Genomic DNA, 42832 nt, shown 5'->3' with positions numbered 1-42832 from the left:
CGCGTAGTGGACTTTCACCACCTAGTTATCGCCCATGCTGGGCGCACCACAAAAATACCCCGCAACCTGCATGGTTGCGGGGTTTCTCTCATGGTGATCCAGGAGGGATTCGAACCCCCGACCCACGGCTTAGAAGGCCGTTGCTCTATCCAACTGAGCTACTGAACCATATTAATTTGGAGCGGGCGATGGGAATCGAACCCACAACATCAGCTTGGAAGGCTGAGGTTTTACCACTAAACTACACCCGCGCAAATGGTCGGAGTGGCAGGATTCGAACCTGCGACACCCTGCTCCCAAGGCAGGTGCGCTACCAAACTGCGCTACACCCCGAATACAAAAGGTATTATACTATTTAATTAAACAGATGTCAAGAGAAAATATATAGTTTGTTAATCATAAAGCAGAAGAAAAATATAAAAGCATATTTTTCTTCTGCCGGATAAGCTTTTTTACTGCAGCAGTTCTTCCTTCAGCTCGTAATATTCACGCGAGAAATAAGGTGTGAGCTGTGCTTCGCGGTGGTCGTAGCCAAAGGCGCGCTTGGTGAGCGACAAAACAGGCGGTGCCTGAATGCGTTTAGCAACAGCAAAGCCTGCGAACAGCTTCCACCAGCGTTCCAAATCGGCAATCAGCGCAGCAGCGTCGGAGCAGGCCTCATCAATTGCTTCCTGCGTACAGCCTAGCTCTGCAGCCAGCGTGCCTGCCTTGTACCAGCGCAGGATGTCTGCCGGAGTTGTTTTATGCCAGTTTTCGATAAAGGCACGCAGCAGATAATCGTGATAGCTATAAACAAGCGGATCGCCGCCGTTGCCTACTGTCTGCGCATCCGAAAGCTCGGCGCTGGGACGGATGGTGAAGATGGCTTCAGGGATTACCTTGCGCTTGTAGACTTCCTCATTAAGATAGCGTCCTAACGCATAAACCTGATGCTTCCACAGGTCACCAATCATGGCCATAGCACCGCAGATGTCGCCGTAGAAGGTGGCGTAGCCGATAGCCAGCTCTGCTTTGTTGGAGTTGCAGCTGAAGGCGCCGCCGAAGGCTGCTGACGCAGCAGCGATGACACGTGCACCGCGGTCGCGGGCCTGGATATTTTCTTTAATCAGTCCGCTGAGCTGCAGGTTGAAGTTTGAACCGTCTGCCAGATGGATGATGGGCGTTTGCTCCAGCTGCTTAACCGTCAGCTCATAGCTTTCGCTGATAGGCATTACGGCGTAGTTGGCGCCAAGTGCCTGCGCCAGCTGCTGCGCGCTGTTGCGCGTGGCAGCGGAGTTGAAGCGTGAAGGTAGGTTGAGCAGCAGGATATTTTCCGGTCCCAGGATATCTGCATACATCACGGCGGTTACGGCGCTGTCGATGCCGCCGGAAAGACCGATGGTCATACGTTTGATGCCGCATTGCTGCAGAAATTTGGCTGTGCCGTAGCGAAGGGCGCGGTAAACGGATTCCGGCTCCTGGGGCAGCACGGCCGGCGGGCAGGTGGAGATAAGGTGGTTTGCTTCTGTATCCCAGGTCAATTCCAAAAAGGTGTCCTCATACATGGGCGCAGAGGTTACCAGACTGCCGTCACCGTTATAAGCGGAGCTGCAGCCGTCGTAGGTGAAGATATTCTTGCCGTTATTCTGGATACCGACGTTGTTGCAATAGATAAGCGGAATGCTTGCGGTGCATGCCTGCGCACTGAAAAGGCGGTTGCGCTTACGGTTTTTGCCCAGCGTGTAGGGTGAGCAGGAAAGGTTGCATAAAAGCTGTGCTCCGTTGGCTGCCAGCGTTTGCGGTACGTTGAGGTGATAGTTTTCCGTCCAGCCGTCCTCGCACAGCATGACGCCGATGCGCAGGCTGGTGCCTCGGATGACGATTTCCAAAGGCTGCAGTGCTTCGCTGACGCTTGCACCTTCTTCGGCGCAGAGCTTCTGCAGGCTGTAAAAATGACGGCAGTCATCAAATTCGCGGTAGTTGGGCAGCGAGTTCTTGATGAAGAAGCTGCGTCCCTGATAACCACCGAGCAGCTTACCGTTTTGGCAGGCAAAGGCGGCGTTGTACTTGCGCACGCGTCCGTCCTCGTTGAGCTTACCGGGCTCGGTGGCAACGCTGCCGAAGATAACGCAGATGTTTTCGGTGGCAGCGACAATCTTTTCGGCATAATAGGCGCAGTCATCCAAAAAGGTCTGCTGCTCCCAAATGTCGCCGATAAGATAACCCGGCAGTGCCATTTCGGGCAGAAGCAGGATATCGGTCTCAAGGCTGCGTGCTTTTTCAATAGTGTCAATGATTTTCTTATAGTTTACATCAGGACGGCCGGAAGTAATTTCCAGCTGTCCGCAGATAATTTTCAGCTTCAATTTATTGTCCTCACAATTTTATTTGCATTTTACATTACTATAGTGCTATTATAACAGAGATGAAGTAATTTCTCTAGCATAGAGGGGGTTTTTCCTGATGAAACATAACAAAAAAACTAATGCAGCCCGCCGTCTGGACGAGCTGAAGATAGAATACCGTATTATGGAATATCCGGTAGACGAGGAGCATCTGGATGCTGTGCATGTTGCCGCAGAGGTTGCCATGCCTGCATTACAGGTATTCAAAACACTGGTAGTACGCGGTGACAAGAACGGCATTATGTTTGCCGTAATTCCCGGTGACGGTGAGCTTGATTTGAAGGCTTTGGCTAGAGCCAGCGGCAATAAGCGTGCCGAGCTGGTGCACCTGAAGGAGGTGCTGCCGCTGACAGGCTATATCCGCGGTGGTTGTTCACCGCTGGGTGCAAAGAAAAATTATCCTGTATATATGGACGAGACGAGCAATAACTGGCCGGAGATTGCAATCAGTGCCGGTCAGCGCGGTATGCAGATTATTGCAGCACCTGCTGATTTGCAGCGTGCTACCTCTGCAACAGTGGCGCCGCTTATTTTTGCAGAGTAACTCTTGTTCCTTCTTATAAAATGTGCTATTATAATCTTGATAACCTATTTGCACAATTGTGTTTTGAAGAAATACGGCTGTGCTGGCCTGAAGACGTATAGTTAACGTTGAAGGCAGTATGATGTCAAAAACTATAGAAGAAAGTAGGTTGAATTTATGTTATATGTTAGTACACGAGGGAAAACTGATTTAGTTTCTGCTGCGCATGCGATTACCCGCGGCCTGGCAGCAGATGGAGGATTGTTTGTACCGCAGAATATTCCTGCGATGCGTATGGTTGATATAAAGGCAATGGAGCACAAGCCTTATACGGAGCGTGCCGTTGATGTGCTGCTGCAGTATTTGACTGATTTCAGCGAGGACGAGCTGCGTGAATGTGTAAATGCTGCTTATGCGCCGGAAAAATTCGGTGATAATCCTGTGCCTTTGGTACAGGTGAATGACAACACCGCTGTGCTGGAGCTGTGGCATGGCCCGACGTCTGCTTTTAAGGATATGGCGCTGCAGCTTTTGCCGCATCTTCTGACACGCTCGATGCAGAAGACGGGTGAAACGAATAAGGTTGTTATTCTGGTTGCGACCTCCGGTGATACAGGCAAGGCAGCTTTGGAGGGCTTTGCTGATGTTCCGGGTACGCAGATTATTGTTTTCTACCCCAGCGAGGGCGTAAGCGATATCCAGAAGCAGCAGATGATTACCCAGGCCGGCAAGAACGTGAAGGTTTTTGGCATTGAGGGTAATTTTGATGATGCTCAGCGCGGCGTGAAGGAAATTTTTGGCAATACTGCGCTCAGTGATGAGCTGGAGAAGAAGGGTTATACCTTCTCTTCTGCCAATTCTATTAACTGGGGCCGCTTAGTACCGCAGATTGTGTATTATTTCAGCGCTTATGTTGATGCTATTAAGGCAGGTAAGATTACTGCCGGTCAGCCAATCAATTTCGTTGTTCCAACCGGTAATTTCGGTGATATTCTGGCCGGTTATTATGCTAAGCTGATGGGCCTGCCGATTGACAGACTGCTGTGCGCTTCCAACAGCAATAATGTCCTGACTGATTTTATCAATACCGGTGTTTATGACAGACGCCGTGAGTTCTTTAAAACTGTTTCTCCTTCTATGGATATTCTTGTTTCCAGTAATCTGGAGCGCCTGCTTTACAGCGTGACGGAGCATGATGCTGCACGCGTAGCTGATTATATGAAGCGTTTGAATACCGAAGGTCATTATGAGATTGACAGCGATGATCTGAAGCAGATTCAGAGCCAGTTCTTTGGCGCTTGGGTTGATGAGCTGGAAACTAAGGAGGCTATCGGCCGTATTTATAATGATTACCATTATCTGATGGATACGCATACTGCCGTTGCTTGGCGCGCAATGGAAAAATATCGCTTCCTGACGAGTGACGAGACTTACACTGTGGTGCTGTCTACCGCAAGTCCGTATAAATTTGCCGACAGCGTGCTGGCAGCGCTTGATGATGCGCAGCCGCAGGGCAGTAATCCGTTCGAGCTGCTGCAAAAGCTGCATGCCGATAGCGGTACGGAGATTCCGCAGCGTATGCTGGCTCTGGAGAACCTGCCTGTACTGCATTCCGAGGTTATTCCTGCGGACAAGATGGAGCTGGCGGTTGTGAAGAACCTTGTATAATTGTGGCTTGATGTGAAGAATACTTGCGTTGCGGGTATGTTTTCGCTATAATAAAACCGAAATTTAATATTTATATATGCAAGACTTAGTCTGCCGAACAGCGGACTAAGTCTTTGTCATAAGAGGAGGTTTATAGTGGACTCCAGGAGTGTACTTGAACAGGTGCGCAGCGGTAAGCTCTCGGTGGCTGAGGCTGAGCGTTATTTTAATCGCAAGGCGTATGAGAATTTGAATTATGCGCGTCTTGACACTTCGCGTGAGCAGCGTACCGGCTTTGCGGAGGTTGTTTATTGCAGCGGTAAGCCGGATGCGTATCTGGCGGATATTTATAAGCGTCTTTTGGCGGAGCAGGGTGAGGTGTTCGGCACGCGGGCAACGCCGGAGCAGTATGAGCTGGTGCGGCGGCAGCTGCCTGATATTGTTTATGACCCGGTGGCGCGGACGCTGAAGCAGGAGCGCCCGGATAAGGAGCGGAGCGGTTGCGTTGTTGTGTGTACTGCGGGTACTGCTGATATTCCCGTTGCGGAGGAGGCGGCGCAGACGGCGGAGTTTTTCGGGACGCATGTGGAGAGGCTTTACGATGTTGGCGTGAGCGGTATTCACCGTCTTTTGGATAAGATGGATTTGCTGCAGCAGGCGAATTGTGTGGTGACGGCTGCTGGTATGGAGGGTGCGCTGGCGAGTGTTATCGGTGGCCTTGTGCGTAATCCGGTGATTGCGGTGCCGACTTCTGTCGGATACGGTGCGAGCTTTCATGGACTGAGTGCGCTACTGACGATGATTAATTCCTGCGCTAACTGTGTTTCGGTTGTGAATATTGATAATGGATATGGCGCGGGGATTATTGCGACGCAGATTAACAGGCTGGCGTGTAAGCAGGAGTGTATGCGTTCCCCCCTTTAGTCGCTTACGCGACAGTTTCCCCAAGGGGAAACCAAGTCTGATGCTCTTAGTCTTGCCTGCCCCTTGGGGAAGGTGCCGAGCTAAGCGAGGCGGAAGGGGGCGTGTGCGTCGCAATTAAATATCGTTCCAGTCAGTAGCAATTTTCCTATGCCTTAGGGCATAACGCAAATTTCGTGCGGAAGCAGGACGAAGCTTCGGTAAAATTTGTTATATGGTAAGAGAATGTTACGTACCCTTGCTTCTATGGTTCCAGGCACTCATTTGCTAAAATTGCTATTCCTTACACGATATATTAATTGCTTGTCATGGTTTTCTGCCAGACTTCTTGCCTCTCCTAGGGGAGAGGTGGCATCGCGAAGCGATGACGGAGAGGGGACTGTAAGCGTCGCAATTTATATATCGCGTTGCAAAGAAAAATTTTCCCGCAAATCGCTTGATGAGTTGTATGTTTGATGGTAAATATGAAGAAGCGATTTGCGGACGGTAATTTCGTGTGGAACCAGGTCGAAGTGCCGCAAAAATCGCGCTATGCTAAGAGATGTTGCTACAGTAGTCAGCTTATCGCTCAAACAGTTGCGACACTTCTATGGTTCCAAACACTTATTCCATAAAATTTTTATGTTTTCACTGCGATATATTAATTGCTTGTGCAACCTTTCTTGCCTGCCCCTTGGGGAAGGTGCCGAACGTAGTGAGGTGGAAGGGGGAAACGCAAGCTATGTATTTAAAATTTATGAGGGAGAACTATTATGCCGGAAGATAAAGCTTTAGAAATGCAGGCGGAAGCCAAGTTTGCTGTGCTGCAGCAGGAGCTGCGGCGCTTGGGCAGTGTGCTGGTTGCGTTCAGCGGCGGTGTAGATTCGACGTTTTTGCTGCAGGCGGCGCACCTGACTCTTGGCGACAATACGCTTGCGGTGACGGCGCGTTCCGGCGTTGTGCCGCAGCGTGATATAGCAGAGGCAGAGGAGTTCTGTCGGAAGCGGGGAATCCGTCATCTTTACTTTGATTTTGATGAGCTGCAGGTGCCGGGGTTTGCCGAAAATCCGCCGGACCGCTGCTATATCTGCAAAAAAACGCTGTTCAGCAATTTCCTGCGCATTGCGCGGGAGAACGGCGCTGTGCTTTGCGAGGGCTCGAATATGGATGACCTTGGCGATTACCGCCCTGGTCTGAGGGCTTTGGCGGAGCTGGAGGTGCAGAGCCCACTGCGCACTGCAGAGCTGACGAAGGAGGAAATCCGCCTGCTGTCGCATAAGCTGCAGCTGCCGACTTGGGATAAGCCGTCATTTGCTTGTCTTGCTTCGCGCTTTGTATACGGTGAGCGTATTACAGCGGAGAAGCTAGCGGCGGTGGATAAGGCGGAGCAGCTTTTGTGGGAGCTGGGCTTTAAGCAGTTCCGTGTGCGTGTGCATGGCAGTTTGGCGCGCGTTGAGCTGTTGCCCGAGCAGCTGGAGCTGGCAGTGGCGGAGCCGATGCGCAGCACGATTTACAAAGGATTGAAGGCTGCAGGCTTTGCTTATGTGGCGCTTGATTTGCAGGGCTACCGCACTGGCAGTATGAATGAAACGCTAAAGCAGGATTAATTATCTTTACAGCGAATTTTACTAGTAGTCTATGACGATTACGCAGAATAGAGTCAGGAGGAAAATTATGAAAAGCTTATATTTGGAATGTAATGCCGGTATCAGCGGCGATATGCTGGTAGCAGCACTTTTGGATTTAGGCGCGGACAAAGAGGCACTGGATAAGGCTCTGAAGAGTATTCCTGCGAAGGGCTTTGAATATAAAATCAGCAGAGTGTCTAAGGCAGGCGTTGACTGCTGCGATTTTGATGTTATTCTGGACGAGGAGCATGCTAATCATGACCATGATATGGCCTTTTTGCATGGCAACGGCGATGCTGTAGTGCATATCCATGAGCACGAACACGAACATCATCATGACCATGAGCATGAGCACGAGCATGAACATCATCATGACCATGACCATGAGCACGAGCACGAACATCATCATGACCACGAACATGATCATGAGCACAGCCATGTGCCGCATGAGCATCATCATCACCATGAGCATCGTGGTCTGCAGGAGGTTATTGCGATTATTGATGCTACGGATATGAGTGCTGCAGCCAAGGCATTGGCGTTGAAAATTTTTGATATTATTGCGGATGCCGAGGCGAAGGCACATGCAGTGGAGAAGAATGCAGTGCATTTCCATGAGGTTGGCGCGATTGATTCCATCGTTGATATTGTGGCGATTGCTGTGTGTGCCGACAGTCTTGGTGTTGAAAACGTAATTGTGACGGAGCTGTGCGAGGGCCGCGGTACTGTCCGCTGCCAGCATGGCGTGCTGCCGGTGCCTGTTCCGGCAACGGCAAATATTATGCAGCGCTTTGGCTTTAATGTACGCTTGCTGCCAGTGCAGGGCGAGTTTGTTACACCGACCGGTGCTGCTGCCGCTGCTGCGCTGATGACTACGGACGAGCTGCCGCAGAGCTTTAAGATTCTGGGCATCGGTTTGGGCGCAGGCAAGCGTCAGTATGAGCGTCCCAGCATTTTGCGTGCGCTGCTGATTGAGGATAATGCGAAAAAAAAAACTCTGTAAATAGCAATGCTTTGCAGACAGATTGCATCTGCCAGCTGCAGTCTGATATTGATGACTGCAGCGGCGAGCTTTTGGGCTACACGCTGGAGCGCTTGTTGGCGTCAGGCGCGCTGGATGCTCATTATCATCCGGTGTTTATGAAGAAGAACCGTCCGGCGTGGGAGCTTACTGTTATCTGCCGCGAGGAGGACAGAGCGAAGCTGGAAGCGCTGATTTTTGCGGAAACGACAACCATCGGTATCCGTTGTGCGCGCATGGAACGCACTGTGCTGCCGCGTCGCAGGGATGTGGTGCACACTGCTTACGGTGATGTAGCGGTGAAGCGCTGCCTGCTGGAGAACGGCGAACGCTGTTATGTTGAATATGACAGCGCTGCCAAACTGGCGCAGGAGCAGGGAGTGCCGCTGCAGGATATCTATCTGGCGGCACAGCTGGCGCAAAAAAACATAAATTAGCCACAAAAGTGTGGTATAATATCTCCATAATACGTCAGAGAATGGAGAAAAAATGACTAATGTTTTCGATTTGATAGAAGAATTTTATACGCAGGATGAAGAATGGAATTCGGTACTGCAGCAAGCCTGTGCTGAGGATTTCCTGCGTTATAAAACCTGGCAGGGAGCCAAGGACGGCGAGCTTGTCAAGATTTGGGATTATATTACGATTCTTTGTATTTACCTTGGCAATTCCGAGAACTTTCTCGGTGATATGTCGCGCGAGGATTTTATTGACTGCGTGGGCTGGTGCTGCCGCAATGTTTCCGGCTTCCCGGCAACGGAGAGTAACATCGCACATTTCCTGGATGTTATGCAGGAGTTTTATGCATATATGAAAAAGAAACGCATTATTACCCGTGATAATGCGCCTGCCGAAGCCAAAGCCAAGCTGTTGGCTGACGGAAAACTGCAGATTGTCGGCAAGGACGGCAGCTTTTTGCCTGGGAATGACCGCTACAATCTGTATTCTACGCCGGATTTGCCGACGAAGGTGTACTTGAATATCGGCGAGAGAATGCATAATTTGCTGGATGATGTGCAAAGCTACTATACGCAGAAGCAGTTCCGTCGCGATTTGGAGCGGGCCGATTTTCTCTTCGGCGGTATTTTTCAGAACGGTACAGTTCAGGAAAAGCCGGGCACGGAGGAATATTCACAGACCTTTTGGGATTATTTTCTTTTTGACTATCGCTTGCTTGAAGATGACAAAACGCCGCTGCAGCATTACCATGATGTAATCTGCCGTGATGCTTCCGAGATGGATACCTCCGTTGATATTTTGAATGAGCTGATTAAGGCAAAGCTGGTTCTCTTTGATGTGCAAAGACGCACGGAGGAGGGAATGTATGTCTGCAGAAATATTTTCACCAATGAAAAATATACGCTGATGCTGCCGGTAGATGATAATATTGACACAGAAGGCTATATTTTCATGGGCCATATTTTTTATGAAAATACTATGGTGATGAACTTCCTGCGCGGACTGGTGATGTCGCAGACCTCGCGTAAACGCTTTTTCGAGGTTGTCAGTGCGGCGAAAGACTGGTTTGCCGTGCGCCAAAGCGGCGAGATGAGCTGGGAGGAGTTCATCAACCGTAATCCGATGTTCGTGCGCCATGTTTCTGTTTTGTATGCCATCTATGTGCGTATGGAGGGCTTTAATTTCAGTACGCAGATAAGTGATTATCAGCCTGCGGCGCTGCTTGAGGACAAGACCTCGGCAATGCTGGAATCTCTTAGAGGAACAGGCCTTTTTTCTGCCTATGATATACAGCTGATGCGTACCATGTGGAGCGATTTTATGCTTTGTGGCAATTCTTTGCCTGATAATACAGACGCTGATTTTGAGCATTGGACGGCAGCTGTTATGTACTGCTTTGTGAAGCTGAATGATGTTTATACCTTTACGGAAAAGCAGGTTTTTGCTATGTGCCGTGCTACCGACCATGTAAAGCTGAAGCAGATGATAGATATGCTAAATGAAACCTTGCAGCTGGAGGCGCACGACCCGCGTTACGTTAACGAAGAGGGTTTGCTGCTGATGCTGCTGCAGTGAGAGGAGGCACCAGAATATGAAGTGTGATTTTTGCGGCCACGAGGTTGCTCCCGGCACGGTGGAATGTCCGTACTGCCATTATCAGTTCAAGATTGATGCGCAGGTGCTCAGTCCGGAGGAGCGCGATACCTTTGAGGGCGTGACGATAGACGAGAGCGCAGGCACAGAGGAAAACAAAAGTGCCAGGGAAGGCGCTGTATATGACAGCGGTGCTGATGCTTATAATGAAAGACAGCAGCAGGTGCCGCCGAATATCAAGGTACATACCTTTGGCTGCGGCAGCGGCATTCTGATTACTTTTCTGATTTTGTGCGGCATTGTGGCAGTTATCTTCTTTTTGCTGCCGACGTTTATTGTCTTTGCCGCTGTCGGCGCAATAGTTTTGTTTATTATGCGTCTTTTTATGGGCTTTTAATGGCGTAAAAATGTATTTCTGACGGCCGGCAGTGTTGCCTTGGGCAGACCTGCCGGCTGTTTTGGTCTGTTGTAGAAATTTTTTCAAAAAAATTTTAAAAAGCCGTAAAAATATAGAGGATTTTTCTGATTGACGGCGAATAATATGCAGGTACACAATGTGTGAAAAGAATAGGAGGCATAAGATATGCATAGTTACAGCATGGATCTTGGCGGCAGAACTCTTACTATTGAAGCCGGCAAGATTGCAAAACAAGCTAATGGCGCTGTATTAGTTCGTTATGGCGATACCGCCGTAGTAGTTGCCGTTACCGGCACCAAGACCCCGCGTGAGGGTGTAGACTTCTTCCCTTTGACTGTTGATTTTGAAGAAAAAATGTACGCCGTAGGTAAAATCCCCGGTGGCTTTATTAAACGCGAAGGCCGTCCGTCTGAGCAGGCTATCCTGACCAGCCGTCTGATTGACCGTCCGATTCGCCCGATGTTCCCGGAAGGCTACCACAACGATGTACAAATAGTTGCTACCGCTGTTTCCGTTGATCCAGACAATGCTCCGGATATGCCCGCTATGATCGGTGCATCCTGCGCTTTGTCTATTTCCGATATTCCGTTCGAAGGTCCTATCGCCGGTGTGCGCGTAGGCCTGATTGATGGTGAATTCATCATCAACCCGACTGTTGAACAGGCTAAAATCAGCCAACTGAACCTGGCTGTTGCCGGCACCAAAGACGCTATCCTGATGGTAGAAGCAGGTGCTAACGAAGTTTCCGAAGAAACCATGCTGGACGCTATCTGGTTCGGTCATGGCGTAATCAAACAGCTCGTAGAGTTCCAGGAGAAAATCGTTGCTGAAATCGGCAAAGAGAAAATGGAAGTTCCGTTCTATGCTCCGCCTGAAGAAATGGTTGCGGAAATCGAAGAATACGGTGCTCAAAAGCTCAAAGATGCTCTGATGGATGCTAACAAGCTGGAGCGCGAAGAAAACGTTGCTAAGGTTAAAGCTGAAATCGCTGAAGTATTCCTGGAGAAATATCCTGATAATGCTAAAGACGTTGCTTACATCACCCAAAAACTGGTTAAGAAAATCGTTCGCCGCACTATCTCTGTAGATAAGATTCGTCCTGACGGCCGTCAATTAGACGAAGTACGTCCGGTAAGCTGCGAGGTTGGCCTGCTGGCTCGTCCGCATGGCAGCTCTCTGTTCACCCGTGGTCAGACTCAGATTTTGAACGTTCTGGCTCTGGCTCCGCTGCGTGAAGCACAGATTCTTGATGGTCTTGGCGCTGAGGAAACCAAGCGTTATATCCATCACTACAACTTCCCGCCGTACAGCGTAGGCGAAACCAAACCTCTGCGCAGCCCCGGCCGTCGTGAAATCGGTCATGGTGCTCTGGCTGAGCGTGCTTTGCGTCCGGTTATTCCTTCTGAAGAGGAGTTCCCGTATGCAATCCGTCTGGTATCCGAGGTTCTGGAATCCAACGGTTCTTCCTCTATGGGCTCTGTTTGCGCAAGCACCCTGTCCCTGATGGATGCAGGCGTTCCTATTAAGGCTCCTGTTGCCGGCGTTGCTATGGGCCTTGTTAAGGATGGCGAATACTTCACTATTCTGACTGATATCCAAGGTCTGGAGGATGCTCTGGGCGATATGGACTTTAAGGTTGCAGGTACCGAAAAAGGTATTACTGCTATCCAGATGGATATTAAGATTGACGGTATCAACAAGGATATCTTCACCCAGGCTCTGGCACAGGCTAAACGCGGCCGTGAATTCATCATGGGCAAAATGATGGAATGCATCAGCAAACCGCGCAAAGAGCTGTCCAAATATGCTCCGAAGATTACTACTATCCATGTAGATCCTGATAAGATTGCTAAGGTTATCGGACCTGGCGGCAAGATGATCAAGAAGATTGTTGACGAAACCGGCGCTAAGATTGATATCGATGATACCGGTCGCGTATTTATCGCTGCTGTTAACACCGAAGCTGCTAATAAGGCTATCGAGATGATCGAGGGCATTACCGCTGAGGCTGAGGTTGGCAAGGTTTATACCGGTAAGGTTACCCGTCTGATGAACTTTGGTGCTTTCGTTGAGATTCTGCCGGGCAAGGAAGGTCTGGTGCATATTTCCCAACTGTCTACCGAGCATGTAGATAAGGTTGAGGATGTTGTAAGTGTTGGCGATGAAATTGTTGTTAAGGTTACTGAAATCGACAACAAGGGCCGCATTAACCTGTCCCGCAAGGCTGTTCTGATGAAGAGCGTGCAAAAATAATTTGTGAATTTAAAAGAGCTGTCGCATTTGTGACAGCTCTTTTTTGTAAATTGGAGGAGTGAGTTGCTAATGAAAACACGTGGTTTTGAAAAGGTTGCCAAGTATATGCAGGTGGAGTTCCCCATGCCGGAGCGTAAGACGGAGCTTTCCGCCGGCTATGATATCAGCGCAGCGGAAGAGGTTGTGCTGGAGCCGGGCAAGCTGGTGCTGGTGCCGACAGGCGTGAAGGCTTATATGCAGGCCGGCGAATTCCTTGGTCTGCATATTCGCAGCAGTATGGCTGTAAAGAAGCATTTGATGCTCGTGAACAACGTGGGCATTATTGATGCCGATTATTATAATAATGCTGATAACGAAGGTCACATTATGGTGGCACTGCTGAATATGGGCAGTGAGGCTGTGACGATTCCGCAGGGCGAACGCATTGCACAGGGCATTTTCTACAACTATCTGACCGTTGACGATGACGATAAGGTGGAGAAGGCTGTACGTGCAGGCGGCTTCGGCAGTACCGGCAAGAATTGAGGGAAGAAAGCATTATGAAACAAAACTATAAGATTTTTACAGCAGCACTTTTGGCTTCCATGAGCCTTGCAGCAGCAGCTCAGGCAAGTACTCTGTCTGATGAGCAGCTGGTACAAACGTCGCAGATAGTGCAGGTGCAGCGCTCTACTGCTATGCAGCGCTATGCAGGCGGACGCTTGCAGGCTATCTGGAATCCGCAGGTGAAGCACAGTGATGTGGATTGGTGGCTGCGTTCTTTTAGCGAATGGGAGAGCTATGGCGATGATGCTGTAAGTGGCAAAAGCCGTTCTGTAGCTGTAGGCATGGATATGAATACGGGCAAGGAGACGCGCACTGGTATTTATGGCATGTATAATCATACGGAGCTTAATGGCGGCGGCACCGAGGCCTTGCAGCAGGACTGGCGCATTGGTGCGTACATGGGTAAGCAGCATGGTGCTGTGCAGCAGTATGGTTATGTGAACTATGGTAAGCTGGGCAATCATTATAATGGACTGGTTAATGGGCAGAGCATAGACGATAAGTATCGCGGTCAGATTGTAGAGCTGGGCGGCGAATATAAGTATGATTTGCATCATGATGATGGCAAAACCTATCATGTTTCGCCCTATGTGAATGTGCAGGCCTCGCGCTATATGCAAAAGAGCTATCGTCAAGCTATTCCTGGTTATCCTGATCTTGTACACGCTTCTATAAACAATAATTATCTGGCCGGGGAGACTGGTGTAGAGCTGCGGCGTGAGCTGCAAAACGGCAATTATGCTGTCCGCCTTGGCTATAAGCGTGTGTTTGCGGGTGAGGGACCTGTGTTTGGTTTCACAGTGAAAGGTACTGAATCTGGGCAACACTACTCGCAGGATATCGACAAGGATTATCTGCATTTGACGCTGGGCGGAACGCTGAAGCTGACAAAAAACCTTTCTGCGACGGCGGAGGGCGCCTGGCTCGAAGGCGAGCATGACCGTGAGCTGATGGCGGACGTGAAGCTGAACTGGGCTTTTTGATGTGAAGTGAAAATTTTCTTTTGGCTATGCTCAATGCTACTACCGTTAGGTAGTAGTAAACGTAGTTTTTGTAAAATCTTTACATCTTGCTTAGCTATTTAGCTTTTTAAAATTTTATCCATTGACAAATACTTATGAGTGTAATATACTCCCAACTTTGACAGCTGGAAAAGAATAAAAAGCTCGAAAAGCGCATGGTTACTGCGTTTTTTGAGCTTTTTCTGTTTGTTGATTGTTAGTACTTTTTATAGAATCCCTGGTGAATTTTAAAATTTTTCATCGTTTGCTTGCTTAGAATTTCGTAATCATTTTTATTTCGTTCACTTAGGGATTCAGTTAAAAGTGTAAATAGTTTACAATTTTAACGAAAAAGTGTAGACAATATAGCGATTTATGATATAATTAGTTTAGATAATTTTGGAAAAATGGAGGTTTTCTCGATGCAGAAAATTGATCAGGCATGTGTAAACACTCTTCGCTTTTTGGCAGCAGACCAGGTAGAAAAGGCTAAATCCGGCCATCCTGGTTTCCCTCTGGGTACCGCTCCTTTGATGTACACCATTTGGGACCGCTTTATGAATTATAATCCGGCTGATCCGCAATGGTTCAACCGCGACCGTTTCATCCTTTCTCCGGGTCACGGCAGCGCTTTGCTGTATGCTATGCTGCACCTGGCAGGCTATGACCTGTCCCTGGACGAGCTGAAAAACTTCCGTCAATGGGGCAGCAAGACTCCGGGGCATCCGGAATTCGGTCTGACTCCTGGCGTTGACGTATCCACTGGTCCTCTGGGCCACGGCTTTGCTATGGGCGTTGGCTTTGCTATTGCAGAAGCTATGCTGGGCGCAAAGTACAACAAACCTGATTTCCCGGTTGTTGACCACTACACCTTTGGTCTGACCTCTGATGGTGACCTGATGGAGGGCGTTTCCTGCGAGGCTGCTTCTCTGGCAGGTACCCTTGGCTTGGGCAAACTGATTTACTTATATGATGACAATAAAATTACTATCGAAGGCAGCACCGATATTGCCTTCACTGAGGATGTTGAAGCTCGCTTCAAGGCTTATGGCTGGCAGGTTCTGCGCGTAGCAAGCAGCGAGGATGTTGACGCTATGCAGGCAGCAATCGAAGAGGCTAAGGCTGATACCATGCATCCTTCTCTGATTATTGTACGCACTCACATCGGCTTCGGCAGCCCGAAACAGGACAGCCCGTCCTGCCATGGCGAGCCGCTGGGCGGCGAAGCACTGGCAGCTACTAAGGAAAAGGCTGGCTGGCTGCAGGAAATGTTCTATGTACCTGCTGAGGTTAAAGAGCATTTTGCTGCTAAGCTGGATGGCTGCGCTGCAAATGAAGCTGCCTGGAAGGCTTTGATGGATGACTATAAAATGGTATATCCTGAGCTGGCTAAAGAACTGGAAGACCGCATTGCCGGCAACTCCATGGTTAACCTGACTGCTCTGGAAGCAATCTTCAAGGATACCGTTAAAAACGCTACCCGCGAGGCAAGCGGCGATATTATCCAGGTTCTGGCTGCACAGCTGCCGGAGCTGGTTGGCGGCAGTGCTGACCTTGGCCCGTCCAACAAAACTATCATGAAAACCGGCGGTTACTTCTCCAAGCTGGACAGAACTGGCCGCAATATTCACTTTGGCGTTCGTGAGCACGCTATGGGTACCGTTCTGAACGGCATTTCTCTGCATGGCGGCTTCATTCCCTTCGGCGGTACCTTCCTGGTATTCGCTGACTTCCTGCGTCCTACCATCCGTATGGCAGCACTCATGGGCATTCAGTCTGTATTCGTACTGACTCACGACAGCATTGCGCTGGGCGAAGACGGTCCTACTCATCAGCCGATTGAAACCACTATGGCACTGCGTCTGATTCCGAACGTAAGCGTTATCCGCCCGGCTGACGCTCTGGAGACTGCTACCGCATGGCAACAGGCTTGCCTGAGCAAGCATAAGCCGACCTGCCTGCTGCTGAGCCGTCAAAAGCTGACCGTTCTGCACGATTATGCAGCAACCATCCATGAAAACGCTCATAAGGGCGCTTATGTACTGAGTCCGGCTAAGAACGAGGCTAAGGCTGTTCTGATCGGTACCGGCAGTGAGGTTCATCTGGCACTGGCTGCACAGGCTAAGCTGGCAGAAGAGGGCATTGACGTTAGCGTTGTATCTATGCCTTGCTGGGATGCTTTTGATGCTCAAAGCGATGAGTATAAAGAAAGCGTTCTGCCTGCAGGCGTAACTAAATTTGCTGTTGAAGCTGGTGTTCCTTACGGTTGGAGCCGCTACACCGGCACTGAAAAGAATGTTCTGGGCATTACCACCTTCGGCGCTTCTGCACCTGGCGATGTAATGATGGAAAAATACGGCTTTACTGTTGAAAACCTGGTTGCAAAGGTTAAAGCAGCGCTGTAATTGTAAGTTTAAATTGAGCTTAGAGGCCACTCTGCGGAGTGGTCTTTTTGCGTTGCAGCATATGATGTGTGAAGTACTGCGTTCCCTTGTGTTGCTCATGTATAGTAAGCGAAAAGCGGAATCAATCATAAGTAGGCTAAGCAGTTATTTTTTATACATTTTATGCATACGGATTGCATAAATTGTGGTATAATAAGAAAATAAAAATGTATAACTGTCTTCATTACGCTGCTGCATTTTGGGCGGCGCGTAAGCGAGCAGGAGGTGCCGGATATGGAAGAAAAAAATATAAAGGAAACTATCAGGGCCAAGGCCAATGAGGCCGCTGAAGCTGCTGCCGAAGCAGCACAGGCCCAGGATGGCGAGGAATATGGAGATATCCGTATCGCTGACGAGGTTATCTGTATCGTTGCCAGTCTGGCGGCACAGGAGGTTCCCGGCGTTGTTGGCATGAGCGGCGGCCTGACAGATGGCATTAACCGCTTCTTGGGCAAGGAAAATGCTTCTAAAGGTGTGCGATTGCATTTTGAAGGCAAGCTGGTAAATGCCAGCGTTTATATTAATGTCGAATACGGCTGCTGCATTCCGGAGATTGCTTTGGAGGTACAGGAAAAGGTTAAGGATGCTATTGAGGCGATGACCGGTTATGAGGTGCAGTTTGTGGACGTCAATGTCGAAGGCGTAGCAAAACGGCGTGCGAGTGAGCTGGAAAAGGAAAGCTCATCTGATGTTGATATGGCGGAAATTTTGCAGGCGCAGGCTAAGAGTGCGGAAGCAACGGAGGCCAATTCGTTTGAGCAGCAGCTGGTTAATCTGCATGATGACCATGATTTTAAGCTGCCGCCGGAGGAGGACATGGACGAAAAGCATAGGAAATTTTTGGAGGAGGATTAACGGCTATGTGTATTGCGGATAGAATTATCCTGACACTGTATACGATATTGATGGCAGTAGCATCGGTGCTGACGTTGCTGTGCAGTCTGGGCGTTTTTTCGGATACCGGTATGGTAGCGTTTATCAGCCATATCCCGGGCAACTGGGTTTATGCTGTGGGCGGCGTGATTATGCTTTTGGTAAGCCTGCGCCTGCTGATTACCGGCTTGGGGCTGACGGGCGTAAGCTCGCTGAAGCTAAGTGACAGTGATAAGGGCAAGGTGCTTGTAGGCAAGGGCGCATTGGAGGATTATATTGCTGTTCTGTCGCAGGAAATATACGGCATCCATCATGTAAAGGTTATTGTGAAGCTGGAGGATCAATGCATTGATGTACGCATTAATGCTTCGATTGAACCCGGCATAAATATTCCGGAAACCTCCGGTGAGATTAAGACTAATGTCCGTGAGACGATTAAAAAGGTTACCGGTATAGAGGTTAAGGAAATAGAGCTGTTCTTCAAACAGATTAAGGCAAAGGAAGAATAGGAGGCAGAAGCTATGTTGAACGATATTCTCAATGATATCTGGAATAATTATCGCGGCCGCCTGCTGTGCTCGGTATTTGGCTTGTTTATTGGCGTGATAGTGCTGTGGTTGGGCTTTTTTCAGGCACTGTTTTTGATGCTTTGCATCGGCTTGGGCTTTTTTATCGGTTGCAAGCTGGATAAAAAAGAGGATTTGCTGGAGTGGTTGGATAGGTTACTGCCGCCAGGCTATCACAGATAAAAGCGGTAGCGGCGAAAGATAAGGCACCGTTTGTTTCGCCTCAAATTAATAGGTAGCGGTGAAAAATAAGGTACTATCTGCCTAATCTGAATCCATCATCATACAAGATATTTATTAATATTTTTTATACAAGGAGAGTGTGCAAATGATTCGTAGACTTGCAAGAGAGGTTGCCTTACAGGCATTATTCCAAATAGACTTTACCGGTAATGAGGTAGAACAGGCTGTTGACGCAGCTTTAGATGAGCACGAGGAGCTGCATCCGGAGGCTGCGGTAGACAAGGCTTTGGACCAGCATAAGGAGCTGGGGGCAGCAAGTGCCAGAAACTATGTTAAGAAGTATTCTATGGTGCTTGTTAACGGTGTTGTAGAAAACAAAGAGGCTATTGATGCGACTTTGAACAGCTGTGCAACCGACTGGACAGTAGAGCGTATGCCTGCTACCGACAGAAATATCCTGCGCGTAGCAGTTTTTGAAATGCGCCATGAAAAGCCTGCTTTGGCTGCAGGTGTTGCTATCAATGAGGCAGTGGAAATTGCCAAGGCTTATGGTACCGAAGAATCTCCGCGCTTTATCAACGGTGTTTTAGGTAAGCTGACAAGAAAATGAGCCAAAAGGTTTATTTAGGCATTGATACCAGCTGTTATACTACCTCTGCCGCACTTTTGGCGGAGGATGGCAGTCTGCTTGCCGAGGCCAGACAGATTTTGAGCGTTAAGCCGGGACGCTGCGGCCTGCAGCAGTCCGAGATGGTTTTTCAGCATACACGCAATCTACCGCGTTTGGTAGAGGAGGTCTTTGCCGATAAGGATTGCACCTTGGCGGCAATTGGTGTCAGCGGTTATCCGCGTCCGCTCGCGGACTCCTATATGCCGGCGTTCCTAGCCGGCATGAGCGTCGCTCGCAGCCTGGCGGCTGCCTATAAGGTGCCGCTGGAGGTCATCAGCCACCAGGAAAATCACCTGGAGGCCGGTCTTTGGTCGGCAGGCGGACCGCAGGCGGAGCGTTTTTTGCTGCTGCATGCCAGTGGTGGTACTACTGATTTGCTGCTGTGCGAACGCCGTGAGGACAGCCGCTACAACCTGACGCAGGTTGGCGGCAGTTTGGATTTGCATGCCGGTCAGTTTGTGGACCGCATCGGTGTGGCGTTGGGACTGCAGTTTCCGACCGGTCCGGCGCTGGAGCAGCTTGCTATGCAGGCGGAAGCGCCGCTGGAGCTGCCGGTGTCCGTGCGTAAGCTTGATGTGAGCTTATCGGGACCTGCAACTGCCGCTATGCGCAAGCTGGAGGCGGGGGCAGATGCTGCTTCTCTGGCCTTGGGGGTGGAGCATACGCTGGCGGAAACCTTTGCCCGTCTGCTGCGTAACGGCGCAGCGGCATATGGTGTGCGAGATGTGATTTTGGTTGGCGGCGTCGGCTCCAACAAGTACATCCGCAAGCATGTTGAAGAAAAGCTGGCGAAGCGCCGTGTGCGCCTGTGGGTGCCCGAAGGTCGCTTCAGCTGTGATAATGCCAGCGGTTGTGCCGCTGTTGCCTGGAGATTACATAAAGAAAATGACTGAAGCTGTTTATTCGGTAAGCGAAATAAATAATTTCATAAAGCATATACTGGAGCAGGAGCCGGAGCTGCGTAATCTGCAGGTTGTCGGTGAAATCTCCAATTTTAAGCGCTATCCATCAGGTCATTGCTACTTTACGCTGAAGGACGCCGGTGCGGTGCTCAAATGCGTAATGTTCCGTAGCAAGGCTATTAATTTGCGCTTTCAGCCGCAAAACGGCGATACTGTGGTAGCAGTTGGCCGACTGGCTGTTTATGAACGCGACGGCGTTTATCAGCTGTATACTGATTTACTGCTGCAGCAGGGCGTGGGCGATTTGATGCAGGCTTACGAAAAGCTCAAGCAGAAGCTGGAGCGTGCCGGCCTGTTTGCGCCTGAACGTAAACAGCAGCTGCCGCTGCATCCGCGCACTGTGGGTATTATTACCTCTCCTGCAGGTGCCGCTGTGCGTGACGTCATAACAGTGTCACGCAGGAGAAATCAAGGGATTAAGCTGTTGCTTTATCCTGTTAAGGTGCAGGGCGAGGACGCTGCGGCGGAAATTGCTGCGGCGATTGAATTCTTTAACCGTAAAAAGCTGGCTGATGTCCTTATTGTAGGACGTGGCGGCGGTTCTATTGAGGATTTGTGGGCTTTTAACGAAGAAGTTACCGTAAGAGCGGTAGCTGCCTCCAAAATTCCGGTGGTCAGTGCCGTAGGCCATGAGACAGATTTTACGCTGTGTGATTTTGCTGCTGATGTGAGGGCTGCGACACCGTCGCAGGCCGCGGAGCTGGTGGTGGCTGATGTTGAAGGCTATAAGCAACGCGTTGCCTATCTGGAGCAGCGTGCGCGTAGCCTGCTGTCAGCATTGCTGACGCAGCAGCAGCGCAGATTGGATAATTTAGTTAATTCGTGGGCGTTGCGTGACCCGGAAAGGCTTTTTGCCGACCAGGCGCAGCGTCTTGATACTGCTTCGCGCAGACTGCGTGAGGCCTTAGAGCTGCATCTGCAGCAGGATGAGCATAAGCTGGCGCTGGCGGCGGCAAGGCTGGACAGCCTCAGTCCGCTGGCTGTTTTGGGACGAGGCTATTCTGTGAGCCAAAAATCCGATTATACGCTGGTAAGCAGTGTTGATGACCTCAGATGGGGTGATGAGCTGCTGACAACAGTCGCAGACGGTGTGATAACCTCGGTTGTGCAGCAGGTAGAAAGGCGGTAAAGGATGGCAACGAAAAAGATTGCAAAGAACATTAAGTTTGAAGATGCCTTAAGCGAGCTGGAAGCACAGGTACAGCTTCTGGAAAGCGGCGAGCTGCCTTTGGACAAGGCTCTGGAGGTATTCAAATACGGTGTGGAGCTGAGCCGTGTCTGCAGCAGCAGATTGGAAACAGTGAAGCAGGAGGTTGAAAAAATCGTTGTTACCGACAGTAACGACGTTGGCTATAAATTAGAAGCATTCCAGGATTTGGAGGTAAAATAATGGATTTTAAAGCTTATTATGCTAACCAGCAAAAACTTGTAGAAAACTATTTGAAGAACAGAATTGCTAAAAAGGGTATTTCCAAGGTAGATGAAGCTATGGAATACAGCCTGATGGCAGGCGGTAAACGCATTCGTCCAATTCTGCTGATGGCTGCGGCAGAGGCTGTGGGCAGCAAGGGCTACAATTATTTGCCTGTGGCTTGCGGTCTGGAAATGATTCACACCTATTCTCTGATTCACGATGACCTGCCGTGCATGGATGACGATGATTATCGTCGCGGCCGTCTGACTAACCATAAGGTTTTTGGTGAGGCCATGGCAGTGCTTGCCGGTGACGGCCTGCTCACTTTGGCGTTTGAGGTAATGCTGGAGCAGAAGAATGTTGACCCTAAGGTTCTGATTGAAACTGTACGTGAAATGGCTATGTGTGCCGGTAACTTTGGCATGGTTGGCGGTCAGGGCCTTGATTTGGAATTTGAAGGCAAAAAGATTACGCCGGATGAGCTGCGCAAACTGCATGCGGGCAAGACCGGTGCGCTTTTTATTGCTGCCATCCGCGGCGGTGCGCATCTGGCCGGCGCTAATGATCAGCAGCTTTTGGCGCTCACCAAATTTGCTGATTTGCTTGGACTTGCCTTCCAGATTACCGATGACATCCTTGATGTCGAAGGCACTGAGGAGGAGCTTGGCAAGCCGGTAGGCAGCGATGCCAAGAACCACAAATCTACTTATGTAACACTGTACGGCCTGCAGGCAGCACATGAGCTGGCAGAAAAGACTGTGGCAGAGGCTTTGGAATGTCTGGAAATGTTTGGCGAGAACGCAGAGCCTTTACGTGAAATTACCCGCCTGATGACTGACAGAAAGAAGTAATTATGGCAGAGAATAAATTTTTAGATAAAATTAATTCACCGGCTGATGTCAAAAAGCTTTCCGTGCCGCAGCTGGAGCAGTTGGCTAAGGAAATCAGACAGCTTTTAATTAGCGTTATTTCGCACACCGGCGGCCATCTGGCGCCGAATCTGGGCGTAGTAGAGCTGACTTTAGCCTTACATAAGGTTTTTAATACACCGGAAGATAAGATTATTTTCGACGTAGGTCATCAGGCCTATATCCATAAAATTATTACCGGACGCAGGGAGCAATTTCCTACGCTGCGCCAATACGGCGGTCTTTCCGGTTTCCCTAAGCGCAGCGAAAGCGAGCACGATGCCTTCGGTACCGGTCATTCCAGTACGTCTATTTCTGCAGCGCTTGGCATGGCCTGCGCCCGCGACCTGCAGGGAGAGGATTATAATGTTGTAGCTGTCATCGGTGACGGCTCCATGACCGGCGGTATGGCTTTCGAAGCGCTGAACAATGCCGGTATGCTGCATAAGAATATGATTGTTGTGCTCAACGATAACGAAATGTCTATTTCCAAAAACGTGGGCGCGATGAGCGAATATCTTTATCAGCTGCGTACAGGCGAAACCTATAATAAAATTAAAAATGATATTGAGGGCTGGCTCAAGAATATGGAGTTCGGCAGTGATGTGCTGAAGGCTATCCGCCGCCTGAAGGGCAGCGTAAAGTACCTGATGGTGCCGACTTCTATTTTTGAAGAGCTTGGCTTTACTTATTTGGGACCGGTTGACGGACACGATCTGGATGGCTTGCTGGATGTATTGCAGACTGCCAAAAAGATTGACGGACCGGTTATGGTACACGTGCTGACGAAAAAGGGCAAGGGCTACAAGCCTGCGGAAGAAAGCCCCAATAAGTTCCACGGTACAGGCCCCTTTGATATTGCTACCGGCAAAAAGATTACTAATCCGAATGCACCCGTAAGCTATACCGAGGTTTTTGGTAAAACCTTGAGCAAGCTGGCTGATACCGACGATAAAATTGTTGGTATTACGGCTGCAATGCCTGATGGCACCGGCTTGAATATTTTTGCCGAGGCGCACAAGGACCATTTCTTTGACGTAGGTATTGCCGAGCAACATGCGGTTACTGCGGCTGCAGGTATGGCTGCTGCCGGAATGAAGCCTGTGGCAGCAATTTATTCTACCTTCATGCAGCGTGCTTATGACTCCATTATGCACGATATCTGCATGCAGAAGTTGCACGTAACGCTGTGTCTGGACCGTGCCGGTCTTGTCGGTGATGACGGCTATACGCATCATGGCGTTTTTGACTACGCTTATCTGCGCAGCATTCCCAACATGACCATTATGGTGCCGAAGGATGAGAATGAACTGCAACACATGCTGAAAACAGCGCTGGATTTTGACGGACCTGTTTCCGTGCGCTATCCGCGCGGCAGCGGTGTGGGCGTTGCGCTGGATACGCAGTGGCAGGATTTGCCGATTGGTAAGGCAGAGGTACTGCGTACCGGCAAGGATGTCTGTTTCTGGGCGATTGGCAGTATGGTGCAGACTGCGCTGGATGCAGCGGAGCTGCTGGAAGCGCAGGGAATCAGTGCCGGCGTTGTGAATATGCGCTTTGCCAAACCGCTTGATGCTAAACTCTTGCGGGGGCATGCGCAAAGCTATGGCAAGATTATTACTCTGGAAGAAGGCGTACTGGCAGGCGGTGTCGGCAGCGCAGTTCTCGAAGAGCTTAATGCAAATAAACTGCTGGAGCAGTGTGAGGTGCGTTGCTTCGGTATTCCCGATGAATTTGTAATGCATGGTGACAAAAAGCTGCTGTTCCGTGATTTGGGACTGGATACGCCAACCATTGCTGCCAAGGCTGCAGCATTTGTAAAGGGTGAAGAAGAGTGAAAAAAGAAAGACTTGATGTTCTGTTAGTTAACCGCGGTATGTTTGAAAGCCGTGCTAAGGCACAGGCTGCTGTTATGGCAGGACAGGTTTTGGTCAACGAACAGAAAATAGATAAACCGGGTACACCGGTGGCCCCGGAGGTTACTATCCGTCTGCTGGGCAACAAGCTGCCCTATGTAAGCCGCGGCGGTCTTAAGCTGGAAAAGGCTTTGCAGATTTTCCCCATCAGCGTAGATGGCAAGGTTGTAGCCGATATTGGCGCTTCTACCGGCGGTTTTACCGACTGCGCACTGCAGAACGGTGCGGCGAAGGTGTATGCGATTGACGTAGGCTATGGTCAGCTGGCATGGAAGCTGCGCAACGATGAGCGCGTAGTGAACATGGAGCGCACCAACGTGCGTTATCTGGAAGCAGACAGTCTGCCCGAGCAGGTTGATGCTGCTACCATCGACGTAGCTTTTATTTCGCTGGATAAAATTTTGCCGGCGGTACATAAAATCCTTAAGCCTGAAGGCTTTGTAGTGGCTTTAATCAAGCCGCAGTTTGAAGCAGGCAAGGAAAATGTCGGCAAGAAGGGCGTTGTGCGTGATGCTGCTGTGCATAAGCAGGTTATTAACAACGTTATCGGCTTTGCCAAGAGCGAAGGCTTCGGCATTGCTGGTCTGGACTTTTCTCCGATTAAGGGACCGGAGGGCAATATTGAATATCTGTTGCACCTGACGCTGGGTGACGACGATGCCGTAAGCAGCGAGCAGGTAGCACAGCTTGTAGGCCGCAGTCATGGCGACTTAGATAAGAAAGCAGAAAAGACAGAGGCATGAGATGCAAAAGAAACGTTTAGGGGTTTTTCCCAACTTGGGTAAAGAAAACGTCTGCATTGCTCTGCCGGAATTTATTCAGCTTTGTAAGGACTGGGGACTTGAACCGGTGCTGCCTGAGAAGGTAGCGCAGCAGTATGGCGTGAGCAGCTACAATAAAAGTGAGCCGCAAACGCTCAAAACGCTGGACTATGGTGTCAGCCTCGGCGGTGACGGCACACTGTTGCAGATGGCGCGTCACCTTGCACCGCTCGATGTGCCTGCCTTCGGTATTAACTTCGGTAAGCTGGGATTTTTGGCAGAGATTGATTTGCAGGGGATGTATAAGGCTATCAGCCGTCTGGCTCAGGGCAACTATACGCTGGAAAGCCGCAGTTTGCTGCAGGCGAGAGTTATCTGCGGCGATGAAGTAATCGCTACGGCGCATGCGCTCAATGATTTGGTTCTGGCCAAGGGCATGTTCAGCAAGCTGGCGCATATGATGCTTTTTATCAACGGACGCTTATCCGGTAAGTATGCAGCCGATGGCTTGATTATCGCAACGGCGACAGGCTCTACAGCATATTCACTCTCCGCAGGCGGACCGCTTGTTATGCCGGAGCTTGCTGTCAGCGTCATTACGCCTGTCTGCGCGCATTCGCTGACGAACAGAGCGCTTGTTATTCCTATGTCGGAAACAATCGAGCTCAGGCCGATTCCCGGTAGCGAGGAAATGCTGCTTTCTGCTGACGGCGAGAATGTTATCGAGGTGCCTAACGATACCAGTGTGCATATCGCCAAATCGCCTTATGAGATGAAATTTGTAAGACTTACGCGACGTGATTATTATCAGACTTGGCAACAAAAATTAATGCGCAATCTATAGGCGGCGCACGATAAGGCACCGTATACGTCATCAGGACTCCTAGACGTAGCAGTAGTACGCCGTCGTCGCCCTTCTTCGTCTCCGGTACCTTCTCGTGTGCCGTGACGTAAACGAAGGATAGAGGTACAGGGTGTGGCGCACGATAAGACATTGTAGTATACATTATCAGGGCTCCTCGACGTTGCAGTAAGTACACCATCGTTACTCTTCTTCGCTTCCGGCATCTTCTCGTGTGCTGTGGCGTAAACGAAGGATAGACGTACAGGGCGCGGCGCACGATAAGGCACTATATAGAATACGTAAGGCATTACTATACATCATAACCTTCATAGATGTATCATAAATATAGGAAAGTAAGACATAGAAATATTTTGCTTTTAGAGGTGATTGACTATGAAAATGACCAGACACGCTAAAATTAAAGAGATTATTGACAACAATAAGATTGAAACGCAGGAGGATTTGGCTTCCGCTTTACGTCATCAGGGCATTGATGTTACGCAGGCAACTGTTTCACGCGATATCAAGGAGCTGATGCTGGTCAAGGTACCGGATGCCAACGGCCATTACCACTACGCATATCCGAAGGAGCACAGCATGATGCTGACTATGGAGCGCCTGGAGCGTACCTTTAACGATTCTATCGTCAGTGTGCGTGCTTCCGACAGTATGGTGGTTATCCGTACACTGCCTGGCACAGCGCAGGCTGTTGCCTTTGCTGTGGATTACATGAAGTGGCCGGAAATTCTTGGCTCTATTGCCGGTGATGACACTGTTTTCATCGCCCTGCCCAATAAAGAAGCTGTACTCACTCTGCTGGAACGCTTCAAGGAATACAGATAAGCGAGGCACAAAATTATGCTGCAATCATTGCATGTTCACAATTTTGCACTGTTAGAGGACGCGCATGCTGATTTTACCCCCGGCTTCAATGTTTTCACAGGTGAAACCGGTGCTGGTAAATCTATTTTGATAGATGCCTTCGGTATGGTGCTGGGCGGACGCTCGTCTGCCGATTACGTGCGCAGCGGCACTGATGGACTGTGGGTGCAGGCTGTTTTTGACGTGAGCGGTCAGCAGGAAATTAAAGCGCTGCTGGCGGAGCACGGTCTGGAGCCGGAGGAGGATTTATTCCTTAAGCGTCAGATTAGTGCTGCGGGCAAGAGCCGTGCCTTTATCAACGGTGTGCAGGTGCCTTTGGCTGTCCTGAAGGCTATTGGTGCGCGTTTGGTTGATATTCATGGCCAGCACGAGAACCAGGCGCTGCTGAAGCCTGACGCGCCGCTGTATCTGACGGACGCTTTTGGCGGTCCGAAGCTGGTACAGGCACTGCAGGAGTATAAGCAGCTTTACAGTGAATATACTGCTGCGGTCAAGCATTTGAGCAAGCTGGAGCAGGAAAATGAGCAGCAGGATTTGTTGCTTGACCGTTACGCCTGGGAAATAAAGGAGATTTCGGATGCTGCTTTAAAGCCAGGCGAGGAAGATGGCCTGGAGGCGGAGGCGCGTTTGCTGCAGAACAGTGAGCGCATTATGAAGGCCGTTGACAGCTCTTATCAGCAGCTTGATGAGGAGGACGCAATCCTTTCCCGTCTGGTGCGTGTGCGTGACCAGCTGCAGTATGCGGCTCGCTACGACAGCCGTCTGGCGCCGCTTGCTGAATGTGCTGACAGTGCCTGGATTAGTCTGGACGATTGCCGCACGGAGCTGAGCGAGTATATGGCAGGCAGTGAATTCAACGGTGAGCGCGCGGCGCAGGTGCAGCAGCGCCTTGATATTATTTACCGCCTGCAGAAGAAGTATGGTGGCAGTACACAGTCGGCGCTGGATTATCTGCAGCAGACACAGGAAAAGCTGGAGCAGCTGCAGCAGATTGCAAAGCTCTTGGAGCAGGCGCAGAAGGCGGTAGCAGAAGCGGTTGTGCGTTTGGGACGTGCTGCCGCAGTGCTGACGCAGCTGCGTGAGGCCAGCGCGCAGGCGTTGGCGCAGCGTATTACGCAGCATATCCGTGATTTGGCGATGCCTAATGGTTTACTGCAGATAAAATGCGGTCAGCTGGATAAGTTTATGCCGCTTGGACGCGATGAGCTGAAATTTATTTTCAGTGCAAATATGGGCGAGCCGCTGAATGACCTGGAAAAGGTAGCGAGCGGCGGCGAGCTGAGCCGTATTGCTTTGGCGGTTAAGACTGTATTGATGAACAGCGGCGATGTTGCGACGATGGTATTTGACGAGATTGATACCGGTGTCGGCGGCGTTACGGCGCAGAAGATGGCGGAAAAAATTGCTGCTATTTCCAGTGTCGGCCAGGTGTTGTGTATTACGCATCTGCCGCAGATTGCTGCTTTTGCGGATAATCATATTCATATCGAAAAGCAAAGTGTCGACGGACGCACGGTAACGCAGCTGACGACGCTTGATTATAACGGACGTTTGCAGGAGCTGGTGCGTATGACTGCAGGTGCAACTGCCAGCAGGGCGGCATTTGAAAGTGCTACCGAGCTTCTGCAAGGTGCGGAGCAGATAAAAAGCAGCTTAAAGCGACTGCAGGAGAAATGAGGTAAGATGATGCTGAAAAAATTTCATGAGGCAGCTTTAGATGAAATATATGTACCGGGAAGCAACGAGGAGGTCTTTAACGGCCGCCTGCTGAAGGTGCAGCGCGACCACGTAACGCTGCCGAACGGTAATGACACAACGCGTGAATATATCAGTCATCCTGGCGCAGTGGCGATTGTACCGGTGCTGCCTGACGGACGTGTGGTGTTGGTGAAACAGTGCCGTTATCCGCTTGGTACACTGCTGTGGGAAATTCCCGCAGGCAAGCTGGACCATGGTCCGGAGGAGGATCCTGCGGAATGCGCTAAGCGTGAGCTGAGCGAGGAAACAGGCTATGACGCAGAGCATTGGGAGAAGCTGATTAGCATTGCAACCACGCCGGGATTTTCTGATGAAATTATCCATTTATATAAGGCCTGGGGACTGCAAAAGTTTGCCCAGCATACCGATGAGGACGAATTCATCGGCGTGCAGGCCTTTACTCCCGCAGAGTTGCGTCGCATGGTTGCGGATGGCGAGCTGTATGATGCTAAAACCCTGTGTGCTCTTTACGCTGCAAAGATAATCTGAAAAAGTCAATCACAATAGTTATTTGAGGCTGCTGAGAAGGCAGCCTCTTTTTTCGTGCCTTAGCTTGTCAAGCTGGCGTTACTTCTTTATAATAGAAAGTAAGTGTTTAATAAATTTCTATGAGGGAGCAGATGATACAGATGAAAAAGATGCAATATGTGCTTGCTTCGCTGCTGGCGGCAAGCGTTTTTACAACTGCAGCCGAGGCTGCTAATTTTAATAATGAAGTTAAAACCCAGCAGGGTGTTGTTGCCGGTGCTTATGACGACAAGCATCAGGTAGTGCAATGGCTGGGTGTTCCATATGCGCAGCAGCCGACAGGTGCTGACCGTTGGCGTGAAGCGCAGCAGGCAAAGAAGCATAAGGGCATTTTGGACTGCACGAAGGCTGCTCCGGCAAATATCCAATATAACGGCAAAAAGGTGCTCGGTCAGGAGGGCGTGCTGACGCTGGATATCGTGCGCCCCGATATACAGGAAAAAAATCTGCCGGTACTGGTTTATATCCACGGCGGCAATAACCAGGCCAGCAACAGCCATCTGATGGAGGGCAACAAGCTGGCGCAGGAAGGCAACATGGTTTATGTTTCCGTACAGTATCGCCTGGGACTTTTTGGCTTTAATAATCTGCCTGCTCTGGCAGACGGCAACAAGAAGGAAAAGAGCGGCAACTTCGGCTTCCTTGACCAAGCGGCGGCTTTGGACTGGGTACGTGACAATATTAAGGAGTTCGGCGGTGACGCCAAGAATATCACTGTTTCCGGTTTTTCTGCCGGCGGACGTGATGTTATGGCGATGCTGATTTCACCTGTTTTCAAAAATAAATTTGATAAGGCTATTTCCTTTAGCGGCGGTCTGACTGTTGCCAATGCTGAAAAGAGCAAGAAAACTATCGCGCAGAAATTAGCGCCGATGGTGGTAGAGGACGGCAAGCAAAATAACCTGATTAACGCTGAAAACTGGCTTTTGAGTGACAATGGTAAGGATAAAAAGGCTGTGCGTCAATATCTGCAGGCAATGCCGGCAGAACGTCTGGCTCCGGTGATGGCAGGCGCTGTCATTCGCATGAGCGCCTTCCCCCATCTTTACGGCGATGGCGAGGTACTGCCGGAAGAAGGCTTTGCTACGAAGCATTACTACAGCGTACCGCTGATGATGCTGGCAAGTGCTGATGAGTTCAGCTCTTTTGCTGCGCGCGACCCCTTTTTCAAGGATCGTCTGAACTTAATCAACAACGATTATAAGACTACCAGTGAATTTAAATTTGCCAATAAATACGGCAGTGCTTTGTATGGCTTCTTCAACGGCCAGCAGTCTGCCGAGGTTTTGTATCCGCATTATAAGGCTGATATGTATATCTGCAGCTTTGCCTTTGGCCATACTGCTGATGTTGTCGGCAAGGAATACATGGTGCGCAACGGTGCGCTGCATGGCATCTTCCAGCCCTTCCTGACGGATCAGGGCTATGGCTATACCAAAAATACCGATGCCTTTGAGCAGGCAGGCTCCAAGGAGCTGAGCAAAGCATTTATTGCTTCGATAGCAGCCTTTATGCGTACCGGGAATCCTAATACTCCAGCTTTGGGTACAACATGGCAGGCTTGGAATCCCACCTATCGTCCGGAGCTTGTATTGGATGCCAACCGTCAGCATGCACGCATCAGCAGCATCAACAGCAGAGTAAGCTATGCCGGTATTTTGGCTGAGATGGCAAATGACAAGAGCGTTAATGAGCAAAGCAAAAATTATATCATTCATAATGTGCTGAACGGACGCTGGTTCAGCGATGAGCTGGATGCCCAATATGGTAACCCCAGCCTGTGGCCTAAATAAGCAGTTTTATAAGGAGCTGATTAATAATGACAGAAGAAAAAAATACTACTCCGCTTCATGGCAGTAATGTTGCCAGAGAGCAGATCCCGGCAGCCTGCAAATGGCATGTAAGCGATATATATGCCAGTGAAAAGGATTGGCAGGCGGCCTGCGAAGAATATAAAAGCAAGCTGCCGCAATTGCGGGCTATGCAGGGCAAACTGAATACTGCAACCGCAGTTTGCGCAGCTTTAAAGCTGCAGGAAGAGCTGGCAAAGCTGCTGGATAAGATTTATGCTTACGCACGCTTGCAGCAGGATGCCGATAATACCGACCAGAAGCTGCAGGCGCTGGCAGGCGAGGCCGAAGGTATGGCGGCAGCCTTCAGTAACGCTAACGCCTTTGTAGAGCCGGAAATGCTGGCCTTAGGTAAGGAAAAACTGCTGCAAATGCTGGACGAAGAGCCTGCATTGGCAGAATACCGTTTTTATATTAAAAATATGGTTCGTTTATCAGACCATGTTTTGTCTGCCGATAAAGAGGCTGTTTTTGCGCAAAGCCGTCTGGCAACAGGCACAGTGGCAGCGGCCTTCCGCGCGCTCGTGAGCGCTGATATGCAGTTCCCGGAGATTACCGACGGCCAGGGTAACAAGACGAGCGTCAGTGAAGGCTGTTATCTGCTGAATATGACTTCGCCCGACCGTGTACTGCGTAAAAATTCCTTTACCGGCCTGATGAATACCTATCATCAATACCGCAATACGCTGGCAGCAACGCTCACAGGCTCTGCGCGCACCGGTTATTTCTATGCTACCGTGCATAACTATAAAGATACACTGGAAGCAGCGTTGGCAGAGGATAATATTCCGTCCAGTCTTTACGACGGACTGATTGATACCGTGCATGATAATTTTGCACCGCTGCATGAGTATATCCAATTGAAGAAGGATGTACTTGGTGTAGATGAATTCCATTACTATGATATGTATATGCCTATTTCCAATGCAGGCGACACCTTTGCCTGCAGCTTCCCGGAGGCCTGCGCCAAGGTTGAGGAGGCACTGGCACCGTTAGGCAAAGAATATCTGACGGCACTGCATAAAGGCATGACCGAAGGCTGGATTGACGTTTACGAAAACAAGGGCAAGCGCTCCGGCGCATATTCCTGGGGCGTGTATGGCGTGCATCCCTTTGTGCTGCTCAATTATCAGCCGCGCTACAACAGCATTTCTACCATTGCACATGAAATGGGCCATGCTATGCACAGCTATTTCAGCAGTCAGGCGCAGAGCTACGTTAATTCGGAATATACTATTTTCTGCGCTGAGGTTGCGTCCACAACGAACGAAAACCTATTGCTGGAGCATACCTTGAAGCATGCTACGGCGGAGCAGAAGATTTATCTTTTGAACCAGTTTTTGGAGGCAGTGCGCACAACGGTTTACAGACAGGTGCAGTTTGCTGAATTCGAAAGATATATTCACGGCGAAATCACAGCAGGCCGTTCGCTGCAGGCCGAAAAGCTGGAGGAATACTGGCTGCAGAGCAACAGGGATTACTATGGCCCGGCGCTGACTGTGGACAAGGAACTGGCAAGCGAATGGTCACGCATACCGCACTTCTACACGCCGTTTTATGTGTACAAGTACGCAACAGGCTACAGTGCAGCGACCGCCTTCGCCAGCGCTATTTTAAGCGGCGAAGAGGGAGCAGTGGAAAAATATTTGGGCTTTTTGCATGCGGGCGGCAGCGATTATTCTCTGAACATCCTGAAGAACGCCGGCGTGGATTTGAATACGCCGCAGCCTGTAACGGTAACGCTGCAGAAGTTTGCTGCTAAGCTCAAGGAGCTGAAGGCGCTGTTGGGAAAGTAAATTAAAGTAAGATAAAATATGGTATAATACTCCTAAGGCAGATTGGTTAAAGTTATTCAGCTGCTTTAGGAGTTTTTTGTTTGAGGTGCACAATGAAAAAGCGCAGGACATTGGAAGAAATTTTAGGCAGTAAGATTAATGCTGAATATAGCGAACAGCATGCTTATATCATGGAGCTTGTGGGTAGTGGGCGGATAAAGCCTGTACTTGCGTCGAAGAAAAACGGCAAGAAGCCACCGTTGTATCGGGAATACTGGGAGCTGGAGGAGAAGCAGGATTATTCAGCGTTAAAACAGGAGCTTTTGTTTAACCTGGCTCCGCAAATTAATATAACATATTATCAGAATAATCTTGAAGCCTATGATAAAGAACGCAAGGATGTTTTGTCGTTGAGCAATTTTTTGCAGAACAGTGCTGCTTTACTTACGAAGCCTGTTTCTTACAACGAGCGCAGCTTCCAAATCTGGCAAAGGGAAAAGTTTTTGCTTCAGGGAACAGGCAAAAAAATATTGAGTCACTGCGGTTTGGAGCTTGCTAAACTAAACTGTTACAGTACTGCTGAGCCCTTTGCTTATTTTGCTTCAACACGTGCCGTACCGCAAAAGTTGTTGATTATAGAAAATAAAGACACCTTTTTTAGCATGAGAAAGCATCTGCTGGCAGGAAACAGGCAGCTTTTGGGAGAAAATATAAGTACTATTATTTACGGCGCCGGCAAAAGAGTTGTCAGCTATTTTCAGGAGTTTAACGCTAGCGCTGAACCATATATGCTGGCAGACGGAAATGAGCTGTTCTACTTTGGCGATTTGGATTACGAAGGCATAGGCATTTATGAAACGCTGGCAGAAAGTTTTGCTGAGCAGGGGGAGATTAAACCGTTTATTCCTGCGTATCTGGCGATGCTGGCGAAGGCAGGCAATTACAAGCAGCTGCCGTCCACGAAAAAAGACCAGAACCGAAATCTGCAGGGAGGATTCTTCCGTTATTTTCCCGTAAATGCGCAATCGCAAATGCAAAGTATTTTGCAGAAGGATTTGTATATCCCGCAGGAGATTTTGACGATAAGTGATTTTTGAGGTTGATTATGCAGTACGATTTTTTGAAGGATTTTACAAGACGCATGAAATGCGTAGGCTTATATGCTCTGCTTTATGATAATAGCAGTCAGAAGTATATCTGGAAGGAACGGGGTTTTAATACTTTGGACGAGCAGCTGAATGTCATTTTTTCTGTGATGCTTTATATTATGGAGCAGTCACTGAAGGAAGAAAGCTGTACTATTGATAATATTACTGTTTTTTTGGACAGTCTTAATGAAAAGTATTACAAAAAGTCCATGAGCTATGCTGAATGCAGTGATTTGGCTAAGTTTATTGTTAATGTAGTACTATCCAATGAAGGAAGGCCGATGTACTTTGGTGGTTATGATTATGAGCAGCAGGAGATGAAGGAGCTGCATATAAGCTACGTCAACAATCGCATTATCTATGACGAACAGGATGTGCGCCGTACCTCGTACTATCTTACAGATGATGGCTATAATCTGCTTTTGGGGACGCTGGAGGTTGAAAGCAATCTGAAGCTGACGATTCAGGAGATGATATTTAACCTGCATCTGGAGAAGCAAAGCTACGATAAGGCATTAGATGATGTAAAAAATATCTTTAACCTGATGCGTATTAAATTGCAAAAAACTCAAGCGGATATGCTACGAATAAAACGAAATCCACTAGAGTATAGTGTCGTGGAGTATAATGAGAGGGCACAAGACAATTTTAATACTCTTGAGGATTCTAAGAAAAAATTTGCTGGTTATCGTAATAAGGTACAGTCGCGGGTACAGGAGATGGAAGAGAAGCACATTCGCATAGAAGAGTTGTCTGCTGTAGATACTGAAAAGCTGCATGATTTACAAGAAATAGATAAATATTTAGCTAGAGCGATAGATGAGTATCAAAGAATTTTAAGTCTTCAGTTGGATTTGCAAGTATTATATGAAGAAGAACTGAAAAACGTATCAGAAATGTTCTTGGTACAGCGTTTTAATTTACACACAGAATTGTATGAAAGAGTTTTAGCTAATCCGTTTTGCCTGGAGCGGTTGGATATCTTTTTACGCCCACTGTTTAACAAGGCTCCAAATAAAGGATTAAATATTAACCAGTTCCTGACGCTGCAAAGGGTGCGCACGATGGAAGAGGACTGCCAGGAGGAAGCTATAGAGATTTTTGATGCCACTGCCTGGGAAGAAGAGCAGCGCCGTCGCGTACAGGAGAAAATGGCTAAGTATGAAGCCAGTTTGAGCGTTATTCTTGCACATACTTTGGCAAAAAAGGAAATTCAGCTTTCAGAGCTTATTGATGATCTTAGTCTGGAAGAGCGCGAGCTTTTGGTCCCTACGATAGGAATTTTTAAAGAAATAATGGTGGAGCTCCTCGGGATAAATGTTGTGAATATTGCAGAATTACGCAAAGAGCGTTCTGATTTTATCCTAGAGGAAACTAATGATTTCAGGCTACAAAATATGCTGCTTGAGATTTTAGATAAAAGAGCAGATTGGGAAGCCTTAAAAAAATTGGAGGTTTATCGTCTGCCAGAAGCAAAGCCTATTTTGCTTAAGCAGGCAGATGAAAATACAGGAATTTTAAAGAACGTCCGTTGTTCCGACGTTATGCTGAAGGCAGTTTGGGAGTGAAAAAATGGCTTATCAGACAGATGCTGTAAAAAATGCCCAGAAGATTTTTTATTATTTACTGGAGCATCATGAGCTGCGTGAAGAAAATGCGCCAGCATTATATAAGGCTTATATTGAGCAGAATGAGGTACAGGAACTTGTCAAGTCACAGGCTAATATTGCTGACTGCTCTATTGCAGCGTATAGTGGAGTTATTTATCTTATACCCAATGAGGATAATTATTTTCTGGGTTATTCTAAGGGACAGATGAAAAAAGAGCTTTGTCGTAGTGGTGCCACCGATAAGGATTATTATCTGGTGCAGTTTGTTATCCTGGTACTACTTTTGGAATTTTATGATGGGCAGGGCAGTAGCTCTAAAACGCGAGATTTTATCTTATTAGGCGAACTGCAAAACTCTATAACTGACAGGCTTAATGAAGGTGTAGCGCGCTATTCAGAGGATGAGCAGTCTCAAAATGGCATGGCCTTTACTGCTATGCGGGAGGTGTACGAGTCTTTAAAATCTGATGAAAAAAGTAGTCGTAAGAAAACAACTAAGGAAGGCTTCATGTCCGGAATTTTGCGTTTTTTGCAGGAGCAGGGCCTGATAGATTATATTGAACAGGATGAGATGATTAAGACAACTCGCAAGCTGGACAACTTTATGGATTGGGAGCTGTTGAATAAAAACAAGTTTTATCGTATACAGAAAATTATAGGAGCAGAAAAAAATGAGCAAAATTAATGCCATCAGACTGGTTAATGTAAACTATAATCATAATACTTGTCATATTAGTGATGAAACCTTACGATTTAATGGTCAGAGCACCTTGATTTTTTTGGATAATGGTGGCGGCAAATCCGTAATTGTGCAGCTTTTGACTGCTCTGTTTGTGCATAAGGGACATCGTAATTTCAATAAGAGAACCTTTGCCAGCTATTTTAAAACTGTCAAGCCTACTTTTATTATGGTAGAGTGGGTTTTGGACAATGGCGCCGGGTATTGCTTAACGGGAATGATGGTGCGTAAAAGCCAAAATGTTGATAATAATGAAGAGCTTGAGATAATCAATTTTATCAGTGAGTACAGAAACTCCTGTGAGCAGGATATTAATCATTTGCCTGTAGTTGAACGCAATGCCAAAGAGCTGAAGCTGAAAAGCTTTGCTGTATGCCGAGATATATTCGAAGGATATAAGAAAGAAAAGCTGAATAGTTTTTTCTACTATGACATGAATAACTATGCTCAAAGTAAGCAATATTTTAGTAAACTCGCGGAGTATGGCATAGATTATCGCGAATGGGAAAGCATACTAAAGAAAATCAATTCGGATGAGTCTGGCCTTTCCAAGCTGTTTTCCGACTGTAAGGACGAAAAAGGATTGATAGAAAAATGGTTCCTTGAGGCTGTTGAAAACAAGAAAAATAGAGATAAGAACAGCATGGAAGGATTCCGTGAGATTATGGGAAAATATGTTGCAGTTTACAGTGATAATTTTACTAAAATACAGCAACAGCAACAATTATCTTTATTTCAACAGAAGGCAGCACCGATAATCGAAATTGCTGGTGACTATGAAAAGATTTCTTTAGAGGTTAAAGCATCGTTGGCAAAGATAGTTGCATATTATCTTGAGCTGGAAAGATTAACAGCAGCTTCAGAAGCAGCAAAGGAATCATGCAGGCTGCAATTGCAGGAAGTGGCAAGCCAGCTGTTACAACTACATTATGAAGAGTATTCTGCTGATTATTATCACAAGGAAGCTGAATGGGAAAGTTTAGTAGCTGCTCAAAAGGAGCTTGTCGCAGAACTGAGCAGAATAGAAGCGCAGATTGAGACATTGAAAAGAGATGAACATATTCTTGATTGTGCATGCTTGCAGGAACGCCTGAAGAAAGATGAGCAGGATTTGAAAACTGCAGAGCAGCAGCTGGAAGCTTCACGCCAAAAGAATAAGGAGCTTGCACCCAAAAGGGAATATATCGGTTTTTTGCTGAAGCAGCATATAGAACAAAATATTCATGACAAACAGGCAAATCTTCAGGAAAGCCAGGATAATCAAGAACAATACGCTGTTGTGTTAAAGCAATATAGAAATGATTTTGAGCAACTGTTGCCACAGCTTAATGAATTGCATAGTAGACAAGGCTGTTTGGAAGGACAAATCAGAGCGTACTTTAATTTAGAAGATGCTTATAATAAGAAATGGCAGACTCCGGTAAATGCTTTGCAGCGCAATATGTATCAGGAATATGAAACTGGGGCGTTGGAGGGCTTGTCAAATGAGCTTACCACGGGGCTTGAGGAGTCATTAAAACAGCAGCAGGTACTTCAGCGTAAGCTGGTAGCTATTAAGAATGAGTTTAGCAGATTGGACATCGATATGCGCAGTCTGACAAAAACGCAAAACGAGCAAGAAGCAGCTTTAAATGTCAAAATACGGGATAAAGCAAGCATTGATGAGCAAATAGGAAAACGGAGAGGTTTACTGCAGTATTTACAGCTTACAGATGAGGTTATCTGGGATAAGCAACGGATACAAAATGAGCTTAAGAAAAAGCTGACAGAGCTAGAAGATATAAAGGCTGGTTTAAATAATAAGCTTGCGGAATACCAGAAACAATATAAATGTCTGCAGACAGGAAAAACCTTGGAGCTGTCTGAGGAATTGCTTAAGATGCTGAAGGATTTGGGAATAAATGTTGTTTATGGTATGGAATGGCTGCAAAAAAATAGAAACAGCGAGGAGCGTAACCGGGAGCTGGTAAGGCAGCATCCGTTCTTGCCATATGCTTTGATTATGACCAGCAAAGATATTGAAGAGCTGCAAAATGCTGAAAAAAATATTTATACTTCGTTCCCGGTGCCGATTATTTTACGCGAAAGCTTGACAGATGCGAACACACACATTGTAGCTGATGGTCTTTTACGATGTGGCGATGTAGATTTTTATATGCTTTTTAATGAAAATATGCTTAATGTGGCAAAATTTGAAAGTATGCTGGCTAAATTGCAGACTCAAATACAGGATATAAGGGATTCCTTAGAGCTGAGACAGCAAGAATATGCTTTTTATTGCAGTAAACAGGGTGAGCTGGATAAGCAGGAGTTTACTCAGGAAAGTTATAAAAGTCTGGTAGATGATTTGGCGGAAACACATGAAAAGCTAAAGGAGCTGGGGCAAGAATATGCCTCCGTTAAGAATACCAGAGAAGAACTTGTTCTGGAACAGGAGCAGACTATTAATGAACTCGATGGAATGCGGGAGACAATCAGTAAAAAACAGCAGCAAAAAGAGGATCTGCAGCAGCTAATTGTTAAGTACAACCAATATCTGCAGGATAAGAATGAGAGGGAAACTTGTCTAAGGGGCATTTCTGAAGGTGAAAAGCGGCAGAAAATGCTTCAGGGGGAATGCAATTCCTTACAAGATAAAATTCAATTTGAAAAACAACGTGTATATGAGATTGAGTTAGATATCAAAGATTTGAAGAAACATTTAGCAAGATATGAAGCTTACAGGAAGGTTCCGAAGCTGCAGAGTTTTGCCGATGTAAACGAGCTTGATACTTTAGCTCTTGAAGCACAGTTTGATGCTATTACGCAAAAGCTTTCCGGTGAGCTTAGGTATTATGAGAATAATAGGGAAAGCGTTGCTGAACGTGTAGAACGGACAAGAAATGAATTGCAGGGGAAGGCTGAGCGTTTTGGCCTAAAGGATGGTGCATGGCTTAACGTTCAATATAGTGAAGCAAAAGTACGAGAGGTCAGCGCACAACAAGAGGAGGTAGAGCGCGAGCATAAAGAAATTGCAAAGCAACGCAGTAAAGTTGAAATAAATATCGGTGTTATAAGAGAAAAGCTTAATCAAATCAGAAAACAGATGAAGAAAGATTGCTCTCAGCAAGAGCCTTTGCCAAAGGGTGAGCTTATACTGAAGGATTTTGCAGCAGTACGTGTTGACATCATACATAAGCAGCAAAGGTTGCAAGCACAGGAGAAAATCTTAGATGAGCAACTAAAAAGCTTAAATGAGAATATGGTATCTTTGGACGAATATGCAAAATTGAAAGAGCAAGCTGTTTGGGATGCTGCAGAAAAGCTTGAAAATCTGTCTAATGAAGAGCTGCGTACCTATACTGCAAAATTGAAAGCAAAGTATGGTGATGCTAAAGTTTTGCAAGCGAATACGAAGGATAAGCTGCAGCAAGTGTTGTTTGCACTAAGTAATGAAAAGGATTTCCAAAATGACTTTTTCAGAAAACGTATAGAGGTTTTAATCAGAAATACCGAGGATGCACATGTCTTCCTTCAGCAGATAAGTACAGTATTGCATGCTTTCAGCACTCTTTTAGAAAAGCATGAGGCGGATCTTTCTATCATTAAGCAGAACAAAGAGCAGATTATTGGTCAATTAGAGGAATATGTACAAGGTGTACATGATGAATTGGGACAGATTGACCGTAACTCTAGGATTAGAATTAGGGATCATGATGTTAAAATGTTGCGGCTGATTTTGCCAGTTTGGGATGATAATGCCAATACATATCATACCCGTGTCTGTGATTTTGTTGAATCGATTACTCAAAAATGTATGGAAAGGCTGCGCAAAAATGAGAATATTAGTGAGCTGATTGGTACATCATTAACGGTTAAAGAGCTTTATAACGCAGTTATTGGCGTTAATAATGTTCATGTACAGCTGTTTAAGGTTGAAGCTCAGCGAGAGTGGCAGGTTACATGGAGCGAGGTAGAGGTTAATTCTGGTGGTGAAGGCTTTTTATCAGCATTCGTTATTCTCTCCTGTCTTTTGTACTATATGCGTAGAGATAAGACTGATATTTTTGCTGACCGCAATGAAGGCAAGGTGCTGTTGATGGATAATCCTTTTGCAAAGACATATTCCAGTCATTTGCTTATGCCGATGAAGGAGATAGCTAAAAAGAATAATACGCAGCTCATTTCACTTACTGGTATCAAAACTGAAGCAATTTATAATTCTTACGATAATATTTATGTGTTGAGCCTTATTCCTGCCGGTTTGAGTAACAGCAGCTATTTGAAGAGTAAACGTCTTGACAAAAAGGATGGTAATGATGGTGAATTTCTGAGTCTGGCGCGTGTTGAGGTGACTAATGAAGGACAGATGGATAGTCTGTTCTAAGAGGTATTTTGGCAGTAAGTAACCCTCTATAAGAATTTTTAAATAAGGCTATTGACAAAGCTTTAAGAAACGAGTATAATTACTATTGTTCCGAGTGATTGGAACTTATGCCGAAGTGGCGGAATTGGCAGACGCACTTGACTCAAAATCAAGCGGGTTCACGCTCGTGCCGGTTCGAGTCCGGCCTTCGGCACCAGTAAATTTAGGCTCTACAATTTCGGTTGTAGAGCTTTTTCTGTATTTGTGGTTAAAAATTTGAGGAGCAAGGAAATGCAAGTAGTATTAAGCGCAATTAACAGTAAATATATCCATACCGGCCTTGGCCTACGCTATGTCGGCGAATATGCCAAAGCGCAGGGACATGAGGTAACATTAATAGAAGAAACTATCAACACACCGATTTTAGCGGTGTTGGAAAAAATCATGGCTGTACCGGCACAGGTCTACGGCTTTTCTGTGCATATATGGAATAAACCATTCGTTTTTAAACTTATACGAATGCTGCGCAAACTGCGTCCGCAAGCAGCAATCGTGATTGGCGGACCTGAGGTAGCGTTTGATGCGGAAAAAATTTTTGCGGAGCTGCCGCAGGCAGACTATATCGTGCAGGGAGAGGGTGAGCTGGTATTCAGCGAGCTGCTGGAGTATTTGGCTGGCGGTGGCTCTGTCCCTCAGCATATTGCGTATCGCGAAGGGGAGCAGGTGAACCTGAACGGCGGCATTACCGTAATAGATGATATGTCACTGCTGCCGTTCCCGTATCCTGATCTGGGAAAAATGCTGGCAGAGCATAAGATAGTTTATTACGAATGCACGCGTGGCTGCCCATTTAATTGCGCGTATTGCCTGTCCGGTATATCGCGTTCTGTGCGCAAGCGTCCGCTGAAGCTAGTGCTGCGCGATTTGGACCGATTTATTGCTGCAGGTGTGCCTTTGGTGAAATTCGTAGACCGTACTTACAATCTGGATGAAAAATACTTTCTGCCGATGATGCGACATCTGGCGCAGGCTGATACAAATGCAACCTTCCATTTTGAAATCAAGGCTGATATACTGTCAGAGCACGTTATGGATTTCCTGGCGACTGTTCCGAAGGGACGCTTTCAGTTGGAAATCGGCATTCAGAGCACGCATCAGCCAACATTAAAAGCTATCAACAGGCAGGATAACTGGGAAAAGCTGTCTGCTAATATCAAACGTCTGCTGTCCTTCGGTAATATGCATATCCATGTTGATTTGATTGCCGGTCTGCCGTATGAGGATTTGCCGACCTTTGCCAAATCCTTTGATGATGTTTACGGACTGGGTGCAGATATGCTACAGCTTGGCTTTTTAAAGGTATTGCCAGGCACGCAGATGCGTCGTGAGACTGAGCAGCACGATTTGCGGTATATGGACGAGCCGCCATATGAAATTTTAGCGACTAAGTATATGCCGTATGAGGATATGCTTTATTTGAAGCATTTAGATAATATTCTGGACCAGACGGCCAACAGCGGTGGCTTTAAATATACGCTGAGGGCATTGCTGCGTGCTTCCGGCATGAATGCATTTGCCTTTTACAGACAGCTGACGCAGTGGTGGGTTAAGGCAGGATTCTATCCGCAGACACATAACGCCAAGGGTGTAGCAGCTGTCTTAAAGCAGTTTATAGAAGAAAATTATGTAGAGCAGCAAACGGAATTGCTGGAGATTCTGCGTTTTGACGTGTTCTGCGAGATACCTCAGTGGCGTCCGGAGTGGCTGAAGTGGCAGACGGAGGAAATTTTTGAGGCAGTTTCTGCTTTTTGGCGCGATGAGGAAAAGGTGCGCCGATATATTCCTGCATATAAGTTCAGCAGCTGGCGCCAAATTCATAAGCTGTATCCGATTGAATTGTTTAAAGCTGATTGGGAAACCGGTAATGCAGAAGAAATTTTTGTGATGCTGGATAACAGCGGCGAGCAGCAGAAGCTGATTAAGTTGCCAATTGAAGTAAAATAGAATGGTATTAGTACAATAAAAAACGAGTTGACGAGAGAAAAAATTCTTGCGTCAGCTAGATTTTTTTTGGAGAAATTTACGCAGATTTTGCCGTTTTTCGGTAGAAATTTTAACTTTTTTTGAGATTTTTTGAAGGAATTTCAGGTGCTTTAAAGCGTGTATACATGATACTTCATTTGAATACTGAGCCACGTGTATCACGAAAAAATGTTAAAAAAGTAACAAAAAAGGTGTTGACATAATGCAGGTCACATGGTATTATATACAAGTCGACGCGAT

At 47.7% G+C, this 42832-nt stretch carries 34 protein-coding genes and 4 tRNA genes; 34 read left to right on the top strand and 4 right to left on the bottom strand.

All coding sequences use genetic code 11. The features are described from left to right. Window positions 1-91: 91 nt before the first annotated feature. The 4 genes from Q0612_RS09830 to nadE all read right to left on the bottom strand — a co-directional run bounded on the left by Q0612_RS09830 (window position 92) and on the right by nadE (window position 2345). Window positions 92-168, bottom strand: a tRNA-Arg gene (locus Q0612_RS09830). A gap of 9 nt (window positions 169-177) precedes the next feature. Next, window positions 178-251 (bottom strand) — tRNA-Gly (locus Q0612_RS09825). Window positions 252-256: 5 nt separating this feature from the next. Further along, window positions 257-333 (bottom strand) — tRNA-Pro (locus tag Q0612_RS09820). 119 nt (window positions 334-452) lie between these two features. Further along, window positions 453-2345 carry an NAD(+) synthase gene (gene nadE / locus Q0612_RS09815; RefSeq protein ID WP_298884109.1) on the bottom strand — a complete coding sequence of 631 codons (1893 nt, stop codon included), beginning with the start codon at window positions 2343-2345 and terminating at the stop codon, window positions 453-455. A gap of 97 nt (window positions 2346-2442) precedes the next feature. On the opposite strand from nadE, the gene ybaK reads away from it, so the two are divergent. The 34 genes from ybaK (at window position 2443) to Q0612_RS09645 (ending at window position 42553) form a co-directional block, all read left to right on the top strand. After that, the gene (gene ybaK, locus Q0612_RS09810) at window positions 2443-2928 is read left to right on the top strand and encodes a Cys-tRNA(Pro) deacylase (RefSeq protein WP_298884106.1); all 486 of its coding nucleotides are present in this window, start codon (window positions 2443-2445) and stop codon (window positions 2926-2928) included. Between the two features lie 156 nt (window positions 2929-3084). Beyond that, on the top strand, window positions 3085-4575 hold the full coding sequence (thrC, locus tag Q0612_RS09805) for a threonine synthase (protein WP_298884104.1): 1491 nt from the start codon (window positions 3085-3087) through the stop codon (window positions 4573-4575). A 135-nt stretch (window positions 4576-4710) separates the two neighbouring features. After that, the gene (gene larB, locus Q0612_RS09800) at window positions 4711-5478 is read left to right on the top strand and encodes a nickel pincer cofactor biosynthesis protein LarB (protein WP_298884103.1); all 768 of its coding nucleotides are present in this window, start codon (window positions 4711-4713) and stop codon (window positions 5476-5478) included. A gap of 749 nt (window positions 5479-6227) precedes the next feature. Beyond that, the gene (gene larE / locus Q0612_RS09795) at window positions 6228-7061 is read left to right on the top strand and encodes an ATP-dependent sacrificial sulfur transferase LarE (protein WP_298884101.1); all 834 of its coding nucleotides are present in this window, start codon (window positions 6228-6230) and stop codon (window positions 7059-7061) included. A gap of 67 nt (window positions 7062-7128) precedes the next feature. Continuing rightward, complete coding sequence (locus tag Q0612_RS09790) at window positions 7129-8085, top strand: LarC family nickel insertion protein (protein WP_298884099.1); 957 nt, start codon at window positions 7129-7131, stop codon at window positions 8083-8085. Window positions 8086-8096: 11 nt separating this feature from the next. Next, window positions 8097-8540, top strand: a complete 444-nt coding sequence (larC, locus tag Q0612_RS09785) for a nickel insertion protein (protein ID WP_298884096.1) — start codon at window positions 8097-8099, stop codon at window positions 8538-8540. A gap of 52 nt (window positions 8541-8592) precedes the next feature. Beyond that, on the top strand, window positions 8593-10137 hold the full coding sequence (locus Q0612_RS09780; RefSeq protein ID WP_298884093.1) for a hypothetical protein: 1545 nt from the start codon (window positions 8593-8595) through the stop codon (window positions 10135-10137). 16 nt (window positions 10138-10153) lie between these two features. After that, on the top strand, window positions 10154-10552 hold the full coding sequence (locus Q0612_RS09775) for a hypothetical protein (protein WP_021719777.1): 399 nt from the start codon (window positions 10154-10156) through the stop codon (window positions 10550-10552). Window positions 10553-10738: 186 nt separating this feature from the next. Further along, window positions 10739-12826, top strand: a complete 2088-nt coding sequence (locus Q0612_RS09770) for a polyribonucleotide nucleotidyltransferase (RefSeq protein WP_298884089.1) — start codon at window positions 10739-10741, stop codon at window positions 12824-12826. A 69-nt stretch (window positions 12827-12895) separates the two neighbouring features. Next, window positions 12896-13351, top strand: coding sequence for a dUTP diphosphatase (gene dut, locus Q0612_RS09765; protein WP_293687988.1), 456 nt, complete (start codon window positions 12896-12898; stop codon window positions 13349-13351). 14 nt (window positions 13352-13365) lie between these two features. Beyond that, window positions 13366-14355 (top strand): autotransporter outer membrane beta-barrel domain-containing protein, encoded by a 990-nt coding sequence (locus Q0612_RS09760; RefSeq protein ID WP_298884086.1) that lies wholly within the window; start codon window positions 13366-13368, stop codon window positions 14353-14355. A gap of 440 nt (window positions 14356-14795) precedes the next feature. Then, window positions 14796-16778, top strand: a complete 1983-nt coding sequence (gene tkt / locus Q0612_RS09755; protein ID WP_298884084.1) for a transketolase — start codon at window positions 14796-14798, stop codon at window positions 16776-16778. Window positions 16779-17051: 273 nt separating this feature from the next. Then, window positions 17052-17672 (top strand): Asp23/Gls24 family envelope stress response protein, encoded by a 621-nt coding sequence (locus Q0612_RS09750; RefSeq protein ID WP_298884082.1) that lies wholly within the window; start codon window positions 17052-17054, stop codon window positions 17670-17672. Window positions 17673-17677: 5 nt separating this feature from the next. Beyond that, a complete protein-coding gene (gene amaP / locus Q0612_RS09745; RefSeq protein WP_298884079.1) occupies window positions 17678-18199 on the top strand; it encodes an alkaline shock response membrane anchor protein AmaP in 522 nt (173 codons plus the stop codon). A gap of 12 nt (window positions 18200-18211) precedes the next feature. Further along, window positions 18212-18439 carry a DUF2273 domain-containing protein gene (locus tag Q0612_RS09740; RefSeq protein WP_293723430.1) on the top strand — a complete coding sequence of 76 codons (228 nt, stop codon included), beginning with the start codon at window positions 18212-18214 and terminating at the stop codon, window positions 18437-18439. A gap of 145 nt (window positions 18440-18584) precedes the next feature. After that, on the top strand, window positions 18585-19049 hold the full coding sequence (gene nusB / locus Q0612_RS09735; protein ID WP_298884074.1) for a transcription antitermination factor NusB: 465 nt from the start codon (window positions 18585-18587) through the stop codon (window positions 19047-19049). Next, window positions 19046-20002 (top strand): O-sialoglycoprotein endopeptidase, encoded by a 957-nt coding sequence (locus Q0612_RS09730; protein ID WP_298884071.1) that lies wholly within the window; start codon window positions 19046-19048, stop codon window positions 20000-20002. The genes nusB and Q0612_RS09730 overlap by 4 nt, the downstream gene beginning before the upstream one ends. Continuing rightward, window positions 19995-21200, top strand: a complete 1206-nt coding sequence (gene xseA, locus Q0612_RS09725) for an exodeoxyribonuclease VII large subunit (protein ID WP_298884068.1) — start codon at window positions 19995-19997, stop codon at window positions 21198-21200. The genes Q0612_RS09730 and xseA overlap by 8 nt, the downstream gene beginning before the upstream one ends. A 3-nt stretch (window positions 21201-21203) precedes the next feature. Beyond that, a complete protein-coding gene (xseB, locus tag Q0612_RS09720) occupies window positions 21204-21461 on the top strand; it encodes an exodeoxyribonuclease VII small subunit (protein ID WP_293388542.1) in 258 nt (85 codons plus the stop codon). After that, window positions 21461-22336 (top strand): polyprenyl synthetase family protein, encoded by an 876-nt coding sequence (locus Q0612_RS09715; RefSeq protein WP_293723442.1) that lies wholly within the window; start codon window positions 21461-21463, stop codon window positions 22334-22336. The genes xseB and Q0612_RS09715 overlap by 1 nt, the downstream gene beginning before the upstream one ends. Before the next feature lie 2 nt (window positions 22337-22338). Beyond that, on the top strand, window positions 22339-24231 hold the full coding sequence (dxs, locus tag Q0612_RS09710) for a 1-deoxy-D-xylulose-5-phosphate synthase (protein ID WP_298884064.1): 1893 nt from the start codon (window positions 22339-22341) through the stop codon (window positions 24229-24231). After that, window positions 24228-25052, top strand: a complete 825-nt coding sequence (locus tag Q0612_RS09705) for a TlyA family RNA methyltransferase (RefSeq protein WP_298884061.1) — start codon at window positions 24228-24230, stop codon at window positions 25050-25052. Before dxs ends, Q0612_RS09705 begins: the two co-directional genes overlap by 4 nt. A 1-nt stretch (window position 25053) precedes the next feature. Continuing rightward, a complete protein-coding gene (locus Q0612_RS09700) occupies window positions 25054-25914 on the top strand; it encodes an NAD(+)/NADH kinase (RefSeq protein ID WP_298884058.1) in 861 nt (286 codons plus the stop codon). 393 nt (window positions 25915-26307) lie between these two features. Next, window positions 26308-26757, top strand: coding sequence for an arginine repressor (argR, locus tag Q0612_RS09695; RefSeq protein ID WP_293830632.1), 450 nt, complete (start codon window positions 26308-26310; stop codon window positions 26755-26757). Window positions 26758-26772: 15 nt separating this feature from the next. After that, window positions 26773-28473, top strand: a complete 1701-nt coding sequence (gene recN, locus Q0612_RS09690) for a DNA repair protein RecN (RefSeq protein ID WP_298884054.1) — start codon at window positions 26773-26775, stop codon at window positions 28471-28473. Between the two features lie 9 nt (window positions 28474-28482). After that, window positions 28483-29043: an NUDIX domain-containing protein gene (locus Q0612_RS09685; RefSeq protein WP_367181734.1), complete on the top strand. Its 561-nt coding sequence runs from the start codon at window positions 28483-28485 to the stop codon at window positions 29041-29043. A gap of 140 nt (window positions 29044-29183) precedes the next feature. Next, entirely contained in the window at window positions 29184-30875 is a 1692-nt protein-coding gene (locus tag Q0612_RS09680) for a carboxylesterase family protein (protein WP_298884047.1), read from the top strand. Window positions 30876-30901: 26 nt separating this feature from the next. Then, window positions 30902-32728 (top strand): oligoendopeptidase F, encoded by a 1827-nt coding sequence (gene pepF, locus Q0612_RS09675; RefSeq protein WP_298884045.1) that lies wholly within the window; start codon window positions 30902-30904, stop codon window positions 32726-32728. A 92-nt stretch (window positions 32729-32820) separates the two neighbouring features. Then, the gene (locus Q0612_RS09670) at window positions 32821-33804 is read left to right on the top strand and encodes a Wadjet anti-phage system protein JetD domain-containing protein (protein ID WP_298884042.1); all 984 of its coding nucleotides are present in this window, start codon (window positions 32821-32823) and stop codon (window positions 33802-33804) included. A gap of 8 nt (window positions 33805-33812) precedes the next feature. After that, a complete protein-coding gene (locus tag Q0612_RS09665; RefSeq protein ID WP_298884039.1) occupies window positions 33813-35423 on the top strand; it encodes a hypothetical protein in 1611 nt (536 codons plus the stop codon). Between the two features lie 4 nt (window positions 35424-35427). Then, window positions 35428-36150, top strand: coding sequence for a DUF6063 family protein (locus Q0612_RS09660; RefSeq protein WP_298884037.1), 723 nt, complete (start codon window positions 35428-35430; stop codon window positions 36148-36150). Continuing rightward, complete coding sequence (locus Q0612_RS09655; protein ID WP_298884034.1) at window positions 36137-40570, top strand: hypothetical protein; 4434 nt, start codon at window positions 36137-36139, stop codon at window positions 40568-40570. Before Q0612_RS09660 ends, Q0612_RS09655 begins: the two co-directional genes overlap by 14 nt. Window positions 40571-40679: 109 nt before the next feature. Then, a tRNA-Leu gene (locus tag Q0612_RS09650) sits at window positions 40680-40766 on the top strand. Between the two features lie 74 nt (window positions 40767-40840). Beyond that, window positions 40841-42553: a B12-binding domain-containing radical SAM protein gene (locus tag Q0612_RS09645; protein WP_298884031.1), complete on the top strand. Its 1713-nt coding sequence runs from the start codon at window positions 40841-40843 to the stop codon at window positions 42551-42553. Window positions 42554-42832: the final 279 nt, after the last annotated feature.

Origin of the sequence: uncultured Phascolarctobacterium sp., assembly GCF_937920985.1 — a bacterium.
Lineage (GTDB): Bacteria > Bacillota > Negativicutes > Acidaminococcales > Acidaminococcaceae > Phascolarctobacterium_A.
The sequence above is the reverse complement of the archived record's forward strand: the minus strand, read 5'-3'. Positions and strand labels throughout refer to the sequence as shown.

Bases quoted from the DNA above. Each gene is read 5' to 3' on its own strand.
- ybaK (WP_298884106.1), top strand. From the start codon at position 2,443: ATGAAACATAACAAAAAAACTAATGCAGCCCGCCGTCTGGACGAGCTG.
- thrC (WP_298884104.1), top strand. From the start codon at position 3,085: ATGTTATATGTTAGTACACGAGGGAAAACTGATTTAGTTTCTGCTGCG.
- larE (WP_298884101.1), top strand. From the start codon at position 6,228: ATGCCGGAAGATAAAGCTTTAGAAATGCAGGCGGAAGCCAAGTTTGCT.
- Q0612_RS09790 (WP_298884099.1), top strand. From the start codon at position 7,129: ATGAAAAGCTTATATTTGGAATGTAATGCCGGTATCAGCGGCGATATG.
- Q0612_RS09780 (WP_298884093.1), top strand. From the start codon at position 8,593: ATGACTAATGTTTTCGATTTGATAGAAGAATTTTATACGCAGGATGAA.
- Q0612_RS09775 (WP_021719777.1), top strand. From the start codon at position 10,154: ATGAAGTGTGATTTTTGCGGCCACGAGGTTGCTCCCGGCACGGTGGAA.
- Q0612_RS09770 (WP_298884089.1), top strand. From the start codon at position 10,739: ATGCATAGTTACAGCATGGATCTTGGCGGCAGAACTCTTACTATTGAA.
- dut (WP_293687988.1), top strand. From the start codon at position 12,896: ATGAAAACACGTGGTTTTGAAAAGGTTGCCAAGTATATGCAGGTGGAG.
- Q0612_RS09760 (WP_298884086.1), top strand. From the start codon at position 13,366: ATGAAACAAAACTATAAGATTTTTACAGCAGCACTTTTGGCTTCCATG.
- tkt (WP_298884084.1), top strand. From the start codon at position 14,796: ATGCAGAAAATTGATCAGGCATGTGTAAACACTCTTCGCTTTTTGGCA.
- Q0612_RS09750 (WP_298884082.1), top strand. From the start codon at position 17,052: ATGGAAGAAAAAAATATAAAGGAAACTATCAGGGCCAAGGCCAATGAG.
- amaP (WP_298884079.1), top strand. From the start codon at position 17,678: ATGTGTATTGCGGATAGAATTATCCTGACACTGTATACGATATTGATG.
- Q0612_RS09740 (WP_293723430.1), top strand. From the start codon at position 18,212: ATGTTGAACGATATTCTCAATGATATCTGGAATAATTATCGCGGCCGC.
- nusB (WP_298884074.1), top strand. From the start codon at position 18,585: ATGATTCGTAGACTTGCAAGAGAGGTTGCCTTACAGGCATTATTCCAA.
- Q0612_RS09730 (WP_298884071.1), top strand. From the start codon at position 19,046: ATGAGCCAAAAGGTTTATTTAGGCATTGATACCAGCTGTTATACTACC.
- xseA (WP_298884068.1), top strand. From the start codon at position 19,995: ATGACTGAAGCTGTTTATTCGGTAAGCGAAATAAATAATTTCATAAAG.
- xseB (WP_293388542.1), top strand. From the start codon at position 21,204: ATGGCAACGAAAAAGATTGCAAAGAACATTAAGTTTGAAGATGCCTTA.
- Q0612_RS09715 (WP_293723442.1), top strand. From the start codon at position 21,461: ATGGATTTTAAAGCTTATTATGCTAACCAGCAAAAACTTGTAGAAAAC.
- dxs (WP_298884064.1), top strand. From the start codon at position 22,339: ATGGCAGAGAATAAATTTTTAGATAAAATTAATTCACCGGCTGATGTC.
- Q0612_RS09700 (WP_298884058.1), top strand. From the start codon at position 25,054: ATGCAAAAGAAACGTTTAGGGGTTTTTCCCAACTTGGGTAAAGAAAAC.
- argR (WP_293830632.1), top strand. From the start codon at position 26,308: ATGAAAATGACCAGACACGCTAAAATTAAAGAGATTATTGACAACAAT.
- recN (WP_298884054.1), top strand. From the start codon at position 26,773: ATGCTGCAATCATTGCATGTTCACAATTTTGCACTGTTAGAGGACGCG.
- Q0612_RS09685 (WP_367181734.1), top strand. From the start codon at position 28,483: ATGCTGAAAAAATTTCATGAGGCAGCTTTAGATGAAATATATGTACCG.
- Q0612_RS09680 (WP_298884047.1), top strand. From the start codon at position 29,184: ATGAAAAAGATGCAATATGTGCTTGCTTCGCTGCTGGCGGCAAGCGTT.
- pepF (WP_298884045.1), top strand. From the start codon at position 30,902: ATGACAGAAGAAAAAAATACTACTCCGCTTCATGGCAGTAATGTTGCC.
- Q0612_RS09670 (WP_298884042.1), top strand. From the start codon at position 32,821: ATGAAAAAGCGCAGGACATTGGAAGAAATTTTAGGCAGTAAGATTAAT.
- Q0612_RS09665 (WP_298884039.1), top strand. From the start codon at position 33,813: ATGCAGTACGATTTTTTGAAGGATTTTACAAGACGCATGAAATGCGTA.
- Q0612_RS09660 (WP_298884037.1), top strand. From the start codon at position 35,428: ATGGCTTATCAGACAGATGCTGTAAAAAATGCCCAGAAGATTTTTTAT.
- Q0612_RS09655 (WP_298884034.1), top strand. From the start codon at position 36,137: ATGAGCAAAATTAATGCCATCAGACTGGTTAATGTAAACTATAATCAT.
- Q0612_RS09645 (WP_298884031.1), top strand. From the start codon at position 40,841: ATGCAAGTAGTATTAAGCGCAATTAACAGTAAATATATCCATACCGGC.